Source organism: Blastococcus tunisiensis (genome assembly GCF_900112815.1).
GTDB lineage: Bacteria > Actinomycetota > Actinomycetes > Mycobacteriales > Geodermatophilaceae > Blastococcus_B > Blastococcus_B tunisiensis.
Genome location: NZ_FOND01000030.1, coordinates 1 through 46,869 on the forward strand (window position 1 = coordinate 1; position 46,869 = coordinate 46,869).

The 46,869-nt window shown below is 73.7% G+C and carries 39 protein-coding genes and 1 riboswitch; of the genes, 28 read left to right on the forward strand and 11 right to left on the reverse strand.

The annotated features are described in order from the left end of the window. Positions 1–586: 586 nt before the first annotated feature. Positions 587–1,825, forward strand: a complete 1,239-nt coding sequence (locus tag BM142_RS22925; RefSeq protein WP_254791185.1) for a cation:proton antiporter — start codon at positions 587–589, stop codon at positions 1,823–1,825. A gap of 20 nt (positions 1,826–1,845) precedes the next feature. Beyond that, complete coding sequence (locus tag BM142_RS22930; protein WP_092203664.1) at positions 1,846–2,361, forward strand: DUF421 domain-containing protein; 516 nt, start codon at positions 1,846–1,848, stop codon at positions 2,359–2,361. Here the strand turns inward: BM142_RS22930 and BM142_RS22935 are convergent. Beyond that, positions 2,297–3,589, reverse strand: a complete 1,293-nt coding sequence (locus BM142_RS22935) for an MFS transporter (RefSeq protein ID WP_092203666.1) — start codon at positions 3,587–3,589, stop codon at positions 2,297–2,299. The two genes, BM142_RS22930 and BM142_RS22935, sit on opposite strands and share 65 nt — an antisense overlap. Before the next feature lie 38 nt (positions 3,590–3,627). Then, complete coding sequence (locus BM142_RS22940; protein WP_217640852.1) at positions 3,628–4,386, reverse strand: DeoR/GlpR family DNA-binding transcription regulator; 759 nt, start codon at positions 4,384–4,386, stop codon at positions 3,628–3,630. 86 nt (positions 4,387–4,472) lie between these two features. Between BM142_RS22940 and BM142_RS22945 the strand changes: the two genes are divergently transcribed. Further along, positions 4,473–4,913, forward strand: coding sequence for an NAD(P)H-dependent oxidoreductase (locus tag BM142_RS22945; RefSeq protein WP_092203668.1), 441 nt, complete (start codon positions 4,473–4,475; stop codon positions 4,911–4,913). On the opposite strand, the gene BM142_RS22950 is transcribed toward BM142_RS22945, so the two are convergent. Next, entirely contained in the window at positions 4,903–6,222 is a 1,320-nt protein-coding gene (locus tag BM142_RS22950; RefSeq protein ID WP_175527419.1) for a DUF2254 domain-containing protein, read from the reverse strand. The genes BM142_RS22945 and BM142_RS22950 overlap by 11 nt on opposite strands. Before the next feature lie 37 nt (positions 6,223–6,259). Further along, the gene (locus BM142_RS22955; RefSeq protein WP_092203672.1) at positions 6,260–6,622 is read right to left on the reverse strand and encodes a DUF1330 domain-containing protein; all 363 of its coding nucleotides are present in this window, start codon (positions 6,620–6,622) and stop codon (positions 6,260–6,262) included. Between the two features lie 156 nt (positions 6,623–6,778). Between BM142_RS22955 and BM142_RS22960 the strand changes: the two genes are divergently transcribed. After that, positions 6,779–7,756 carry a patatin-like phospholipase family protein gene (locus BM142_RS22960; protein ID WP_092203674.1) on the forward strand — a complete coding sequence of 326 codons (978 nt, stop codon included), beginning with the start codon at positions 6,779–6,781 and terminating at the stop codon, positions 7,754–7,756. Between the two features lie 18 nt (positions 7,757–7,774). Here BM142_RS22960 and mqo read toward each other — a convergent pair whose 3' ends face one another. Both mqo and BM142_RS24945 read right to left on the reverse strand, forming a co-directional pair. Next, positions 7,775–9,289 carry a malate dehydrogenase (quinone) gene (mqo, locus tag BM142_RS22965; protein WP_254791187.1) on the reverse strand — a complete coding sequence of 505 codons (1,515 nt, stop codon included), beginning with the start codon at positions 9,287–9,289 and terminating at the stop codon, positions 7,775–7,777. Positions 9,290–9,514: 225 nt separating this feature from the next. Further along, the gene (locus BM142_RS24945; protein WP_092203678.1) at positions 9,515–9,901 is read right to left on the reverse strand and encodes a YchJ family protein; all 387 of its coding nucleotides are present in this window, start codon (positions 9,899–9,901) and stop codon (positions 9,515–9,517) included. A gap of 126 nt (positions 9,902–10,027) precedes the next feature. Between BM142_RS24945 and BM142_RS22975 the strand changes: the two genes are divergently transcribed. After that, a complete protein-coding gene (locus BM142_RS22975) occupies positions 10,028–10,225 on the forward strand; it encodes a hypothetical protein (protein ID WP_139228995.1) in 198 nt (65 codons plus the stop codon). A 66-nt stretch (positions 10,226–10,291) separates the two neighbouring features. Further along, positions 10,292–12,094 (forward strand): DUF2207 domain-containing protein, encoded by a 1,803-nt coding sequence (locus tag BM142_RS22980; RefSeq protein WP_092203682.1) that lies wholly within the window; start codon positions 10,292–10,294, stop codon positions 12,092–12,094. Between the two features lie 4 nt (positions 12,095–12,098). Here the strand turns inward: BM142_RS22980 and BM142_RS22985 are convergent, their stop codons facing one another. Beyond that, a complete protein-coding gene (locus tag BM142_RS22985; protein ID WP_254791189.1) occupies positions 12,099–13,262 on the reverse strand; it encodes a C40 family peptidase in 1,164 nt (387 codons plus the stop codon). A gap of 13 nt (positions 13,263–13,275) precedes the next feature. After that, positions 13,276–13,453: riboswitch (cyclic di-AMP (ydaO/yuaA leader) on the reverse strand. Between the two features lie 193 nt (positions 13,454–13,646). Between BM142_RS22985 and BM142_RS22990 the strand changes: the two genes are divergently transcribed. Beyond that, positions 13,647–15,005 (forward strand): alpha-amylase family glycosyl hydrolase, encoded by a 1,359-nt coding sequence (locus tag BM142_RS22990; RefSeq protein WP_092203686.1) that lies wholly within the window; start codon positions 13,647–13,649, stop codon positions 15,003–15,005. A gap of 2 nt (positions 15,006–15,007) precedes the next feature. Beyond that, complete coding sequence (mug, locus tag BM142_RS22995) at positions 15,008–15,508, forward strand: G/U mismatch-specific DNA glycosylase (RefSeq protein ID WP_092203688.1); 501 nt, start codon at positions 15,008–15,010, stop codon at positions 15,506–15,508. Between the two features lie 48 nt (positions 15,509–15,556). On the opposite strand, the gene BM142_RS23000 is transcribed toward mug, so the two are convergent. Next, positions 15,557–16,612 carry a porin PorA family protein gene (locus tag BM142_RS23000; RefSeq protein ID WP_175527421.1) on the reverse strand — a complete coding sequence of 352 codons (1,056 nt, stop codon included), beginning with the start codon at positions 16,610–16,612 and terminating at the stop codon, positions 15,557–15,559. Positions 16,613–16,728: 116 nt separating this feature from the next. After that, positions 16,729–17,496, reverse strand: a complete 768-nt coding sequence (locus BM142_RS23005) for a DeoR/GlpR family DNA-binding transcription regulator (RefSeq protein ID WP_092203692.1) — start codon at positions 17,494–17,496, stop codon at positions 16,729–16,731. Between the two features lie 298 nt (positions 17,497–17,794). On the opposite strand from BM142_RS23005, the gene BM142_RS23010 reads away from it, so the two are divergent. The 18 genes from BM142_RS23010 to BM142_RS23095 all read left to right on the forward strand — a co-directional run bounded on the left by BM142_RS23010 (position 17,795) and on the right by BM142_RS23095 (position 42,884). Then, complete coding sequence (locus BM142_RS23010) at positions 17,795–19,291, forward strand: PTS mannitol transporter subunit IIBC (protein WP_217640853.1); 1,497 nt, start codon at positions 17,795–17,797, stop codon at positions 19,289–19,291. 65 nt (positions 19,292–19,356) lie between these two features. Then, entirely contained in the window at positions 19,357–19,791 is a 435-nt protein-coding gene (locus tag BM142_RS23015; RefSeq protein ID WP_092203696.1) for a PTS mannitol transporter subunit IIA, read from the forward strand. Positions 19,792–19,878: 87 nt separating this feature from the next. Further along, on the forward strand, positions 19,879–20,919 hold the full coding sequence (locus BM142_RS23020; protein ID WP_092203698.1) for a zinc-dependent dehydrogenase: 1,041 nt from the start codon (positions 19,879–19,881) through the stop codon (positions 20,917–20,919). Positions 20,920–20,986: 67 nt separating this feature from the next. After that, positions 20,987–22,462, forward strand: coding sequence for an MFS transporter (locus tag BM142_RS23025; RefSeq protein ID WP_217640854.1), 1,476 nt, complete (start codon positions 20,987–20,989; stop codon positions 22,460–22,462). Between the two features lie 160 nt (positions 22,463–22,622). Continuing rightward, positions 22,623–23,882, forward strand: a complete 1,260-nt coding sequence (locus BM142_RS23030) for an ROK family protein (protein WP_092203700.1) — start codon at positions 22,623–22,625, stop codon at positions 23,880–23,882. Between the two features lie 162 nt (positions 23,883–24,044). Then, the gene (locus tag BM142_RS23035) at positions 24,045–25,583 is read left to right on the forward strand and encodes an ABC transporter substrate-binding protein (protein ID WP_092203702.1); all 1,539 of its coding nucleotides are present in this window, start codon (positions 24,045–24,047) and stop codon (positions 25,581–25,583) included. 76 nt (positions 25,584–25,659) lie between these two features. After that, a complete protein-coding gene (locus BM142_RS23040; RefSeq protein WP_092203731.1) occupies positions 25,660–26,601 on the forward strand; it encodes an ABC transporter permease in 942 nt (313 codons plus the stop codon). Beyond that, a complete protein-coding gene (locus tag BM142_RS23045) occupies positions 26,598–28,442 on the forward strand; it encodes a dipeptide/oligopeptide/nickel ABC transporter permease/ATP-binding protein (protein WP_092203704.1) in 1,845 nt (614 codons plus the stop codon). The genes BM142_RS23040 and BM142_RS23045 overlap by 4 nt, the downstream gene beginning before the upstream one ends. Then, a complete protein-coding gene (locus tag BM142_RS23050; protein WP_092203706.1) occupies positions 28,439–29,302 on the forward strand; it encodes an ATP-binding cassette domain-containing protein in 864 nt (287 codons plus the stop codon). Before BM142_RS23045 ends, BM142_RS23050 begins: the two co-directional genes overlap by 4 nt. 61 nt (positions 29,303–29,363) lie before the next feature. After that, positions 29,364–30,443 (forward strand): Gfo/Idh/MocA family protein, encoded by a 1,080-nt coding sequence (locus tag BM142_RS23055; protein WP_092203708.1) that lies wholly within the window; start codon positions 29,364–29,366, stop codon positions 30,441–30,443. Positions 30,444–30,483: 40 nt separating this feature from the next. Further along, entirely contained in the window at positions 30,484–32,028 is a 1,545-nt protein-coding gene (locus tag BM142_RS23060) for a GMC oxidoreductase (RefSeq protein WP_092203710.1), read from the forward strand. Between the two features lie 3 nt (positions 32,029–32,031). Further along, positions 32,032–33,324, forward strand: coding sequence for a C-glycoside deglycosidase beta subunit domain-containing protein (locus BM142_RS23065; RefSeq protein WP_092203712.1), 1,293 nt, complete (start codon positions 32,032–32,034; stop codon positions 33,322–33,324). A 14-nt stretch (positions 33,325–33,338) separates the two neighbouring features. Then, positions 33,339–34,970 carry a GH35 family beta-galactosidase gene (locus BM142_RS23070; protein ID WP_254791191.1) on the forward strand — a complete coding sequence of 544 codons (1,632 nt, stop codon included), beginning with the start codon at positions 33,339–33,341 and terminating at the stop codon, positions 34,968–34,970. Then, a complete protein-coding gene (locus BM142_RS23075) occupies positions 34,967–36,469 on the forward strand; it encodes a glycoside hydrolase family 43 protein (RefSeq protein ID WP_092203715.1) in 1,503 nt (500 codons plus the stop codon). Before BM142_RS23070 ends, BM142_RS23075 begins: the two co-directional genes overlap by 4 nt. Next, a complete protein-coding gene (locus BM142_RS23080) occupies positions 36,466–37,350 on the forward strand; it encodes a Gfo/Idh/MocA family protein (protein WP_217640855.1) in 885 nt (294 codons plus the stop codon). Before BM142_RS23075 ends, BM142_RS23080 begins: the two co-directional genes overlap by 4 nt. Further along, positions 37,347–38,270 carry an alpha/beta hydrolase gene (locus BM142_RS23085; RefSeq protein ID WP_092203717.1) on the forward strand — a complete coding sequence of 308 codons (924 nt, stop codon included), beginning with the start codon at positions 37,347–37,349 and terminating at the stop codon, positions 38,268–38,270. The genes BM142_RS23080 and BM142_RS23085 overlap by 4 nt, the downstream gene beginning before the upstream one ends. Next, positions 38,257–39,708, forward strand: a complete 1,452-nt coding sequence (locus BM142_RS23090; protein ID WP_092203735.1) for an MFS transporter — start codon at positions 38,257–38,259, stop codon at positions 39,706–39,708. The genes BM142_RS23085 and BM142_RS23090 overlap by 14 nt, the downstream gene beginning before the upstream one ends. Beyond that, on the forward strand, positions 39,705–42,884 hold the full coding sequence (locus BM142_RS23095; RefSeq protein WP_254791193.1) for a glycosyl hydrolase: 3,180 nt from the start codon (positions 39,705–39,707) through the stop codon (positions 42,882–42,884). The genes BM142_RS23090 and BM142_RS23095 overlap by 4 nt, the downstream gene beginning before the upstream one ends. 13 nt (positions 42,885–42,897) lie before the next feature. Here BM142_RS23095 and BM142_RS23100 read toward each other — a convergent pair whose 3' ends face one another. Continuing rightward, on the reverse strand, positions 42,898–43,206 hold the full coding sequence (locus BM142_RS23100; RefSeq protein ID WP_092203719.1) for a putative quinol monooxygenase: 309 nt from the start codon (positions 43,204–43,206) through the stop codon (positions 42,898–42,900). A gap of 3 nt (positions 43,207–43,209) precedes the next feature. Beyond that, positions 43,210–44,415: an FAD-dependent oxidoreductase gene (locus BM142_RS23105; RefSeq protein ID WP_092203721.1), complete on the reverse strand. Its 1,206-nt coding sequence runs from the start codon at positions 44,413–44,415 to the stop codon at positions 43,210–43,212. Between the two features lie 123 nt (positions 44,416–44,538). Here BM142_RS23105 and BM142_RS23110 point away from each other — a divergent pair, with 123 nt between their 5' ends. Further along, positions 44,539–45,204 carry a TetR/AcrR family transcriptional regulator gene (locus BM142_RS23110; protein ID WP_092203723.1) on the forward strand — a complete coding sequence of 222 codons (666 nt, stop codon included), beginning with the start codon at positions 44,539–44,541 and terminating at the stop codon, positions 45,202–45,204. Positions 45,205–45,337: 133 nt separating this feature from the next. Continuing rightward, positions 45,338–46,869, forward strand: a 1,532-nt coding sequence (locus tag BM142_RS23115) for an HNH endonuclease signature motif containing protein (protein ID WP_092203725.1), incomplete at its 3' end; no start/stop codon positions are given.

A 46,869-nucleotide genomic window follows, 5' to 3' on the forward strand; every position in this document is an offset into this window, starting at 1 on the left:
AGGAGCAGGAGCAAGCCGACCCATCACAGACCTGGCTCGTATCGGGCACCGACGGGCAGCAGCGCGAGGGGCCGAACCGGCGATTGGGCTGTGAGCCACGACGCCGACCCACCAGTACGGTTCGACGAGCGTGACGCTCGACCTCAGACACGCCGAAGCGCCCCCCGCCGAACGCCGTCCTGCGGAACCAACCCGCGAATATCAGCATCGACCGCGCGTCGCACCGACACGCTCACCCCGTCGCACCGCCGATCCGAGCCAGCACAAAAGCGAGGCGCCGCCAGAGCACCCAGCCCCGGCGGCGCCTCGCCCTGCCCTCTTGACAGCGAGGGACTACATATCAGCCCAGCGACGCGATCAGCTCGCGGCAGGCCTGTTCGCAGCGCCGGCACGCTGCTGCGCAGTCGAGATTGGTGCGGGTGCACCGTTCCGCCGCCCCCTACCCGGCCCGTGCGGCAGCTCACCGTCGTCCGACCCGCACGCCGTGGTGTGCCCGCGTGTCGCGTCCGGCGGTCCGGGGCAGGGACGCACGGGCACGCGGTGCCGACGGTGACGACGGTGACGACGGGCGAGAGGAGCAGCGGCCGTGATCGACATCCTGCTGGTGGGGGCCGGCGTGCTCGGGCTGGTCGTGGCCGCCCTGTCCGAGCGGCTGCGCCGGCTGCCGCTGTCCGAACCGGTCCTCGCCCTGGTGGCCGGTGTCCTGCTGGGGCCGGCCGTCACGGGTGTGCTGGACCTGCGACCGGTGACCGAGGACTCCACCTGGCTGCACTCGGCCACGCGGGCGCTGCTGGCCATCTCCGTCATGTCCGTGGCACTGCGGTACCCCTTCGGCGCCGCGCGGTCCCGGCTGCGGCCGGTCCTGCTCCTGCTGGCGGTCGCGATGCCGGTCATGGCGCTGGTGACGGCGGGGCTCTCCGCCCTGGTCCTGGGCGTCGGGCTGGGGACCGCGGCACTGCTCGGCGCGGCGCTGTGCCCGACCGACCCGGTGCTGGCGTCCAGCGTGGTCACCGGTGGGCCGGCCGAGGAGGACCTGCCCGAGCGCGACCGCCAGGTCCTGTCGCTGGAGTCGGGCGCGAACGACGGCTTGGCCCTGCCACTGGTGCTGATCGCGGTGGCGCTCGCCGGATCGGAGACGATCGGTGCGGCGGTGCTCGAGTCGCTCTGGCAGGTGCTGGGTGCGGTCGCCCTGGGCGCGGGGATCGGCTGGCTGGGCGGTCGCGCGCTCGCGGTCGGCGAGGAGCACGGCTCCACCGATACCGGGCCCCGCCTGCTGTTCACCGCGGTGCTGGCCCTCACCGTGCTCGGGTTGTCCGGGCTGGTGCACGTCGACGGCATCCTTGCGGTCTTCGTCGCCGGCCTGGCCTTCAACCTCGTCAGCACCGGCGCCGATCGCACCGACGACGCCCCCATGGACGAGGCGGTGAACCGCTTCCTGGTGCTGCCGATGTTCGTGGCGTTCGGCGCCGTCCTGCCGTGGGAGGCGTGGGTGGACCTGGGCTGGCGCGGCCCGGCGCTGGCCCTGGCCGTCCTGCTGCTGCGGCGGCCGCCGGTCCTGTGGCTGCTGCGCCGGCCGCTGCGCCTGGGCCGGCCGGACGCGCTCTTCCTGGGCTGGTTCGGCCCGATCGGGGTGTCGGCGATCTTCTACCTCGTGCTCGAGGCCGAACGCCTCCGCCTCGACCCGGTCGTCCTCGCCGCCGGCACCCTGGTCGTCGCGGTCAGCACCGTGGTGCACGGGATCACCTCCACGCCCGGGCGGGTGCTGTACCGCCGGGCCACGTCCTCCGACGCGGCCGTCGACCAGTCCCCGAGCCGGGCCCGATAGCGAGCTGAGAGGAACGATCCATGTGGTTCGACTCGTGGTCCGACCTGGGCCGGGTCCTGGTCATCGGGGCCAGCGCCTACGTCACGGTGCTGCTCATCCTGCGGCTGTCCGGGAAGCGGACGCTGGCCAAGCTGAACGCCTTCGACCTCGTCGTCACGGTCGCCCTCGGGTCCACCCTGGCCACCATCCTGCTCAGCTCCGACGTGTCCTGGACCGAGGGCGCGGTGGCCCTCGCGGTCCTCGCGGGCCTGCAGACCGCCGTGGCGCTGCTGACCTCCCGCTGGCCCGTCGCGCGGAACTGGGTGACGGCACGTCCCACGCTGCTCCTGCGGAACGGCGAGGCGATCGAGTCGGCGCTGCGGGACGAGCGGGTGTCGATGGACGAGATCCGGCAGGCCGTGCGGTCCAACGGTTCCGGGGACGTCTCCTCGGTCGCGGCCGTGGTGCTCGAGAGCGACGGGACGATGAGCATCATCTCGGCCCAGCAGTTCGGGAACGGCTCGAGCCTGTCGGGCGTGCGGGGCTACGGCGACTGAGCCGCCGTCGCCGGGCCGGTCGGCCGCGGGCGGAGCACCCGCCCAGCAGGAGCGCGCCGAGCCCGGCCGCGACCACGGTCAGCAGGGCCACGCGGAGGCTCGTGGCATCGGCGAGCACCCCGATCAGCGGCGGGGACAGCAGGAACCCGATGCGCAGCAGCCAGTTGATGACCGCCAGGCCGGTCCCGCGGCGCAACCCCGGGAGGTCGTCGGCGGCGGAGTAGACGGCGGGGATCAGCGTGGCGACACCGAGACCGGCGAGCGCGAAGCCGGCCAGCGTGCTCGCCACCGAGGGGACGGCGAGCGCCAGACCCATGCCGACGGCGATCAGGACGCCGCCCGCCTGGACGACCCGCCGCTGGCCGAACCGGTCGACCACCCGGTCCCCGGTGAGCCGCCCCACCGTCATGGCGCCCTGCAGCGCGACGAAGCCCAGCCCCGCCGTCGCGGCCCCGGCGGCCAGTTCGGTGCGCAGGTAGAGCGCGCTCCACGAGGCCCCGGCGTCCTCGACGAACGCGCCGCACGTGCCGAGGACGCCGAGCGCCGCCAGGGCGAGGACGGCGGTGCGGCGCCCGTCCCGCCGCTGGGCGGCGGCCACGAACTCGCCGACGGCGGGGGCGTCCACGGCCGCCCGGTCGTCGTCGTCGCCGCCGGGGAGGAGCGCGCGGGAGGCGAGCACCGCCACGGCGCCGAAGACGACGGCCGACGCACCGAGGTGGACGACGAGCGGGACGCCCAGCCCGGCGGCGGCCGACCCGAGCAGCCCGCCGCTGACGGCGCCGATGCTCCAGAGGCCGTGGAAGCCGTTGAGGATGGACCGCCGGTAGAGCCGCTGCACCCGGAGGCCGTGCGCGTTCTGCGCGACGTCGATCACCGCGTCGAGTCCACCGGCGACCAGCATGGCGGCGGCGAACGCGAACCAGTTGGGCGCCAGCGCTACCGTCCAGAGCGAGAGGCCGAGCAGCACCAGCCCGCTGCTGGCCACGCGGGCCGAGCCGAACCGGCGGATGAGGGCGGCCGAGGAGAGCGCGGCCAGGAGAGCACCCAGCGGCATCGCGGCGAGCGCCGCGCCCAGCGAGGAGTTGCTGAGTCCCAGCTCCTCCTTGATCAGCGGCAGCCGCGGAACCAGGTTGGCGAAGAACACCGCGTTGAGGAAGAAGCAGGCGGCGACGGCCACCCGCGCGCGGCGCAGCTGCCGGGTCGGTGCCGGGGCGAGGTCGGACGGCATGGGTGGTCCTGTCGGTGGTCGGGTCGCGGAGCCGGGGGTCAGGCGCGGAGGACGTCGACGCCGGCGTCGGTCAGCGCCGCCACCGCGTCGGCGGGGGCCTCCTCGTCGGTCACGAGGACGTCGATCGAGCTGGCGGGGCACACGACGACCAGCGCGGAGCGGGCGAACTTGGCGGCCTCCGCCACCAGCACGACGCGGTCGGCGGACTCCACGGCCGCGCGCTTCACCGCCGCGTCCTGCACGTCGTAGGCCATGACGCCGTCCCTGGCCGAGAAGCCGCAGCAGGTCAGGACGACGGTGTCGAACCGCAGGCCGCGCAGCGCGGCCTCGGTCATGGGGCCGACGAGGGACCCCTCTCCGAACCGTGCGGTGCCGCCGGGCACGAGGAGGGTCGTGGCGGGGTCGGCGGACAGAGCCGGCAGGGCGTGCACCGACAACGGCATGACCGTCAGCCGGCGACCTGCGACCGCCCGGGCCACCGCGAGCCCGGTCGTCCCGCTGTCGACGACGACGGCCTCGCCGTCGCGGAGCAGACCGGCCACCACGGCCGCCATGCGCCCCTTCGTGGCCGACGCCTCGACCGCGCGCAGCCCGAACGGCAGCTCCTCACCGCGGGTCATCAGGCTGATCGCGCCGCCCCGCACCCGCCGCAGCGCCCCGCTCTCGGCCAGCGTGTCCAGGTCGCGGCGGATGGTCATCTCCGACGTCCCCAGGGAGGTGGCCAGTGCCGCCACGTCGACGTGCCCGTCGACGCGGAGCCGGCCGAGGATCTCCGTCTGGCGGGTCGCGCTGTCCACGCCGGCGAACGTACACGGCCGGTGTTCTCGCGAACAGGATGCCTGTGCGAAACGCCCCGGAGCGAGGCAACGGGGAGGATGCTGGGGTGCCCCGGCTGCTCGTCGTCCACCACACCCCGTCGCCGAACCTCCAGGCGCTGCTGGAGGCGGTTCGCGAGGGCGCCGCCATGGTGGAGGAGGCGGAGCTCGTGACCCGGCCGGCGCTGTCGGCCGGTGCCGCGGACCTGCTGGCGGCCGACGGCGTCCTGCTCGGCACCCCGGCCAACATCGGCTACATGTCCGGTGCGCTCAAGCACTTCTTCGACACCGTGTACTACCCCTGCCTCGACGGCACCGTCGGGCTGCCCTACGGGGTCTACGTGCACGGCGGGGACGACACGGCCGGCGCGCTGACGGCGATCGGGCGGATCACCGGCGCGTTGCGCTGGAAGCAGGTCGCCGCACCGCTGAGCCTCACCGGTCCGCCGTCGTCCGCCGACCTGGACGCCTGCCGGGAGCTCGCCGCCACGGTGGCGATCAGCCTCTGACGACGGAGCCCTCCGGCCGGGTGGGGACCCACCGGCCCGCGAGCGCGTCCGCGACCTCCCGCGTCCAGTCCTCGGTCTCCGACCGGGGCACCGACGTCGACTCCCGGGCCAGGTCGATCACCTGGCGGAGGTACTCCTCGACGACCTCGTCGACGGCCCCCCGGGGGGCGCGCCAGGCCACCTCGCGCAGGAGACCGGCCAGCCGGCGCAGCACGGCCGGCTGCCCGGAGGCGAACTGGATCGGTTCCTCGACCCCCAGTCGGACGAGGGTGGCGACGTCCCACTGCGGGACGACGAGGCGCAGCACGCCCTCGTCGTCGCGGAAGGCCGACGGACGCGGTGGCCGGGACACCAGCTCGCCGAGCAGCGCCGAGACGTGCGAGAGCCCGTGGACGGCGGTCGTCGGGTCGTTCGTCCCGGGGGAGAGCGCCCGGACGACGATGTCGACGACCTTCCGGAGGCTGTAGGCGATGTCCCGGTTCGGCGAGCGCTCGAACTCCAGCCGCACGGCACGGTTCACGGCCTTCTCCACGGTGTCGACGTCCACCTCCCCGCCCACCGCGGCCGGCCAGGCGGAGGCGAGCGGGGTGCCCTCCACGACCGAGTCGCCGATCCTCGCGGCGAGCAGCACCACCGCTCCGCACTCGGCCGCCGCGGCGACGACCGGATCCGGGTCCACGTCGACGACGAATCCGCTGGACCGGGCGCGCAGCTGGGTGTCCGGCCCGTGCGGCAGCGCGGGAACGGGCTCCTCGTCCCGGTCCGGGAGTTCGCGGGCGTAGGTCTGCGTCGCCTCGTCGTGGACGTCCCGGTACATCGTCTCCACCCGCAGCGATCGGGCCAGGTGCCCGAGGAAGAGCACGAGGGCCACGACGCTGATCAGGGTGAGCGCGAACCCGACGGTGATCGACAGATGCGGCACGAAGGCGCTCTCGTCCTCCGTCGAGCTCTCCGACCGGACGGTCCGCAGCACGGTGAGGGCGTAGACGAAGGTGGCCACGAGCTGGGCCAGCGTGAGCTGGACGACCCGGTCGGTGACGAACGTCTGCAGCAGCCGGGGCGAGTGCTGGCTGCTGCTCAGCTGGAGCGCGACGACGGTGAACGAGAAGGTCAGGCCGGTCACCGAGATCAGCGAGCCGGCGATGGCGGCGAGCAGGTCGCGCGCGGCCGACGGACCCCCGCCGAACACGAAGATCAACGGGTTGGCGCCGTCGCGGGCCAGCGCCTCGTCGAGCGCCGGCAGGCCGATGCCCAGACCGATCGCGAGGACGATGCCCAGCACGGGCACCGGCCACAGGGAGCTGCGCATCCGCGCCATGATCGCGGCCCACGGGCCGCTCCGGGGGCTACCAGCCATGGGTGGCTTGCAGGACCGCCTCGGTGAGCGCGCGGGTCCGCAGCTCGGTGACCTGCTGGTACTCGGGGTCGGCGACCATCCGGCTGAAGGCCTCGCGGGACGGGTAGCGCACGAGCAGCACGCTGTCCCAGGCCTGGCCGTCCTCGGCCACGAGCGAGGTCGACCCGTCGCCGGCGTAGAGCACCTCGCCGCCGTACCGCGGCAGGAAGGTGCTGCGCAGCGCCTCGGCGTACTGCGCGTAGAGCTCGCGGCCCCCCTCGGCGTAGCGCAGCAGGTTGAGCATCACCACCGGACCGCCGGGGTCCTCCTGGAGGTAGCGCTTGAGGTCGGCACCGCGGGGATCGACAGCCATGGCGGCGAAGTTAGCAAGCGACGCCGGCCGCGGCCGGACAACCGGTCGACGATCGCCGGATCCCGGCCGCGTGCGATCCGCCCGACGTGCGGGGCGCTGTTCCGGCACGACCAGGTCCGGCCTGCTCGGGGGCGGGACGCGTGCCAGGCTCGAACGGTGACTCGGGTGGGCCTGGTGCTGGGTGCCGGCGGCGTCGTCGGACAGGCGTACCACGCGGCTGTGCTGGCCGTCCTCCAGCACGACGTCGGGTTCGACGCACGGACGGCCGACGTCATCGTCGGCACGTCGGCCGGGTCGATCACCGGGACCCTGCTGCGGTTCGGCGTCTCACCGGAGGATCTGGCGGCCTGGACGGTGAAGGCCCCGCTGTCCGGCGACGACGGCGTCCTCAGGAGGCTGGCCGAGACGACGCCCCCCGAGCTCGACCCGTTCCGCCCGCTCTCCCTCCTCCGCCGTCCGCTGCGGCCGCCCGGTCGGCACATGGTGGCGCGTGCGGTGACCCGTCCGCTGCGGTTCCGGCCCGTGGCCGCGGGCATGGCGCTCATGGCGCCCGGTCGGCACGACATCCTCGAGCAGCTGTCGGCGCTGCGGGAGATCGAGGGCCCCGGGTGGCCGACGCCGGACCTGTGGATCTGCGCCGTACGCCGCCGCGACGGCCGCCGTGTCGTCTTCGGCCGCCCCGAGGCGCCGGAGGCGCCGATCCACCGGGCCGTCGGGGCCTCCTGCGCCGTGCCGGGCTACTTCGCGCCGGTCTGGATCGGTCGGCACAGCTACGTCGACGGCGGCGCGCACTCGCCGACGAACGCGGCGGTCCTGCGCGGTCAGGGCCTGGACGTGGCGGTCGTCGTCGCACCCATGAGCGGACCGGCCGGCTGGCATCCCGGCGTCCTGTCCTCGGTCCGCCGGTACTCCGACCGCCTGTTGCGGCGTGAGGTGCGGGCGCTGGAGGCCGACGGGGTGCGGACCGTCGTCTTCGCCCCGGGACCCGGCGAGCAGCAGGCCATGGGCACCGACATGATGTCCCGCCGACGGCTGGACGAGGTGATGCAGCGGTCGTTCCTCGCCGCGGGCGCCCATGCTGCGAGCCCCGGGGCAGCTGCCCTGCTCCGCGAGGCCGCCGGCCGGGGGGAGTAGACCGCTGGTCGGCCGACGTCAGCCGTTGAGCTCGAGCACCTGCATGGTCTCGGCCCGCACCTCGGCGAGCAGCCGGGGTTCCTCGGACAGCCGGTGCCCGTAGGAGGGGATGACCTCCTGCAGCGCCGGACGCCAGGCCGGGATCCGGTCGGGGAAGCACTGCTCCAGCAGGGTGAGCATCGCCGAGACCGCGGTCGAGGCGCCGGGAGAGGCGCCGAGCAGCCCGGCGATGGTCCCGTCCCCGCCGACGATCAGCTCCGTGCCGAACTGGAGGACGCCGCGGCCGGTGGCCGGGTCCCGCTTGATCACCTGGACGCGCTGCCCCGCGGTGATCAGGTCCCAGTCGTGCTGCTCTGCCAGCGGCACGAAATCGGTCAGCGTCGCGTGCCGGGCGGAGCGGGACTGCAGGACCTCCTTGACCAGGTAGCGCGTGAGGCCCAGCTCGGTCCGTGCGACGCCGAGCATGGAACCCAGGTTGCCGGGCGTGACGCTCGACGGGAGGTCGAACAGCGACCCGGACTTGAGGAACTTCGGCGAGAAGCCGGCGTAGGGGCCGAAGAGCAGGGAGTGGTCGCCGTCGATGAGCCGCAGGTCCAGGTGCGGGACCGACATCGGCGGCGCGCCGACGGCTGCCTGGCCGTAGACCTTCGCCTGGTGGCTGCCGACCAGCTCCGGGGAGGTCGTGCGCAGGAACTGGCCGCTGACCGGGAACCCGCCGAACCCGCGGATCTCGGGGATGCCCGCGCGCTGCAGGAGCGGCAGGGCGCCGCCGCCCGCGCCGACGAAGACGAACCGGGTGCGGACGACCCGCGGCTCACCGGTGCGGGTGTCCCGGACGGTCACCTTCCAGCGGCCGTCGGACTCCTTGTCCAGGCCGGTGACGCGCTGGTTGCGGTGCACGGCCAGGCCGCGGGACTCGCCGTCCTGGAGCAGCAGCCGGGTGAGGGCACCGAAGTTCACGTCGGTGCCGGCCGACGAGCGGGTCGCCGCGACCGGCTCCGACGGGTCGCGGCCGGCCATCATCAGCGGCACCCACCCGGCGAGCTCGGCGGGGTCCTCGGTGTACTCCAGGCCCGCGAACAGCGGCTGTGCGGCGAGGGCCTGGTGACGGGCGCGCATGTACGCGCGGCCGGCCTCGCCGGTGACGAAGCCGAGGTGGGGGACCGGGGTGATGAACTCCTTGGGGGAGCCGGTCATGCCGCCGCGCACCAGGGCGGCCCAGAACTGGCGGGACACCTGGAACTGCTCGTTGATCGTCACGGCCTTGGCCGGGTCGACGCGGCCGTCGGGGCCGGCCGGCGTGTAGTTCAGCTCGCACAGGGCGGCGTGGCCGGTGCCGGCGTTGTTCCACGCGTCCGAGCTCTCGGTCGCGACGTCGTCGGCGGACTCGAAGACGGTCACGCTCCACTGCGGCGCGACGACGTCGATCAGCGCGGCGAGCGTGGCGCTCATGATGCCGCCGCCGACCAGCACCACATCGGGGTTCGCGCTGTCGGGTACGCCGCCGGCTGCTACGCCGCTCTCGGATGTCACGTCTGCCTCTCCGGCCGTCCAGGGGGTCGCGCCCGCGGGCGCCGTCCTACTGATCGTCGGACGAAACCGGCACCGACATGCAGTCCGCGCGGTGTGAGGAATCCCAAGCCGGTGAAATCCGCCACGATCCGGGCGTCCGGGAGGCCGTTCCCGCAGGTCGGACGACCGGTGCGCGCCCGCGCGCGCCCCCCCGTCCGGGTGGTGGTGGCGGACCGGCAGGACGGATCAGCCGAGCGCGACGCCGTCCAGGTAGCACCACCGGCCGCCCTCGCGGAGGAACCGGCTGTTCTCGTGCTGCACGCCCCGCCTGCCACCCGCGACGTGGTGGGCCCGGAACTCGACGGTGCCCTCGGCGCTCAGCAGTGCGCCGCCGGTGGTGGCCAGCACCTCCAGGCCGGTCCACCGCAGGGCCGGGTCGAGCCGCAGGCTCCGCGGTCGCGTGCTCGGGTGCCAGGTGGCGAGCAGGTAGTCCGGGGCCGCGACGGCGAAGGCGCTGTACCGGGAGCGCATGAGCTGCTCCGCCGACGCCGCCGCCACCGTCCCGTCGTGCAGCCGGCCGCAGCACTCGGCGTACGTAAGACCATTGCCGCAGGGGCACGGACCGGGAGGCACGGCTCCAGTCTCGTCGATGGCAGGAACGCTGCGGCGGGCGGCGTTCCTGCCACTTGTCCGTCGCCTGGATGCGACGGAGGGTGGGTGCACGGACGACGGAGCTCGGAAGGCAGCGAGGTGGGGAACGTGGGCACGGTGATCGTCCTGCTGCTCGGGGTCCTGGCCCTGCGGGCCATGGCGGCGCATCCCTCCGGTCCGCCGGTGTCCGGCTCCTTCGGCGAGGCCCTCCGGAGGTGGGGTGCCGACGTCGTGGACGGTGCGCGCACCCTCTCGCGGCTCGACGCCGCTCGCCGGAGCGGCCTCGACCGCCCGCCCTGGTCCTGAGCGGACCTCGGGGGCGCGACCGCGCCGTCCCGGGCGAGCGACCGCGGGACGACGGGGACGGGTGCCATGATCGCCGGCGGTGGCCGGATCGGTACCGGCCCCGACGATGCGGGGGCAGGGATGGCGCAGGGTGCCGCACGGCGGTGGACGGGGCGCCTGGTCGTGCTGGGCCTGTCGGGGCTGGCGCTCGCCGGGTGCACGGGGGAGGCGCGGGCCGAGGCCATCCGCTCCTACGAGGTGGACATCGCGGCCGACCGCGACGGCGGCCTCCTCGTCGAGGAGACGATCGACTACGACTTCGCCGGGGAGGCCCGGCACGGCATCGTCCGGATCCTGCCGGACCGTGCGCCGTACGAGCAGACCCGTGACCGCCGCTACCCGGTGAGCGACATCCGGGTCGACAGCCCCACCGGCGCACCGGACGCGACCGAGGTGACCGCCGAGAGCGGCGCGCTGACCATCCGGGTGGGCGACCCGGACGAGGAGATCAGCGGGCGGCACACCTACGTGCTGAGCTACCGGGTCGACGCCGTCGCCGACACCGGGGCGGGAACCGACCGGCTGGCGTGGAACGCCGTGGGCACCGGCTGGGAGGTGCCGATCGACGACGTGGAGGTGCTCCTGTCCGGTCCCGACGGCGCGCCGCCGGTGGACGCGGACTGCGCGGTCGGCGGCGAGGGGGACGCCGGACCCTGCCGGGTGGAGGCGCTCGCCGACGGCTCCGTCCGCTACGGCGCCACGGGCCTCGGTGCGGGGGAGGGGGTGACGGTCAGCGCCACCTTCCCGGCCGGCACGTTCCCCGGGGCCCGGCCGGTCTACGAGGACACCTTCAGCCCGGCCCGGGCGTTCCGCGCCAGCCCGGCGACGGTGGGGCTGGCCGTGGCCGGCCTGCTGGTGCTCGCCGCGCCCGCGGTGCTGCGGCTGCGGCGCACCCGCGCCCCGCGGGCCGGCGGGCCGGTCCCGCCCCAGTTCACCCCGCCGCAGGCCGGCCGGCCGGCGCAGCTCGGCACCCTCCTGGACGGCTACGCGCAGCGGCACGAGGTGACGGCCACCCTGCTCGACCTCGCCGTCCGGGGGTTCCTGCGCATCGAGGAGGTCGGGGACCCCGGCGCCGACGGCGGCACCCCGACGGACTGGCGGCTCGTCCGGGCGGCGCCACCGGCCGGGCTGCGGCCCTACGAGCAGCGGTTGCTCGAGGCCTTCTTCGCCGACGGGGACGAGGTCGTGCTCTCCGACGTGCAGGACCGGTTCGGCCGGATCGAGTCCGACGTGTGCGCGGCGATGTACGCCGACGTCGTGCAGCTGGGCTGGTTCCACTCCGACCCGGCCGCCATCCGCCGGCGCTGGTACGGCATCGGCGCCGCGGTCCTCGTGGCCGGCATCGTGCTCACCGTCGTCCTGGCGCTCACCTCCACCTGGGCGCTGGGCGCCACCGGCGTCGTCCTGGCCGGCCTCGTCGTCCTCGGCCTCGCCGGGCGGATGCCCCGGCGGACGCCGGCCGGCGAGGCGCTGCGCGACCAGGTGGCGGCCTTCCGCGAGCACCTCGCCGCGGCCGATCCGCGATGGCTGGCCGAGCACGGACGGGTGGACGACGTCGCCTCGGCCGCGCGCTCCGATCCCCGGATCCGCTACCTGCCGCACGCCGTGGCGCTGGGCGTGGCCGACGAGTGGGCCGGGCAGGTCGGCTCCGCCGCCGGCCCCATCCCGGACTGGTACGTGCCCTCGTCCCGGCGCGCGGCGGTGTGGCCGGCCCTCCTGGTGTTCTCCTCGGCCAGCAACCCCGCCCTGGCGCCGCCGGCGTCGGCGAGCGGGAGCGGCTCGACCTACGTCGGCGGCGGCGCGGGCGGCGGTGGCGGCGGCAGCTGGTGAGCGGTCAGGCGATCCGGCGCGCGCCGGAGAAGCTGCCCATGGAGTCGATGGACGCCGTCTTGACCGGCACGCCGGCGGTCGAGGCGTGCACCATCTGGCCGTTGCCGATGTAGATGCCGACGTGGCTGACCGGGCTGTAGAAGAACAGCAGGTCACCGGGTTGCAGGGCGGCTCGCGACACCGCTGTGCCCATGGTCGACTGCATCCGGCTCGAGTGCGGCAGGCTGATCCCGGCCGCCGCATAGGCGTACTGGACCAGGCCGGAGCAGTCGAAGGCGTTCGGGCCGGCGGCGGCCCAGACGTACGGGTCGCCGATCTGTGCCATGGCGGTGTCCACCGCGGTCCGCGCGGCGCCGCTGCCGCCCCCGGCCGGGGCGGCGGCCGGGGCGGGCGCCGGGGCCGGTGCCGGCGCCGGGGCCTCGGCCCGGGGGGCCTCCCGGCGTGGCGCGGCGGGCTGTCCGGTCGCCTGCTCGGAGGCAGCCCGCTGGGCCGCGGCCTGCTCGGCCGCCGCCGCCTGGGCGGCCGCGTGCCGCTCGGCCTCGGCGCGGGCGGCCCGCTGCTCCTCGGCGGTCAGCCGCTCGTACGCGGCCTGGTAGACGGCGATCTCCCCGTCGAGCCGGTCGCGCTGCGCCGACACCCGGTCGACCTGCTCCTGCGCCTCGGCCGCGGCCCGCTCGGCCTCGGCCTTCGCCCGGTCGGCCGTCTCGTCGGCCTCCTCGGCGACGCCGAGCACGCCGTTGTTGTGGTCGGCGATCGACTGGAGGAGGGCGGCCCGGCCGAGCAGCTCGGTGGGGGAGCCGCTCGTGACCAGCGCCTGGAGCGTGCCGAGCCGGTCGCCGGTGTAGGCGCTGCGGGCCACGGTCCGGATCCGGTCGCGGGCCTCGGTGAGGGCCGCCTCCGCGGCGGCGAGCTCGGCGCGGGCGGCGCCGGCCGCCTCCTGGGAGGCCTTGAGCCGTTCGCGGGTCTCGTTGAACTCCTCGGTGAGGACCTCGAGGTCGTGTGCCCGCGCGGCGATCAGCTGCGCCGCCTCCTGCGAGGTGGCGGGGCCGGGAGCGGCCGATGCCGGGACCGAGGTGAGGACGACGCCCCCGGCGGCGAGCAGCGCGACCACCGAACGGCGGCCGAGCGCGGGCACACGGGAACGGGCAGGGTTGAGCGAACTCGCCACGTCGGCGGGTGGTCCCTTCTTCCACGGCCGCCTACCGAGTTAGCTGACGGGTTCGGGCGGGAAGTCGCCCGGCCCACGATGGTCTGCTACTGGTGCGGCAGACCGTCGGGAGCTTCACCCCGGGAGTGCGATGGGTCCCCGGTCCGGGTGCCGGTGCACGTGCACCGGCGAGGGTTCGGCGGCGTCCGGACGGCGGTCGCGGGGGGCGACGGGGGAACCGCTCGGACCGGCCCCACGCTAGGTGCGTCCGGGCCCCTCGACCAGCGGATCGGACGCATCCGCCCCGGACTTCTCCGTACCCGCGCGCGCCGGTCACGGGAGGTGACGGGCGCGCCGGACGACCGGCGGGCATGACCGGACGGCCCGTGGGGCAGCATCGGCGGCATGTCGACGAGCGGTGCCCGCGAGCCGGGCTGGGTGCAGGACGCCATCTGGTGGCACGTCTACCCGCTCGGCTTCGTCGGGGCCGAGCGGTCGGCGACGCCCGGTCAGGCCGTCACCCACCGGCTCGACCGGCTGGTCGGCTGGCTGGACCACGCGGTCGAGCTCGGCGCGTCCGGGCTCGCCCTCGGCCCGGTGTTCGCCGCCGAGACGCACGGCTACGACACCACCGACCACCTCCGGGTCGATCCGCGGCTCGGCGACGACGCCGACCTCGACGCGCTGATCGCGGCCTGCCGCGCGCGCGGGCTCCGGGTGCTGCTCGACGGCGTGTTCAACCACGTGGGCCGCGGGCACCCGGCTTTCCGCGCGGTGCTCGAGCAGGGCCCCTCGGCACCGACCGCGGGGTGGTTCCGGCTGCGGTGGCCGGGCGGGCCGGAGGCGTGGCGGCCCGGGACCGAGCCGCAGTACGACGACTTCGAGGGGCACTCCTCGCTCGTCGCGCTGAACCATGACGCGCCGGCGGTCGCCGACCTGGTCGTCGAGGTCATGTGCCACTGGCTCGACCGCGGGGTCGACGGCTGGCGGCTCGACGCCGCCTACGCCGTCCCGACCTCCTTCTGGGCCGGCGTGGCCGACCGGGTCCGCGCTCGGCACCCGGCGGCCTATCTCATGGGCGAGGTGATCCACGGCGACTACGCCGGCTTCGTCGCCGAGGCGCACGTCGACGCGGTCACCCAGTACGAGCTGTGGAAGGCCGTCTGGAGCGCGCTCAACGACGCGAACTTCTTCGAGCTCGACGCGGCGCTGACCCGGCACGGCGGGTTCCTCGACGGCTTCGTGCCGTACACGTTCCTGGGCAACCACGACGTCACCCGCATCGCCAGCCGGCTCACCGACGACCGCCACCTCGCCCACGCCCTGGTCGTGCTGCTCACCGCCGGCGGCACGCCCTCGGTCTACGCCGGTGACGAGCACGCCTTCCGCGGGGTCAAGGAGGACCGGGCCGGTGGGGACGACGCCGTCCGCCCGCCGTTCCCGGCCTCGCCGGCGGAGCTCTCGCCGCTAGGGCTGCCCACCTACTCCCTGCACCAGGAGCTGATCGGCCTGCGCCGCCGGCACCGCTGGCTGCACACCGCCCGGACCAGGACCCTGCACCTCGCCAACGAGCAGTTGGTCTACGAGGTCCGGGCCGAGGACGAGCGGGTCGACGGCGGGCGGCTCGTCGTCGCGCTGTCGGTGGGGGAGCAGCCGGTCGAGGTGCCGGTGCCCGGGGCCGGCGGGCTGCTGGTCGGGGCCGCCGACCTGGCGGGGGACCGGGTGCGGCTGCCCGCCCACGGCTGGGCCGTGCTCGAGGGCTGAGCGTGGAGGACAAGCCGCTGCCGGACGTGATCGCCCCGGATCTCGACGTGCTGTTCTGCGGGATCAACCCGTCCGTGCTGTCCGCCGAGCGCGGGCACCACTTCGCCCGGCCGGGCAACCGCTTCTGGCCGGCGATCCACCGGGCGGGGTTCACGCCGCGGCTCTTCACCCCGGACGAGGACCGGCAGCTGCCCGGGCTCGGGCTCGGCATCACCAACGTGGCCTCCCGGCCGACGCGGACGGCCGCCGAGCTGACCCGTGAGGAGCTGCGGGAGGGCGCGGAGGCCCTCGCCGACCTGGTCGCGGAGTACCGCCCGCGGGTGCTGGCCGTCCTGGGGATCACCGCCTACCGGACCGGCTTCGCGCGGCCCAAAGCGGTCATGGGCCTGCAGCAGGAGCGGATCGGCGGGGCGACCACCTGGGTGGTGCCGAACCCCAGCGGGCTCAACGCCCACGTCCAGCTCCCGGACCTGGCCCGCCTCTACGCCCAGCTGCGCGCGTGAGCGCTGTGCATCGACCGGTCGCAGCGGTCCCGCACCGCGGCCTGCGCGTCAGACCCGTGCCGGCGCCGGGAGATCGGGCCTCGTGACCCCCGGGCTCCCGCTTCCCCGGCCGGCCCGCACGGCCAGCAACGCGGCGGCCCCGAGGAGCGCCAGCCCTAGCACCGCGAGCGCGACCGGCAGGACCGTGCCCATCAGGTTCAGCGTGCCGGCCTTGCCGGCGGTGTCGTCCGCCATCGCCTGCTCGGATTCGTCGGTGCTGGTCAGCACGATGGTCGAGAACGGCACCGCCACCGTCGCCCCCAGCGCCAGCTGTGCGGTGATCTCCTGGGTGCTGCCCGCCCCGATGGGCGCACCGATCTCGGAGTCGGCGAACACGGTCGAGGTCGTCTCGGACGTGTACGTCACCGGCACGTCGTCGGGCAGCTGCGCGAGGACGGCGGGCAGCTGGGCGAGGACCGCGGGGGGCAGCTGGCGGGCGAGCACCGGCTGCAGCGCGACGAGTTGCGCCTTGGTCACCGATGTCGGCAGGTCCAGGGCCGCCGGATCGGCGACGGGCCCGTCGGCCACCGAGCGGTACTCGCGCACCGTCCGGCCGGCCAGCGTCGACGTGCCCTCGTAGCTGAGCGGGTACGCGGCGGCGGTCGTCTGGTCCCAGAGCCGGTAGTCGGCGTCGGTCTCCGGATCCAGGGGCAGGGTGAAGACCAGTCCCTCGCTGGGCACGACATCCGCGATGCCCGACGGCGCTGACGTGGACCGGAAATCGGTCCGGTCGACCGCGTACCGGATCGTCGTCGCGGGATCCGGCTGCCCGCCGATGGTCCGCTCGACGGTGCGGGTGATCACGGCGGTGTCGCCGTCGGTGGAGTCGACCGTGTACGTGCGGCTGGCGGTCACCGGGACGTCCTGGAGGAGGAGGTCACCCGCACCGCCGGCCAGGGCGGCCGGGTTGAGTCCGGAGTACGTGCCCTCGAAGTCCTGGCCGGTCTCCAGATCCGCGGGCAGCCTGCTGGCCGACGGCACCACGACGAAGCGGACCACCGCCGCCCCGGCGATGAGCAGGACGCCGAGTACGGCGAGGACGACGGATGCGCGGGTCAGTCTCACGATGGTCTCCCTCGGGTCGGCGTGCCGGTCTCAGGGTGACCGCCGGATGGTGCCCGCCCGAGGGGCGTTGGTCATCAGGAGGCACCCCTTCCGGCTCGATCCGGCACCGGCTGCTCTCAGACGAGGACGACCTCGACACCGGACTTCTCGAGCCCGGCGAGGACGTCGCGGTCGGCGCCGTCGTCGGTGACGAGCACGTCGACGTCCTCGGGAGCGGCGAACCGCACGAGGGTCTCCTGCTCGAGCTTGCTGGAGTCGGCGAGCACGACCACCCGCTGCCCCGCGTGCACCATCGCGCGCTTCACCAGCGCCTCGTCCTCGTCCGGGGTGGTGAACCCGTAGGTCGAGGTGATCCCGTTGGTGCCGAGGAAGGCGACGTCGACGCGCAGGTTGCCCAGCGTCCGGACCCCGGCGTCACCGACGGCGCACTGCGTCACGCCGCGCACCCGGCCGCCCAGCAGGTGCACCGTGATGCCCGGCGCGGTGGCGAGCCGGGCGGCGATGGGCACCGCGTTCGTCACGGTCAGCAGCTGCCGGTCGGTGGGCAGCAGCTCGGCCAGGGCGGCCGTCGTCGTCCCGCCGTCCAGGATGATGCTGCCGTTCATGCCGGGGAGGAAGTCCAGCGCCGCGGCCGCGATCCGCGCCTTCTGCTCGGCGAGCCGGCCCGTCCGCTCGCCGAGCCCGAGCTCGACCAGCGCCACCGCGTGCACGGGCACGGCCCCGCCGTGGACCCGGCGCAGCATGCCGGCGCGCTCCAGGACCGCGAGGTCGCGCCGCACGGTCTCGGTGGTCACCCCGAACTGCTCCGCCGTCGCGGTCACGCTCAGCCGGCCACGCTGGCCGACCAGCTGGGCGATCGCCTGCTGCCGTTCCTCGGGGTACACGGAGCCTCCTCCTGGCGCCGACGCATGCCCGGTTCTGTGGCACACGCTCGTGGTTCTGTGGCTTCACGTGGGATTCCGTTGACAAGATACCCGCCCGTGCGTGACTCTGGTCACGTCGCGACGAGCTGATGCCGTGAGATCCCCACGACGAGTGCGTACCAGGTGGATGTGGGCCTCTGCGGCCGGCGCACGCCTCGGCCGGCCCGGCCGAGCGCGACCCGGGTGTCCGTCCGTCCCATCGGGAGGAAAGCCAGTGAGTGCATCAACGACAGCACCGACACAGCGATCAGGCGCCCGGGTGGCGGTGCAGAAGGTCGGCACGTTCCTGTCCGGGATGATCATGCCGAACATCGCAGCCTTCATCGCCTGGGGCATCATCACGGCGCTGTTCATCGAGAAGGGCCCGTTCCCCGTCGGGGGCATCGGGGGCTTCGGCGAGAACGACGCCGGGGAGCCGAACATCGGCCTCGTCGGCCCGATGATCCGGTTCATGCTCCCGCTGCTCATCGCGGCGCAGGGCGGGCGGATGGTCTACGGCGTGCGCGGTGCCGTCGTCGCCGTCGTGGCCACCATGGGCGTCATCGTCAGCACCGACCAGCCGATGTTCCTGGGTGCGCTGATCATGGCGCCACTGTCGGCGTGGGTGATGAAGCAGATCGACAAGCTCTGGGACGGCAAGATCAAGCCCGGCTTCGAGATGCTGGTGAACAACTTCTCCGCCGGCATCGTCGCGGCCGCCCTCGCCGTCGCCGGCTTCTTCGCCTTCGGGCCGGTGATCGAGGCGATCTCCCGCGGGCTGGGCAACGGGGTGGACTGGCTCGTCGACAACGGGGTGCTGCCGCTGGCCAGCATCATCATCGAGCCGGCCAAGGTGCTGTTCCTCAACAACGCCATCAACCACGGGGTGCTCACCCCGCTCGGCGTTCAGCAGGCCGCGGAGAGCGGCGCCTCGATCCTCTTCCTGCTCGAGGCCAACCCCGGTCCCGGTCTGGGCCTGCTGCTGGCCTACACGTTCTTCGGCAAGGGGATGGCGCGGGCCACCGCGCCGGGGGCGGCGGTCATCCACTTCTTCGGCGGCATCCACGAGATCTACTTCCCGTTCGTCCTCATGAAGCCGGTCCTGCTGCTGGGCATGATCGCCGGCGGCATGGTGGGCATCGGGACGCTCGTCGTCTTCGACGCCGGCCTGCGCGCACCGGCCGCCCCGGGCTCGATCATCGCCGTGCTGGCGCAGACCCCGGGCGACAGCTTCGTCGGCGTGATCCTGTCCGTGACCCTGGCCGCCGCGACCTCCTTCGTCGTCTGCGCCTTCCTGCTCAAGGTCACGCGTGACAAGGACGGCGACCTCGCGGAGGCGACCGCCGAGATGGAGGGCCTGAAGGGCCGGAAGAGCTCCGTCGCCGGATCGCTCACGACGGCCGAGGCGGCCGCCGGGGACGAGGTGGAGGCCGCCGGGGTCGCACCCCGCGACGCCGCTGCCCGCGCGCCGATCAACCGCATCCTCTTCGCCTGCGACGCCGGCATGGGGTCCAGCGCGATGGGCGCCTCGGTGCTCCGCAACAAGATCAGGAAGGCGGGCTTCGCGGAGGTCGAGGTGCAGAACGTGGCCATCGCCAACCTCACCGACGACGTCGACCTGGTGGTCACCCACCAGGACCTGACGCCCCGGGCGCGGTCGATGGCGCCGTCCGCGCAGCACGTGTCCGTGGACAACTTCATGAACAGCCCCCAGTACGACGCCATCGTCGAGGAGCTGAGGACGACCAACGCCCAGGACGTCCCGTCCCCGCGTTGACCCGACCCGGCCGGCCGGCGCCCGCACGGGCGCCGGCCGGCCGGCACCATCCCCAGGGGGTTTGCATGAGCGACGTACTGACCCGGTCCCAGATCTCGGTCTCCGGCGCGGCCACCAACAAGGACGACGCCATCCGGGAGGCCGGCCAGATCCTGGTGGACGCCGGGGCGGTGGCACCCGCCTACGTGGACGCCATGTTCGAGCGCGAGAAGTCGGTGTCCACCTACATGGGCAACTACCTCGCCATCCCGCACGGCACGAACGAGGCCAAGGACGCCATCGGCCGGTCGGCCATCTCCGTCGTCCGGTACGACGCGCCCATCGACTGGGACGGCAAGGAGGTGCGCTTCGCCGTCGGGATCGCCGGCGTCGACAACGGGCACCTGGAGATCCTCGGGAAGATCGCCATCGTCTTCTCCGACGCCGACGAGGTCGACAAGCTGCTCGCCGCCGGCTCGGCCGACGAGCTGTACGACCTGCTGCAGGCCGTCAACGAGTAGCACCGGCCACCGTCCGTCCGCGCCCCGCACGACCGGCGCAGATCGGTGGCCGTCCGGAGAACGTCACCAGGAGAGGAACACGAGCACATGAAGGTCCTGCGCTTCTACGCGCCGAAGGACGTCCGTATCGAGGACGTCCCCGAACCCGAGTGCGGGCCGGACGAGGTGAAGCTCCGGGTGCGCAACTGCTCCACCTGCGGCACCGACGTGAAGATCTTCAACAACGGGCACCAGAACATCACCCCGCCGCGGATCATGGGCCACGAGGTCGCCGGGGAGGTCGTCGAGGTCGGGGCGGAGGTCAGCGGCTGGTCCGTCGGTGACCGCGCCCAGGTGATTGCGGCGGTGCCCTGCGGGGTCTGCTACGAGTGCCGGAAGGGCTGGATGGCGGTCTGCCAGAACCAGACGTCGGTCGGCTACCAGTACGAGGGCGGGTTCGCCGAGTACCTGATAGTGCCCCGGCAGGTGCTGCAGGTCGACGGGCTCAACCGGATCCCGGACGACATCGGCTTCGACGAGGCGTCGGTGGCCGAGCCGTTCGCCTGCGCCATCAACGCGCAGGAGCTGATCTCGGTGGGCGACGGCGACACCGTCGTCGTCTTCGGGGCCGGGCCGATCGGCTGCATCCACATCCGGCTGGCCCGGGCCAACGGCGCGAGCCGGGTCTTCCTCATCGACGTCAACGCCGAGCGGCTGAAGATGTCCGCCGACGCCGTCCAGCCCGACGAGGTCATCAACGGCAGCGAGGTCGACGTCGTCGACCACGTGATGCAGCTGACCGACGGCCGCGGGGCGGACGTCGTCATCACGGCCACCGCCGCGAACGTCGCCCAGGAGCAGGCGATCCGGATGGCGGCGCGGCGGGGGCGGATCTCCTTCTTCGGCGGCCTGCCGAAGACCAACCCCTACATCCAGTGCGACTCCAACCTGGTCCACTACCGGGAGCTGATGATCATGGGGGCGAACGGGTCGGCACCCGAGCACAACAAGCGGGCGCTGGAGTACATCTCCACCGGCAAGGTGCCCGTCAAGGACCTGATCACCGCCCGCCTGCCGCTCGACCGGGCGCTGGAGGCCTTCGACATCGTCGCGAAGGGCGAGGCGATCAAGGTCACCATCGAACCCTGAGCCGATCGGTTGCCTCGCGCAACGCCGGGTAGCCCCGACCCGGAACGTGGTCGGGGAGAGGGACTCGGTGGCAGGAACGCAGCAGGTCTCGGACGGGCACGCCCGCGACGGGGGTGAGGACCAGCCGGACCCGCGGCGGTGGAAGGCACTGGCGGTCTGTCTCGTCGGCGGCTTCATGGTGCTGCTCGACGTCTCGATCGTGAACGTGGCCCTGCCGTCCATCCGCGACGGGCTGCAGGCCTCGGAGAGCGAGCTGCAGTGGGTCGTGTCCGGCTACGCGCTGACCTTCGGGCTGCTGCTCGTGCCGGCCGGCCGGGTCGGGGACGTCCGTGGCCGGCGCACCATGTTCATCACCGCCCTGGCCCTGTTCTCCCTGGCGTCGCTGGCCTGCGGTCTGGCGCCGACCAGCCTGACCCTGGTGATCGCCCGGTTGGTCCAGGGCCTGGCCGGCGGGCTGCTCACCCCGCAGATCAGCGCGCTCATCCAGCAGCTGTTCCGCGGCCGGGAACGCGGGACGGCCTTCGGGCTCTTCGGCACGGTCATCGGTGTGTCGACGGCGGTCGGCCCGCTGCTCGGCGGGGCGCTGATCGCCGTCTTCGGGCCCGACCAGGGCTGGCGGTGGGTCTTCTTCATCAACCTGCCGATCGGCCTGGCCGCGATCCCGCTCGCGTGGCGGCTGCTGCCGGAGCCGGATCCCTCGCGGGAGCGGCACGACTACGACCCGCTGGGCGTCGTCCTGCTGGGTGCCGGCATCGTCGCCCTCCTGCTGCCGCTGGTGCAGGAACGGCAGTGGCAGGGCTCGGCGAAGTGGCTGCTGATCCCGCTGGCCCTCCTGCTGCTCGCGGCGTTCGTCGCCTGGGAGATCCGCTACGCACGGCGCGGCAGGGAGCCGCTGGTCGACCTCGTGCTGTTCCGGCTGCGCTCCTGGTCGTTCGGGGCGGCGATGATCACGCTCTTCTTCGCCGGCTTCACCCCGCTGTTCTTCGTGTTCACCCTGTTCCTCCAGACCGGCCTCGGCTACAGCGCCCTCGAGGCCGGGCTCGCGATCACCCCGTTCGCCGTGGGCTCGGCGGTCGGCGCCGCCTTCGGCGGGCGGATCGTGCACCGCTTCGGACGGGCCCTGGTCGCGTCCGGGCTGCTGCTGGTGGTGATCGGCTTCGTCGGCGCCGTGGTCGCGGTGTGGCTGGTGCCCGAACGCGGCACCGGCTGGGCGACCCTGGCGCCGCTGCTGATCGGCGGGCTCGGCGCCGGTCTGGTCATCTCGCCCAACCAGGCGCTCACGCTCTCGCAGGTGCCGGTGGCGCGCGCCGGCACCGCCGGAGGTCTGCTGCAGGTCGGCCAGCGCATCGGCGCGGCGGTGGGCATCGCCGCCGTGGGATCGGTCTTCTTCGCCCGGGTCGCCGCCACCGACGGCGATTTCGCCAGCGCCTTCGACCACGGGATGCTCGTCGCCACCGGTTTCGTCGTCGCGGCCCTGGTGATCGCGGTCGTCGACGTCGTGGTCGACCGGCGGGTGCACCGGCGAGGGACGGAGGCCCCCTGACGCGCCCGGGACCCGTCGTCGGCCATCTCGGCGAGACGGTGTGCTGCCTCGAGAAAGATGGGGCGGATTGCCCCCGTCGCGTGCATGAAGGCCACGCAAACCCGTAACTTATGTCCTGACGGCGCACAAGCGCCCCCATCGACGCCTTTGGGAGACCGACGTGACGGCGATCACCTCGCCCCAGGAGGCGTTCATCCACGGGCGGCTGATCAACCTCGTCCGGACCGGACGGGCCGTGACCCGGCCGGCGCTGGAGCAGGAGACCGGCCTCGGGCGGAAGCTGGTGGCCCAGCGGGTGCAGCAGGCCATCGACGCCGGGCTGCTCGAGGACGGTGAGCTCGCCCCGTCGGCGGGTGGGCGGCCGTCCCGGCTGCTGCGTTTCCGCTCGGAGGCGGGACACGTCTACGCCGGGATGATCGGTGCCACCGAGATGACGGCCGCCGTCGCGACTCTCGACGGCACGCTGATCGCCTCGCTGCACGAGGACTGGAACGCCGCGGAGCGGCCCGAGGAGACCCTCGAGCTCCTCGATGCGCTGTTCGTCCGCCTCGCGCGGAAGACGCGCACCGAGCCGTGGGCCTTCGGCATCGGCGTGGCCGGGCCGGTCGACTTCGCGACCGGCCGCCTGGTCGACCCGCCGATCATGCCGGGCTGGGACGGCTGCAGCGTTCGGGCCTGGCTCCGGGACCGGTACGACGCGCCCGTCTGGGTCGACAACGACGTCAACCTCATGGCGCTCGGCGAGTGGCACAAGGGCACACCCCGGGACGGCCGTGACCTGCTCTACGTCTTCGTGGACGAGGGTGTCGGGGCCGGACTGGTGTCGAAGGGCACGGTCTTCCGCGGCGACACCGGCGCGGCCGGGGACATCGGCCACATCCAGGTCACCGACGACCCGTCCGTCGTGTGCCGGTGCGGTCAGACCGGGTGCCTGGAGGCCGTGACGGGCGGCTGGGGCCTGGTCCACCGGCTCACCGCGCGCGCCGCCGAGAGCCCCGTCCTGGCTGCCCGCCTGGCCCAGCGAGGCCACCTGACCTCCCAGGACGTCGGCCTGGCGGCCCGGGACGGCGATCCACTCGCGTCGGCGGAGACGCTGCGCGGCACCCGGGTCATCGGCACCACTGTGGCCGGCGTCGTCAACTTCCTCAATCCGGGGACGGTGGTCCTCGGCGGCGGCGCCCTCCGGGTCGGGGAGTCGGTCGTGCGCGCCTTCGAGGAGACGGTGCGCGGCCGCGCCACCAAGCTGGCCCGGCAGCGGCTGACCGTTCGGCCGGCGTCGCTGGATTTCCGCGAGGGCGTGACCGGTGCCGCGATCCTCGCCATCGAGCAGCTGTTCGCCCCCGAATCCGTGGGCATCTGGATCGAGGACGGGTCGCCCGTCGGGCACGCCGCGCCTCTGCAGCGTGCGCTTGCGATGTGAGGGTTGACATATGTGCCAACGGCACTAAAGTCATCCCCAGGGCGTGACCCGCCCCACAGAACCACCGTGTGCTCCAGACCGGAGCCTCCTGCTCGTTCCTCCGCCACTGCGGCCTGCGCCGCCCCGGGACCCACAGCCGGTCCCGACGTCTCTGGAGTTCCCATGCGAAGGTCCCTCGTCGCGGCCACGGCCGCCTCCGCCCTGCTCCTCACCGCCGCCTGCGGCGGGTCCTCCGACGGTGCCACCGGCTCCGGCGGCGGCAGCACCGACGACCTCACGCTCGCCGCCATCACGCCGCCCGCCTCGTTCGCCATCGGCGAGATGGCCAGCAGCGGCCCGGAGGACCACTACTACCAGGCGGTCTACGACAAGCTGCTCAACCTCGACGCCGACGGGCAGCCGGTCCCGAACCTCGTGACCGAGTGGAGCTACGACGAGACCGGTACCCGGCTGAGCCTCACGCTCCGGGACGACGTCACCTTCACCGACGGCGCCGCGTTCGACGCCGAGGCGGTCAAGGCCAACCTCGAGCTGGCCAAGACGAAGACCGGCGAGGCCGGTTCGGCGCTCCGCGCCGTCGAGAGCGTCGAGGTCGTCGACGCGACGCACGCCGACATCGTGCTCAGCCGGCCCGACCCCTCGCTGCCGCAGGCGCTGGCGCGCAGCACCGGCTACATGGCCAGCCCCGACGCCCTGGGCAACGCAGACCTCAGCACCAACCCGGTCGGCTCCGGCCCTTACGTGCTGGACCAGGACGCCACGACGCCGGGCAGCACCTACGCCTACACGCGCAACGAGGACTACTGGAACGCCGAGGAGTACCCGTACGACTCGCTCGAGATCCGGTTCCTCGACGACACCACGGCCACCCTCAACGGGCTGCGATCCGGCGAGATCGACGGCATCGCGGTGTCCACGAGTGACGGGGTGTCCGGTGCGGAGCAGGCGGGCCTGGACGTGACCACCTACACGAGCGGCGGCATCGAGGGTCTCTACCTGTGGGACCGCGACGGCGCTCTGGTGCCGGCGCTCGGCGACGTCCGCGTCCGCCAGGCCATCAACCACGCCATGGACCGCGAGACGATCGTCGACGTGGTCAAGGGTGGCCTCGGGCAGCCCACCGTCCAGATGTTCGGCCCCAGCTCGCCTGCCTACGACGAGTCGCTGGAGGGCACGTACGAGTACGACGTCGAGAAGGCGGAGGAGCTCATGGCGGAGGCCGGCTACGCCGACGGCTTCACGATGAGCATGCCGGACGCCTCCCCGGTGGCTCCCGACGAGCAGGCTGCGCTCACCGAGGCGCTCGCCGCGATCGACATCACGGTCACCTTCGAGCCGATCACCGGCGACCAGTACGTCGGCAGCATCATCGGCGGGCAGTGGCCGGTCAACTGGTTCAACCTGACCACCGGGTCGCCCTTCGAGATGATCGGGCTGGCGCTCACCCAGCAGTCGCCGTTCAACCCCTTCAAGACCGCGGACCCGGAGCTCGACGAACTCATCGCACGGGCCGGTAGCGCGACCGGTGACGAGCAGGAGGCGGCCCTCCAGGAACTGAACGCCTTCCTCGTCGAGCAGGCCTGGTTCGCCCCGTGGGTCGCCGGCGAGGTCGGATACGTCACGGGCGAGGGCATCGGGGTCGAGCCGGTGCAGGGCGTGAGCGTGCCCCCCCTGGCCAACATCGGGCCGTCGAGCAGCTGATCGCCGGCCCGTGGCCGCGGAGCGATCCGCGGCCACGGGCCTCCCGGTACCGATCCCGCTCAACCGGAGGCCGATCGTGCTCCTCTTCCTTCTCCGCCGCATCGGCGCCGGTATCGCACTGGTGTGGGTCGCCGCGACGCTGGTCTTCTTCCTGACCACCCTGACCGGCTCGGATCCGGCGCGGCGGATCCTCGGTCCCCAGGCGGGCCCCGACGAGATCGCGGCCAAGACCCGGGAGCTCGGTCTGGACCGCCCCGTCCTCGAGCGGTACTGGGACTGGTTCACGAGCGCGCTGCGGGGTGACCTCGGGGCCTCCTGGTTCACCAACCAGCCGGTGAGCCGGCTCGTCGCCGACGCGCTGCCCGTGTCGCTCTCACTGGTCCTCGCCGCCATCGTGCTGACCGCCGCGGTCAGCATCGTCCTGGGCGTGGTGGCCGCCGTGCGCGGTGGCTGGCTGGACAGCCTGCTGCAAGGCGTCTCGATCGTCGCCTTCGCGGTCCCCAACTTCCTCATCGGCATGGTGCTCGCCCTGGTCTTCGCCGTCCAACTGGGGATCTTCCCCGCGCTGGGCTACACGCCGTTCGGCGAGGACCCCGGGAGGTGGCTGGCCTCCATCACGTTGCCGGCCGTCGCCCTGGCCATCGGTGCGATCGCGACCGTGGCCACCCAGACCCGCGGCTCCATGATCGACGTCCTCCAGCAGGACTACGTGCGCACGCTGCGCAGCCGCGGCCTGCCGACGCGGAGCGTGCTGCTGAAGCACGCCCTCCGGAACGCCGCCCCCGCCTCGCTCACGGTGCTCTCCCTCCAGTTCATCGCGCTGATCAGCGGCGCCGTCGTGATCGAGAAGGTGTTCGGCCTCAACGGCCTCGGCGAGCGCGCCACGGCCGCCGCCGGGCAGGGCGACGTCCCGCTCGTCCTCGGCATCGTCGTCCTGGCCGTCGTGGTCGTGGTGGCGGTCAACCTGCTCCTCGACCTGGCCCTGGGCTGGCTCAACCCGAAGGTGCGTCTCGCATGAGCGTCCTCTCCGACAGCGGCCCGGCCGGCCCTGCGCCCGTCGACGCCGTCGCCTCGCCTCCCCGCCAGGGCGCCGTCCGGCGGCTCCTGCGGAGCCCCGTCGCGGTCGTCGCCCTCGTGTGGGTGCTGCTGGTCGCACTGCTCGCCGCGCTCGCGCCGCTGCTCACCTCGGCCAGCCCCACGGCGTCGCAGATCACCAACGCGCTGGCGCCGATGGGCGGTGCCAACCTTCTCGGCACGGACGGGATCGGCCGGGACGTGCTCGCGCAGCTCCTCTACGGCGCCCGCACCAGCATCGTCGGCGGGGTCATCGTCGTGGTGGTGTCCCTCGCCCTCGGTCTGCCGGCGGGGATCGTCGCCGGCTACTACCGGGGCCGGTTCGACGCGGTCGCCAGTTGGATCGCGAACCTGCTGATGGCGCTGCCGGCGATCATCGTCCTGCTGGTCGTGCTGGCCCAGTTCGGCCGCAGCACGGAGCTGGGCATGGCGGTGTTCGGCGTGATCATCGCGCCGGGTGTGTTCCGCCTGGTGCGCGCGTCGGTGCTGGCGGTCCGCGAGGAGCTGTTCGTCGACGCGGCGCGGGTCTCCGGGCTGAGCGACGGTCGGATCATGCGGCGGCACGTCCTCCCCGTGGTGATCGCGCCGACCGTCATCCAGGCGTCGCAGTTGCTGGGCATCGCCATCGTCATCCAGGCGGGTCTGGAGTTCCTCGGGCTCGGGTCGCCCAACCAGGCGAGCTGGGGCGGGATGCTCAGTGACGCCTTCCAGAACATCTACGCCGAGCCTCGGCTCCTGCTCTTCCCCGGCCTGGCCATCGTGCTCACGGTCACCGCCTTCAGCCTGCTCGGCAACGCGCTGCGCGACGCCCTCGGCGTCGGCGGTCGGATGCCGCGCGTGCGCCGTCGCGCGACGGTCGTGGCGGCACCGGATTCGGACGTGCCCGCCCCGGTCGTGTCGGAGCCGCCCGGGGACGCGCTGCTCGCCGTGCAGGACCTCCGCGTGAGCTACCCGAAGGGCGACGGCAGCGTGAGCGAGGTCGTGCGGGGGGTCTCGCTGGCCCTCCGGCGCGGTGAGGTGCTGGGACTGGTGGGCGAGTCGGGGTCGGGCAAGTCGCAGACGGCGTTCGCCGTCCTCGGGCTGCTGCCGCCCACGGCGCGCACCTCCGCGGAGCGGCTGACCTTCGACGGGACCGATCTGCAGCGCCTGTCCCCGGCGGAGCGCAACCGGCTGCGCGGGCGGCGGATCGGCTACATCCCGCAGGAGCCGATGTCGAACCTCGTCCCGTCCTTCCGCATCGGCAGCCAGCTCACCGAACCCATGCGGCACCACCTGGGGCTGTCGCGGGCCGAGGCGCGCCGGCGTGCCCTGGACCTGCTGGCGCGGGTCGGCATCCAGGACCCGGGACGGGTGTTCGACTCCTACCCCCACGAGATCTCGGGCGGGATGGCGCAGCGGGTGCTGATCGCCGGCGCCGTCTCGTGCGACCCCGAGCTGCTCATCGCGGACGAGCCCACGACGGCGCTCGACGTCACCGTGCAGGCCGAGGTGCTCGACCTCCTGCGCAGCCTGGTCGCGGAGCGCGACCTCGGCGTGGTGCTGGTGACCCACGACTTCGGGGTGGTCGCCGACCTGTGCGACACCGTGGCCGTGATGCAGGAAGGGCGCATCGTCGAGGAGGCGCCGGCCGGCCGGCTCTTCGACGCCCCTGAGCACGAGTACACCCGCATGCTGCTCTCTTCCACGCTCGAGAACAGCCCGTCGCGCCAGGACCTGCCGCCGGCGGTACCGGATCCCGACGAGCCCGAGCCGCTGCCCCTCTCCTCGTCCGGAGGCCCCCGATGACCGCCGTCCAGGAGCCGCTGCTCGTCGCCGACCGGGTGGTCGTCGACTACCCGGTCAAGGGGTGGCGGCAGCAGCCCATCCGCGTCCTCCGGGGCGTCTCGCTGGACATCGGCCCGGGGGAGACCGTCGGCCTGGTCGGCGAGTCCGGCTCGGGCAAGACGACGCTCGGCCGGGCCATCCTGGGCCTCGCGCCGGTCACCGGTGGTGAGATCCGCTTCCAGGACCGGGACATCTCCCGCCTGGGCAAGCGGGAGCGCCGCGCGCTCAGCAAGGACATCCAGGTCGTCTTCCAGGACCCCTACTCCTCGCTGAATCCCGCCAAGACCGTCGAGGACATCCTCACCGAGCCGCTGCTGGTCACCGGCACCGCGCGCGCCGAGGCCGGTCGCCGGGTCAGGTCGCTCCTCGACGCGGTCCACCTCCCGGTCGACGCCGGGCAGCGCCTCCCGCGCGAGTTCTCGGGCGGTCAGCGGCAACGGATCGCCATCGCCCGTGCGCTGACCCGGGACCCGAAGCTCATCGTCTGTGACGAGCCGGTGAGCGCCCTGGACCTCTCGACCCAGTCCCGGGTGCTCGACCTCTTCATCGAGATCCAGCAGCGCACCGGTGTCGCCTACCTGTTCATCACGCACGACCTGTCCGTGGTGCGGCACGTCAGCCATCGGGTCGCCGTCATGTACCGCGGCGAACTGGTGGAGACCGGCGACGCGACCCGGGTCACGACGACGCCCGAGCACGCCTACACGCGGCGGCTGCTCCTCGCCGCGCCGGTCCCGCACCCGCGCCGCCAGGCCGAGCGGCGCGCCGAACGTCACCGCTTCCTCGCCGCGCAGGCGGCTGCAGGCCCCGCCGGGTCCTGATCCACGGGTCGCGCCGTCGCGGCCTTCCGTTCCCACCACGTCCACCACGAGAGGAGGACGCATGTCCGATCGCGTCCGCGCCGGCATCGTCGGCACCGGATTCATGGGCACCGTGCACGCCCGCGCCGTCCGCCGCAACGGCGGAGTGGTCGCCGGGGTCGTCGGGTCGTCGCGGGAGTCCTCCCGCGCCGGCGCCGAGCAGCTCGGTGCCGAGCGCGCCGCCGACTCGGTCGAGGAGCTGCTCGCGGACGGCGGGGTGGACGTCGTCCACGTCTGCACGCCGAACGCCACCCACGCCCCTCTCGTCCGGGAGGTGATCGCCGCGGGGAAGCACGTCGTGTGCGAGAAGCCGCTGGCCGTCGACGCCGACGAGGCCCAGGAGCTCGTCCGGCTCGCGGCCGACGCGGGGGTGACGGCGACGGTCCCGTTCGTCTACCGCTTCTACCCGATGGTCCGCGAGGCCCGGGCCCGCGTCGCCGACGGGTCGTCGGGTCCGGTGCGCCTGCTGCACGGCTCGTACCTGCAGGACTGGCTCGCCGAGGACACCGACGACAACTGGCGGGTCGACGCGGCTGCCGGTGGGGCGTCCCGGGCGTTCGCCGACATCGGCGTGCACTGGTGCGACCTCGTGGAGTTCGTCTCCGGGCACCGGATCACGCGGGTCGCCGCGCGCACCGTCGTCGCGGTGCCCGAGCGCGGTGGCCGCCGGGTGACGACCGAGGACGCCGGCGTGGTGCTCTTCGAGACCGACGGTGGCGCAGTCGGCAACCTGACGGTCAGCCAGGTGAGCCCGGGTCGGAAGAACCGGCTGTGGTTCTCGGTCGACGGCAGCACCGAGTCCCTGTGCTTCGACCAGGAGAACCCCGAGTCGCTGTGGATCGGTGGCCGCGAGGTGAACCGCCAGCTGCTGCGGGGCTCGAGCGAGCACTCCGGCGCTGCGCGGTACACCGTCGTCCCGGCCGGCCACCCCCAGGGCTACCAGGACTGCTTCGACGCCTTCGTGGCCGACACCTACGCCGCCGTCGCAGGCGACCGCCCCGACGGGTTGCCGACGTTCGACGACGGGCTCCGCGCCGCCCGGATCACGCAGGCGGTCCTCGAATCCTCCCGTTCCAGCACCTGGGTCGACGTCGCCCCGTGACCACCTCGCCGACCGCTCCCCACAGGAAGACAGCAGCCCCATGATCAGGACCTTTCCCGACTCCGTCGACGTGGCCATCGTCGGCAGCGGGCCGTGCGGGGCGGCGTACGCCCGGATCCTCAGCGAGCGGTGCCCCTCGGCGACGGTCGCGACCTTCGAGGTCGGACCGCTGCTGGCCGATCCGCCGGGCGTGCACGTCAAGAACATCGCCGACCCGGCCGAGCGGGCCCGCGCGCAGCGGCTCTCGGAGGGGCCGGCGCCGTCGGCCGATGCCACGTCGACCGACACGATGGACGGCTACGCGGACGAGGCGCCGCGGCTGGTCCGCCCCGGCACCTTCCTGCTCGCCGACGGCTACCGGCAGGACGGCGAGGACGGCCTGCCCGGCGCGGCCATGTCGAGCAACGTCGGCGGCATGGGCGCCCACTGGACCGGGGCGTGCCCGCGCCCCGGCGGGAGCGAGCGCATCGGCTTCGTGGACGGGCTCGACGACCTGCTGGCCGTGGGGGAGCGGCTGCTGAACGTCGCGACGCACGCGTTCGACGACGCACCGTTCGCCGACGAGGTCAGGAAACGCCTGAGCGGCGCACTCGACGACGGCCGGGACGACGACCGCCGGGTCGCACCGATGCCGCTGGCCGTGATCCGCCACGAGGACGGGCGGGTGACCTGGTCCGGGTCCGACGTCGTCTTCGGCGAGCCGACGCGCGCCAACCCGAACTTCACGCTCGTGCCCGAGGCCCTGGTCACGGAGGTGATCGTCGTGGACGGCCGGGCCGGGGGTGTGCGCGTGCGGGATCAGCGGACGGGTGACGAGCACGTCGTCCGTGCACGCTTCGTCGTCGTCGCGGCCGACGCCCTGCGCACGCCGCAGCTGCTGTGGGCGTCGGGGGTCCGGCCCCGTGCACTCGGCCGGTACCTGAACGACCAGCCGCAGACCGTCTACGCCGTCCGGCTGCGCGACGTGACGCCGGGGGCCGAGACGCAGGTCGACCCCCGCGACGAGCCGGAGATCGTGCCGCAGAGCGGCGTCAGCTGGGTGCCCTTCACCGACGAGGAACCCTTCCACGGGCAGGTCATGCAGCTGGACGCCTCACCGGTGCCGCTGGCCGACGACGACGAGCCCACTCCCGGGACGATCGTCGGGCTCGGCTGGTTCTGCGCCAAGGACGTCCAGGAATCCGACCGCGTCGAGTTCGACGAGGCCGACGTCGACCCCTACGGCATGCCGGCGATGCGCATCCACTACCGGCTGACCGACGCCGACCACGCCTCCATCGCCGCGTCCCGCGAGGCGGTCAAGCGGGCGGCGGCCGCCCTGGGCGAGCCGCTGGACGACCGGGAGCCGCTGACCTTCCCACCGGGCGCATCCCTGCACTACCAGGGCACCGTCCGGATGGGGGAGGCCGACGACGGGACGTCGGTCTGCTCGCCGACCTCCCAGGTGTGGGACGTCGACGGCCTCTACGTCGCCGGCAACGGCGTCATCCCCACCGCCATCGCCTGCAACCCGACCCTCACGTCCGTCGCGCTCGCCGTCGGCGGGGCCCGCGACATCGCCGACCGCCTGACCGAGAGGAACTGAGCCATGCTCGACCGCAACGTGATCCAGGGCCGGGGCTTCCGGAACGTCGTCGACGGTGGCCGGGTGACCGGCTTCCAGCTCCAGCTGCGCCAGCCCAACTACCGGGGCACCGCCGGCAGCCTGCTCGACGGCGTCGAGGTGGTCGTCGACGGCGAACGCGTCCCCGACCACGTGCCGCTGTGGACGATCCAGGGCCGAACTCTCACCCTCGACGAGCTCCGCGCCTCGACCGACGTCAGGTGGCAGCTCGATGAGCCCGTCGTCATCACCGTGCCGAAGCCCGGCGGGCTCACCACGGGGGTGCACCGGATCGAGGTGGTCGTGCACCTGCGTCGGCCCTACTTCCCGCCCGCGGTGTCCCGGACGACGTTCACCGCGGCCGCGACAGGCGTCATCGTGCCGCCGGCGCCGGGGGGCGGATTGAAGTTCGGTGTCTCCACCTACAGCTACACCGGTGACATCTACACGCTGATGACCCTCGAGGACGTGCTGGCCGATGTCGCGGACATGGGTGCCACCGGCATCGAGATCCTCGGCGAGGGCAACATCCCGAACTACCCCGAGCCCGATGCCGCGTGGGTCGACACCTGGCACGGCCTGCTGGAGACGTACGGCCTGACCGCCACGAACTACGGGTCCTGGGTGGACACCGAGATGTGGCGGGACCGGAGCCTCACCGCCGAGGAGGGCGCCGCGCAGATCCGGCAGGACCTGCGCCTGGCCAAGGAGCTCGGGTTCAGCTCGGTGCGGCCGAAGTTCGGTGTCGTCTCCTGGGACCTGGAGCCCCATCCCATCTGGCAGGAGGCGGTCGAGCGGTCCCTCGACCTGGCCGCGGAACTCGACGTCGTCATCTGCCCGGAGATCCACGCGCCGACCCCGATCAAGCACCCGGTCACCCAGGCCTACGTCGACTTCATCGAGAAGAGCGGCACCGAGCACTTCAAGCTGCTCGTCGACACCGGGATCTTCAACACCGCACCGGTCCTCGAGCTGTCCGAGGAGATCGAGGTGGAGGACGGCGAGATCCCCATGCACCTGCGTCCGCTTGCCGTGCCGATGTCGGACCTCGTCGAGGTGCTGCCGCACGTGCACTTCATCCAGGCGAAGTTCGCCGAGGTCGACGACGACCTGCACGACCTGCACGTCCCCTGGGCCGAGATCATCACGACCCTGCAGGACAACGGCTGGTCAGGCTGGCTGTCCAGCGAGTACGAGGGACGGCGGGACGCCTACCGCGGAGCGGACCAGGTCCGCCGGCAGCACGCGCTGATCCGCTCTCTCGCGGCCCGCCGGTGACCGGGACCCGGCCCGTGCCGACGCTGCGCAGCACGGAGCGGCGGGCGCAACTGGTGGTGGACGGCGAGCCGACCCTCCTGCTGGGCGGTCAGCTGCACAACTCGGCCGCGTCCGATCCCGAGCACATGCGGCGTGCACTCGACCACCTGGCCGGCATGGGGGTCGGCACGGTCATCGGCAGCGCGGGCTGGGCCCAGGTGGAGCCGGTCGAGGGAGAGCTGGACTTCTCGACCGTCGACGCCCAGATCGCGGCGGCTCGGGACCACGGCATGCACCTGGTCCTCATCTGGTTCGGCGCGTTCAAGAACGCCGCGTCCACCTATGCCCCGCGGTGGGTGCGGTCGGACACCGGGCGGTTCCCGCGCGCGGTCGTCCGCGGCGTCACCAAGGAGGCGTTCACCTACCCGGGCGCCATGCCGAAGCCCGTCCTCTCGGTCTTCAACCCGGACCTGCTGGCCGCCGACCGCGCCGCGTTCGTCGCCCTCGTGCAGCACCTGGCCGAGGCCGACCCCGACCACGTGGTCGTCATGGTCCAGGTCGAGAACGAGATCGGTCTCCTCGGCGACAGCCGGGACCGCTCGCCCGCTGCGGACGAGGCGTGGGTCCAGCAGGTACCGAAGGAGCTCCTGGCTCACCTCGAGGAGGTCTCCGACCGGCTGGGTGCCGTCCTCGCCGAGCTGTGGGAAGGGCACGGTCGGCGCACCAGCGGTACGTGGTCGGAGGTCTTCGGCACCGGCTGGGAGGCCGAGGAGGTCTTCATGGCGTGGGCGTTCGCCAGCTACGTCGAGGCGCTCGCCGAAGCGGGCAAGGCCGCGAAGGCCCTGCCCATGTACGTCAACGCCTGGCTGGGCCCCCAGCCGGGCCAGTCGCGGGCGGGGGAGTACCCGAGCGGCGGTCCGACGTCGCGGGTGCTCGACGTGTGGAAGGCGGCCGCCCCGTCGCTGGACCTGCTCGCCCCGGACATCTACGTGGACGACGCGCAGTCGGCCATGGCGGTGTACGACCGCCCGGACAACCCCCTGTTCGTCCCGGAGACGAGGTTCCGGACCGGCAACCTGTTCTGGGCCCTGGGGCACCACCGGGCCATCGGCTTCTCGGTGTTCGGCATCGAGGACGGCCGCGTGGACAGCCAGCTCGCCCGTGCCTGTGCGCTGCTCGGCCCGCTCACGCGGGACATCGCGGTGGCTCAGGGCGATGGCCGGATCGCCGGCATCCTGCTCGACGACGACCCGGAGCAGTCCTTCCGGCTCGGCGGCCTCGACGTGACCGCCCGTGGATCCCGCGAGCTCCTCGGTCGGATGCTCCTCGACGCCGGTGTGCAGCCCCCGCCTCCGCCGCCGCCCCCGCCCAGCGAGACGGGTGGAGCGGCAGGGCCGCCCGCGCCGCGGGACACCCGGCCGTTCGGCCTCCTCCTGGCCGAGGGGGACGACACCTTCCTGCTGATCGGTCAGGGCGTCACCGTCGACTTCGGCGCGCCCGGGGAGGCGGTCGAGGTGGACCAGGTCCAGGAGCTCCGGTTCGAGGACGGGCGCTGGACGCGCGGCCGGCTGCTGAACGGCGACGAGCGCCTGCACGTGGTCCCCCTCGACGAGATCGGCGCCGCCCGGATCACCGTGCTGCGCACAGCCGTGCGGGACGCGCGATGACGCAGCGGCCGGTGATCCCCGGCTTCCATCCCGACCCGAGCATCTGCCGGGTGGACGACACCTACTACCTGGTGACGTCGAGCTTCGAGTACGCGCCCGGCGTGCCGATCTTCCGCTCGACCGACCTGCGGTCGTGGGAGCAGATCGGCAACGTCCTCGACCGGCCGTCGCAGCTCGACGTGTCGTCCGCCGGCCCGTCCGGCGGCATCTTCGCCCCGACGCTGCGTCACCACGACGGCCGGTTCTGGCTGATCACCACGAACTGGTCCGACGAGGGCGGCCAGCTGATCGTGTGGGCCGACGACCCGGCGGGCCCGTGGTCGGAGCCGGTGCGCATCCCGTCGGCGATCGGCATCGACCCGGACCTCGCCTGGGACGACGACGGCACCTGCCTGATGTCCTACGCCGGGTTCGGGCCGAAGGGCGGCGAGGGGATCGTGCAGTCGGCCATCGACCCGCTGACCGGTGAGGTGCTCACCGAGCGCCGGTGGCTCTGGTCGGGGACCGGGGGCAAGTTCCCGGAGGGGCCGCACCTCTACCGGATCGGCGAGGAGTGGTACCTGCTCGTCGCTGAGGGCGGCACCGAGAAGGGGCACGCGGTGACCATCGCCCGTGGCCCGTCGCCGCAGGGCCCCTTCGAGGGGAATCCGGCGAATCCGATCCTCACCCACCGCAGCACCGATCTGCCGGTCCAGAGCACCGGCCACTCCGACCTGGTGCAGCGGCCGGACGGCAGCTGGGCGCTCGTGTACCACGGCGTGCGCACTCGGGGTTCGAGCCCCGAGTGGCACGTGCTCGGCCGGGAGACCTTCGCCGACGACGTCGTCTGGGAGGACGGCTGGCCGGTGCTCGCCGGCCACGTCGAGCCGTCGACGGCGCCCGATGCGGCGGTGCGCGAGGAGCTGACGGGGACCGTCCTCCCGCCGACCTGGGTGGCGGCGTCCCGCTTCCCGTCGGAGGTCGTCGATCCGGCGGACGACGGCTGGTGCGTGACCGCTGCCGGTGCCCAGCCCGTGTTCGTCGGGCGGCGCCAGGAGCACCTGTTCGCCCGCGTCCGGGCACGGCTGGACGTGACCGGCACCGGCGGGCTGTCCGTCCGCATCGACCCGCGCCATGCCCTCGATCTGGAGGTCGTCGCCGGAACCGTGCGCGCGGTGTGGGCGGTGGGCGACGTCCGGCACGAGCTCGGCCGCGCCGAACTCGGCGGGCCGGCCGAGCTGGAGGTCCGCATGCTGCCGACCGAGGGGCACGAGTTCTCCACCGCGCGCGGCCCGGACCGCGTCGTCGCCGGGCTCGTGCGCGACGGCGATTTCACCGAGCTGGGGCAGGTCGACGGGCGCTACCTCTCCACCGAGGTCGCCGGCGGGATGACCGGCCGCATGGTCGGGATCTGCTGCACGAGCGGCAGCGTGCTGGTGCGCTCCTTCGCGTACGAGGGCGCCGACGACCCGGCCGTGGTCGGCGGCGGACCCGCCGGGCCGCGGCCGTGGGCCGCGTGAGCCTCCGCGTCGGGCTGGTGGGCGCCGGTCCGTGGGCGAGGATGGCGACCGGGCCGATGCTCGCCGCCGGACCGGCCACGACACTGGCCGGCGTGTGGGCGCGACGCCCCGAGGCGGCGGCAGAGCTGGGAGCCGGCCTCGGGGTGCCCGTCGCGTCGTCGTTCGAGGCGCTCCTGTCGACCTGCGACGCCGTGGCGTTCGCCGTGCCACCCGACGTGCAGGCCCGGCTGGCCCCTGTCGCCGCCGCGGCCGGGCGGCACCTGATGCTCGAGAAGCCGCTCGCCTTCACGGTCGAGGAGGCGGAGCGGATCGCCGCGGCGGTGGACGAGGCCGGCGTCGTCACCCAGCTCATGCTCACCAACCGGTGGACCGACGCGGTGCGGACGTTCCTCGCCGATGTCTCCGGCGCGGTTCCGCGCGTCCTGACGGCGGAGTTCGTCGGCAGCCAGGCGAGCGCCGGATCGCCGTTCGCCACCCCGTGGCGGCGCCCCGAGATGGCGCTCTTCGACGTCGGTCCCCACGCGCTCGACCTGGTGGAGGCGGCGGGGGGACCGGCCACGGTGGTCCACGCCCGCCGGACCGGCGCGGCGACGGCCCTCACCCTCGAGCACGAATCCGGAGCGGTCAGCCACGTCACGCTGTCCATCGCCACCCCGGGAGCCCGAGGACCGCTGCGGTGCGAGGCGGTCACGGACGCCGGACGCGTCGTGCTCGCCGACCCGGGTGCCGAGGACCGGGGCAGCCTCGGTTCGCGGATCACCACCGACTTCGCCGAGGCGGTGGCCGGGACGGCCTCGGACGCCCCGGACGTGCACCGCGGCGTACGGCTGCAGCGCCTGCTGACCGCCGCAGAACGAGAACTGGGGGAGCCGACGCGATGACCGACGTGCAGGCGGGCGACCTGCTGGCCCGTTTCCTCCCGCCTCCGGTCCCGACCCGACGGGAGGACGGCGTCCGCCACTACGCCGGGGCGGTCTACGCCGCCGTCCCGGGATACCGGGCACTGGAGCTCGACCTGTGGGTGCCCGATGCAGGCGGTCCGGTGCCCCTGGTCGTGTGGGTGCACGGCGGCGCGTGGATGTCGGGGAACCGCAGATTCCTCCCACCCGTCCTGCGCCCCGGCCAGCTCTTCGACGAGCTGCTGGCCGCCGGCCTGGCCGTGGCGACGATCGAGTACCGCCACGCCCGGGAGGCGCGCTTCCCGGCGCAGTTGCACGACGCGAAGGCGGCGGTGCGCTGGCTGCGGCACCACGCGGACCGGTTGGGGCTGGACCCGGCCCGCGTCGGGATCGGCGGGGAGTCGGCCGGCGGTCACCTCGCAGCGCTCGTCGGACTCACCGCGCACCGACCCGACCTCGAGGGGGACGTGGGGGTCGTCGGTCCGTCCAGCGCGGTGGACGCCGTCCTCGACTGGTACGGGGTCGCCTCCGCCGAGACCATGCCCGAGGTCGACCTGCCTCCCGAGGTCGCGGCCCGGCTCTCGCCGGCGGATCTGGTCCCGCCGCTGGAGGTCCTCCTGGACGGTGCCGATGCGGCGACCCGGGCGGCGGTGAGCCCGGTCGCGCACGTCCGTCCCGGCGCGCCACCGTTCCTGCTCGTCCACGGGACGGCCGACCCCGTGGTCCCGTACGCCCAGAGCGAGGTCCTCGCCGAGGCCCTCGTCGCCGTCGGTGCCGACGTCCAGCTGGTGCCCGTGCCGGACGCCGGGCACGGGTTCGACGGCTGCGCCGACGTGGACGCCGTCGTCCGCCGGTCGGTCGGCTACCTGGCCGATGCCCTGGGCGGCCATGTCGCCCGCTGAGACCTCCGCGCAGGTCGAGGTGCGGACGACCGGCGGCGCGCAGCACAAGCCCGCGGTGCTGGTCATCGCCTGCGCCGTCGCGCTCATGACGGTCCTCGACGTCTCCGTCGTCACCGTGGCCCTGCCGGCCATCCGGGACGACCTGGGCCTCTCGACGACCGGGCTGCAGTGGGTCCTGAACGCCTACAGCCTCACCTTCGCGGGGTTCCTGCTGCTCGGCGGGCGCGCGGCGGACCTGCTGGGCCGCAAGCGGGTGTTCCTGTGCGGCCTGGTGGTGTTCACCGCCAGCAGCCTCGTCGGCGGCCTCGCCCAGGAGAGCTGGCAGCTGATCGCGGCCCGGGCGGTGCAGGGGCTCGGCAGCGCGATCCTCGCGCCGGTCACGCTGAGCCTGCTGACGACGACCTTTCCCGAGCCGGACGAGCGCGCGCGGGCGCTGGGCGTGTGGGCCGGGGTCGCGGGGCTCGGCGGCGCACTGGGCGGTGTGGTCGGGGGTGTGCTGACCGGCCTGCTGAACTGGCGATGGGTCCTCATCGTCAACGTCCCGATCGGGGTGGTCCTCGTCGCCGCGTCGGTCTGGGCACTCACCGGGACCCCTCGCCGGCCGGTGCGCGGGCAGCTGGACCTGCCCGGCTCGCTGACGGTCACGCTGGGCACGGCCGGGCTGGTCGCGGGGATCATCGCGGCCGAGGAGAGCGGTTGGACCTCCGCGCGCACGGTCGGGCTCCTCGCCGCTGCCGCCACCTGCCTCGTCCTGTTCGTCCTGATCGAGCGCCGGGCCGTCGTGCCGATCGTTCCGCTGTCGCTGTTCCGGATCCGACCGCTCGCTCTCGCCGACGGCATCTCGCTGCTCACCGGCGGCGTGCTGCCGGCCACCTTCTACTTCCTGTCACTGCACCTCCAGGAAGTGCAGGGCATGACGGCTCTGACGGCCGGCCTGGCGCTGCTGCCCCCGGCGGTGGGCATCACCCTGGGCGCCCAGCTGGCCCCGCGTCTCATGCGCCGGTTCGCGCACCGGACGGTGTACGTCATCGGCGTCGGGCTCACCGTGGGTGGGCTGGCGTGGCTGTCCCGCCTCGATGCCGACGGCAGCTACACGGTGCAGATCCTCGTCCCGTCCTTCCTCGCGATGGCCGGCTTCGGCATCTCCGGGCTCCCGGTGACGGTCGCCGCCATGTCGGATGTCGGCGACGAGCGCACCGGGGTGGCCTCGGCGCTGCTGAATGCGTCCCGGCAGATCGGGGGAGCCGTGCTGCTCGCCGTCCTGGTGTCGGTCGCCTCGGCGGTGACCGCGGGCGCCGACGGGGCTCCTCCCGACGCCGTCACGCACGGGTTCGGCGTCGCCCTGCTCGTCGGCGCCGGGATGGTGGCCGTGGCCGGCGTCCTCGGCCTGGGTCTCCCGCAGCGGGCCCGCCCCGTCCCCCTCGTCGGGCAGCCGTGAGCGACCCGGAGCTCGAGCGGCTCTGGCGCGGCTTCTGCTCGCCTCCCGACGACGCCCGCCCCCGGGCGTGGTGGCACTGGATGGACGGCAACGTCGATCCTCAGGGCATCCGGCTCGACCTCGAGTGGCTGCAGCGGGTCGGGGTGCGCGGCGTCCAGCTGTTCGACGGCGGGATGGGGACGCCGCTGGTCGTCCCGGAGCGGGTGGCGCACGGTTCGGCGGCGTGGTCGGAGGCGGTGCGCCTCGCGGCGGACACCGCGCGGGAGCTCGGCCTGGAGTTCGCCGTCGCCACCTCGCCGGGGTGGAGCGCCGCCGGCGGGCCGTGGGTCGAGCCCGCGGACGCCATGAAGAAGGTCGTCTGGTCCGAGACCGTGGTTGAGGGCGGCCGGGCGGTGGAGCAGCAGCTGGCACCGCTGCCCGATGTCGCGGGCCCCTATCAGGACTGCCCCCGGTGGGACGCTGACCCCGGGGTGCACCGGTACGCGCAGGACTGGGCGGCGGTCGCCGTGCCCGCCGACGACGTGCCCGGCGCACTGCTGCCGTCGGCGGTGGCGGCCTCCGCGTCCGTGCCGGACTGGCGTGCGCTGGTCGACGGCAGCTTCGACGGTGCGGTGTCCCTGCCGCGCAACCCCGACGGCCCCTCGACCGCGTGGATCGAGCAGATCTTCGACCGACCGGTGTCGGCCGCCGCCGTCACGGTCGGGTTGCCCGGTCCCCGCGGTTTCGGGGCGGCACCGCCGCCGTCCGCGCACCTGGAGGTCTCGGACGACGGGGTGCACTACCGCCGAGTGGCCGACCTGGAGGTTCTCGAGAACCCGGCCGGCAAGGCGGTGCCGGTCCGGACCGTGGCGTTCCCGCCCGTGACGGCTCGCCGCTTCCGGCTCGTGCTGACGGGTGATGCCGCGGCCGGCCCACCGGGCCTGGCGCCGGGCGTGCGGCCGCTGCCGGTCTTCCAGCGGATGGCCGAGTTCCTGGTGTCGGAGTTCGCGCTCTACCCCGGCGGTCGGGTGCACCAGGCGGAGGTCAAGGCGGGGTTCGCCGCGGCCCCCGACTACTACGCGCTCGATGCACCCGGGCCTACGTCCGTCATCGACCCGGAGCGGGTGCTGGAGCTGACGGACCACGTGGACCGCGACGGCGTCCTGCGGTGGGAGGCGCCGCAGGGGAGATGGCGGATCCTCCGCTTCGGGGCGTCGCTCACCGGTCAGACCAACGGGCCCGCGGCTCCGGACGCGACCGGGCTGGAGGTGGACAAGCTCGACGCGGCGGCGGTCCGCCGGTACCTGGACACCTACCTCGGCTTCTTCGACGACGCCGGGCTGGACGCCCTGCTCAGCGACAGCATCGAGTCCGGGCCCCAGAACGCCACCGACCGCTTGCGGGAACGGTTCACCGAACTGCGCGGCTACGACCCGGTGCGATGGCTGCCGGCGCTGGCGGGACTGGTCGTCGGGGACGCCGAGCGCACGGACCGGTTCCTGTGGGACCACCGGCGGACGATCGCCGACCTGGTGGCGTCCGAGTACTACGGCACGGTGGCGGCCGAGGCGCACGCCCGCGGCCTGGCGTACTACGCCGAGGCGCTCGAGGACCACCGACCGCAGCTCGGTGACGACCTGGCGATGCGCAGCCACGCTGACGTCCCGATGGGCGCGATGTGGGTCTTCGACGCCGGGACCGAAGCGCCGAGGTCCACCTTCCTGGCCGACCTCAAGGGCGCGTCGTCGGTGGCGCACGTGCACGGCAAGGCGTTCACCGGCGCGGAGTCGATGACCGCGTTCCACCGGCCGTGGAGCTACACGCCGCGGCGGCTCAAGCACGTGGCGGACCTGGAGCTCGCGCTGGGGGTCACCCGTTTCTGCATCCACACGTCACCGCACCAGCCGGTGCAGGTGCCGCCGCCCGGCATCGGGCTCGCCCCGCAGCTCGGCCAGGCGTTCATCCGCACCGAGCCGTGGGCCGAGCTGGCGGGGCCGTGGATCGACTACCTGGCGCGATGCTCGTGGCTGCTCAACCAGGGCCTGCCGGCCGTCGACGTCGCCGTGTTCGTCGGCGAGGAAGCGCCGGTGACCTCGATCTTCGGCGAGGCGCCGGACGGGACGGTGCCTCCCGGATTCGACGTCGACTACGTCGACCTCGCCGGCCTCGAGTCGGCGGTCACCGTGGAGGACGGTGACCTGGTGGCAGGCGGGGCGCGCTACCGCGTCCTCCTCCTCGGCGGCTCCAGCTCCCGCATGACGGTGCGGGCGTTGCGCCGTCTCCAGGAGCTGGTCGACCAGGGGGCCACCGTCGTGGGAGCCCGCCCCTCGTCCTCGCCCTCGCTCGCCGACGACGACGACGAGCACGCGCGACTCTGCGAGCGGTTGTGGGGTGCTCCCTCCGGGGCCGTCCGGGACACCGATCTGGCGACGACCCTGACCGACCTGGGCCTGGAACCCTCGCTCACCGTCGAGGGCGCGCGGCTGCTCCGGATCGGGCGGCGGACACCGGCCGGCGAGGTGGCCTTCCTGGCCAACCCGCTGCCGGAGCCGGTGTCAGCGACCCTGCGCGCCCAGGACGGGGCCTCCCTGCTCGTCTGGGATCCCGTCGCACTGCTCCGCCGACCGCTGCCCCGGGCCGGCAGCGGTCACGCGCTCACGGTGCCCGCGCTCGGCTCGGTGTTCGTGCTGCGAGGGGAGACTGCGCAGGACCAGCCCCCCGAGCCGGTGGCGGAGCTGCCGCTCGACGGCGAGTGGCGGCTGCGTCTGCCCGGGGTCCTGGAGACGGCCCTCGACGGCGGACCGGTGCCCTGGACCTCGCTCGGCCCGGCCGCTGCCGGCTTCGCCGGTGTCGGCACCTACGCGACGGACATCGACCTGGACGAGGATCCGGGCGACTCGGTGGTCGTACTCGACCTCGGCGCCGACGTCGGCGACCTGGCCCGGGTGCGGGTCAACGGCGCCGACGGCGGCGTGGTGTGGACCGAACCCTGGCGGGTCGATCTGACGGGCGCCCTGCGCGGTGGCGCCAACACCATCGAGATCGACGTGGCCAACGCCTGGATGAACCGGCTGATCGCCGAGGCCGGGACGCCGACGGGGGAGATCTTCGGCCCCGTGGCGACGGTGTACGAGCCCGACGCCCCGGTGCGGACGTCGGGGCTGAGCGGCCCGGTCGTCCTGCGCGTGCCCGGGTGAGCAGCCTCCCGACTCAGCCGGCTGCGGTCGGCGCGGCCTCCGCGACGTCGTGGAACGACATGACCGGTTCGCCGGCCAGCAGGCCGGGCGCAACCCGGAGGAACTCCCGCGTGTGGTGGTGGGTCATGTGGTCGTCCAGAGCGGCCCGGTCCGCCCACACCTCGATGCTCAGGACGCGGTCCTCGTCGTCCAGGTCGGCGGCGAAGGAGTAGGACAGGCAGCCCCGGTCAGTCCGCGTGGCTGCCGCGATGGTCCGGGCCGTCGCCACGAGTTCGTCGCGGCGGCCCGGTGCGGCGGTGGCGCTGCCGATGACAATGAGCACGGTTCAGTCCTCGATGAGGGCGAGCTGCTTGTTGATCTCGCGGGGATTGGAGTCGCCGGCCATCTTCTGCAGGAACGGGGTGTGGTCGAAGACGAAGTCGCGGATCGGCCGCAGCGGCGCCGGGGCGTGGTGGAACACCTTGCCGAGCACGTAGGCCATCTGCACCTGTTTGGCGGTGTGCGGCTTGCGCGGGTCCTCGTAGGACTGCAGCGCCTGCTGCACCGCAGCCGGGTCGGTGAGGTCGGCCCCGCGCAGGGCGACGCCGAGGAAGTAGCCGTCCTCGATGGACATCCCGGCTCCGTAGGCCGCGTACGGGGACGTGGGGTGCGCGGCGTCGCCGACCAGCGTGGCCCGGCCCTTCGACCACTGCTTCAGGGCCGGCCGGTCGCGGAGCACCCAGCGCTGGACGTCCTGCGGCTCGGTCGCGGCGATCAGTCCGGGGAGCGGCGCGGGGAACCCTTCCGCGAGTTCGGCTGCCGTGGACCTGAGGTCGGCCGGTGCGGGGGCGTCGGGATCGGTCGACGTCAGCACCCACCACTGGTGGCCGTCGCGGCCCTTGTTGCGGATCGACGTCCAGCTGCCCTGGACGGTCCGGCTGTGCGTGAGGACGCACTTGTTCGGCACCGTGCCGGCGACGTCCTCGAAGGTGAACCCGCCGAAGATGTGCAGTCGGTGCTCCCGCTTGGGGGCATCGCCCCACAGGGTCCGGCGGACCAGCGAGTCGATGCCGTCGGCCCCGACCAGGACGTCGTGCTCGGCGCTCGTGCCGTCGGTGAAGTGCAGGGTGACCGCGCGCTCGTCCTGCTCGATCCGCTCCACCCGCGCGTTGAACCTGATCGTCCCCGCGGGGATGGCGGCGAGCATCCGCTCGTACAGCTCGGGCCGCAGCAGTCCGATGAAGCCGCCCCCGAAGGCCGCCTTCACCTCCTCGTCGAGTTTGACGTCGACCCGGATCTTTCCCTGCAGGTTCCGGAACTCCGAGTGCGTGGGCGCGCCGAGGTCCTCGGTGTCCACGCCGAGCGCGGCCAGCGCCTTCAGCGGTGGCGGCCAGAGGTTGAGGATGTTCCCGGCGGGCCGGGCCTCGCGGTACCGCTCGTAGACGACGACGTCGTGCCCCGCCTTGATCGCGCCGAGCGCGGCGGCCATGCCGGCCGGGCCGGCCCCGAGGACGGCGACGCGTCCGCGGCGAGGAGAGGGAGCAGAAGTCACGGGGCACCTCGACGGAGTGAGTGAAACTGTAGCGAGCACTACTGTTAGACGAGAACTGTAGTGGGCGTCACGGTGCTGTCAAGCAGCCCCGTCGAGGGACGCCAGAGGGGAGAGGATCAGCGGGTGAGCGACGTCGAGGCCGCGGTGCCGCACGAGCTGCAGGTTCGCCCGCCCAAGCAGCGGCGTAGCCGGGAAGCCTGGGAGCGGGTGCTCGACGCGGGCGTCGCGATCCTCGAGGACGGTGGCTACGACGCCTTCACGATCGCGGCGGTGTGCGAGCGCGCGCAGGTGGCGCCCCCGGCCATCTACGCCCGCACCACCAGCAAGGACGCTCTGTTCCTCGCCGTCTACGAGCACGGCATCGGGCGCCTGCGGACCGAGCAGGACGTGTTCGCGGACGACGGTCGCTGGGAGGGCCTGGCGCCGGCCGACCTGGTGCGTGCGGCGGTCGCCGAGATGGTCGCCATCTCTCTGCGGCACGAGCGCTTCCTGCGCTCCGTCGTCCTGATCTCGGCCGCGCATCCGGAGGTGCGCGAGCGTGGTTCCCGGTACAGCAGGGAACTCGGGGAGCGGTTCGGGCAGGTGGTCCTCCGGGTGGCCGGGAGCTTCACTCATCCCGACCCCGGACCGGCGGTCCGCTCGTGCTTCGGCACCGTCTTCTCGGCGTCCATCATCCGCGTGGCGTACGGCCCCGCCTTCGCGACGGCGCAGCCCGTCGACGACGACGCCTTCGTCGCCGATCTCGGGGAGGTCGCGGTCCGCTACCTGCTCGGTGCATCCCGCGACTGAATGTGCGATCGCCCTCCACATCGCGACCGGGGCGAAGCCGAGGCCCGGGTCTGCCGCGCGTCACGACGACGTCGACCCTGTGCTTCGACGGAGGCTCGCCGAAACTGTCGGTGGTCGTACGTATGTTCGGTTCATGCAGTCGACGGCGCAGGCTCCCTCCCGGGTGGAGGGGCTGTTGGCCGACTGGCTGGGCACCTGCTCGGAGCCGACCCCGGTGTTGCCGGTCTCGGCCCTGGATGACGCGCAGGTGGCCGCCGAGCTGGGCCGGATCGAGCGCAACCGGGCGCGGGAGACCGCCCGGGAGGCCGAGCTGATCCTGCGGCTGGCCCAGCTGCGCCCCGACGTCGACGACCCGCCGGCCGGGTCCCGGGGTGGGCGCAGCCGCACCTGGCGGCGCACCGCGCCGGAGTTCGCCGGGGTGAGCGAGTTCTTTCCCGACGAGCTGGCCCACGCGCTGAACCTGGGGCGGGGGACGGCGGCCTTCCGGGCCCGCCGCGCCTTCGTGTGGCAGCAGGGGCTGCCGGGCACGTTCGCCGCGCTGCGCCGCGGCGAGCTCGATGAGCGCCGCGCCGGCGTGCTGGCCGATGCCCTGCAGCACGCCGCCCCCGAGCTGGCCCGGGCCGTGGAGGCCGGGCTGTTGGGCGAGGCCAGGGATCTGTCGTTGGCCCGGCTGCGGGCCCGGGCGCTGGAACTGCTGGCCGAGCTCGACGCCGAGGCGATCGGGCAGCGGCACGAGGAGGCCAAGGCCGCCGCCGACGTGCGCTGCCGCGAGGCCGCCGATGGCATGGCGACCCTGGCCGCGGACATGACGGCGGAGGAGGCGGCGGCCTGCTACGACGTGATCGACCAGCTGGCCGCGATGGCCAAGGCCGACGGGGACCCGCGCCCGATCGGGGCGATCCGGGCCGCGATCATGGGGATGCTCATCCTCCGCCCGGCCGATTCCGGGCTGCCCGGGGTGACGGTGAACCTCGCCGTCACCGCCGCCCTCGACGGCCTAGAAGGCACCTCCACCCGGGGCGGGGAGGTCAACGGGTTCGGCCTCACCGCCGCCCATCTGCGCGACCTGCTCACCCGAGTGGGCGCCCTCGGCCTCAACACGCCCGAGGGCGGCACCCTCACCTTCGCCCTCACCGACGCCGACGGCCGGCTGCTGGCCACCGCCACCGCCACCGAACTCACCCGCCTGGCCCGACGGGGCTGCCCCCACCACCCCCACGGCCCCACCGACGGCGACCCCGCCACCGGCCGCGACGCCACGGGCGATTCCGTTGGCGATTCCGCGGCGGGGTGCGGCTGCCCGGTGCTGGGCATGCCACCGGCCACCGACGCCTACGAACCCACCGCCGCCCAGCACCGGTTCACCAGCACCCGCGACCGACGCTGCCGCACCCCCAACTGCGGGCAACGCGCCGGCTGGGCCGACCACGACCACGTCATCCCGCACGCCGACGGCGGAGCCACCACCTGCACCAACCTCTGCTGCCTGTGCCGCTCCCACCACCGGCTCAAGACCTTCGCCCGCGGCTGGACCTTCCGCATGGACCCCGACGGCACCCTGCACGTGACCAGCCCGTCCGGCATCACCCGCACCACCCGACCACCCGGCCTCCGCCCACCCCCACAGCCGGACCCCGACCCACCACCGGACGACCACCCCGACGA

What these genes read in the sequence shown, in the direction of transcription:
- BM142_RS22930 (WP_092203664.1), top strand. Translation starts at nt 1,846, where the DNA reads ATGTGGTTCGACTCGTGGTCCGACCTGGGCCGGGTCCTGGTCATCGGG.
- BM142_RS22935 (WP_092203666.1), bottom strand. Translation starts at nt 3,589, where the DNA reads ATGCCGTCCGACCTCGCCCCGGCACCGACCCGGCAGCTGCGCCGCGCG.
- BM142_RS22950 (WP_175527419.1), bottom strand. Translation starts at nt 6,222, where the DNA reads ATGCGCAGCTCCCTGTGGCCGGTGCCCGTGCTGGGCATCGTCCTCGCG.
- BM142_RS22955 (WP_092203672.1), bottom strand. Translation starts at nt 6,622, where the DNA reads ATGGCTGTCGATCCCCGCGGTGCCGACCTCAAGCGCTACCTCCAGGAG.
- BM142_RS22980 (WP_092203682.1), top strand. Translation starts at nt 10,292, where the DNA reads ATGATCGCCGGCGGTGGCCGGATCGGTACCGGCCCCGACGATGCGGGG.
- BM142_RS22990 (WP_092203686.1), top strand. Translation starts at nt 13,647, where the DNA reads ATGTCGACGAGCGGTGCCCGCGAGCCGGGCTGGGTGCAGGACGCCATC.
- BM142_RS23015 (WP_092203696.1), top strand. Translation starts at nt 19,357, where the DNA reads ATGAGCGACGTACTGACCCGGTCCCAGATCTCGGTCTCCGGCGCGGCC.
- BM142_RS23020 (WP_092203698.1), top strand. Translation starts at nt 19,879, where the DNA reads ATGAAGGTCCTGCGCTTCTACGCGCCGAAGGACGTCCGTATCGAGGAC.
- BM142_RS23035 (WP_092203702.1), top strand. Translation starts at nt 24,045, where the DNA reads ATGCGAAGGTCCCTCGTCGCGGCCACGGCCGCCTCCGCCCTGCTCCTC.
- BM142_RS23045 (WP_092203704.1), top strand. Translation starts at nt 26,598, where the DNA reads ATGAGCGTCCTCTCCGACAGCGGCCCGGCCGGCCCTGCGCCCGTCGAC.
- BM142_RS23050 (WP_092203706.1), top strand. Translation starts at nt 28,439, where the DNA reads ATGACCGCCGTCCAGGAGCCGCTGCTCGTCGCCGACCGGGTGGTCGTC.
- BM142_RS23055 (WP_092203708.1), top strand. Translation starts at nt 29,364, where the DNA reads ATGTCCGATCGCGTCCGCGCCGGCATCGTCGGCACCGGATTCATGGGC.
- BM142_RS23060 (WP_092203710.1), top strand. Translation starts at nt 30,484, where the DNA reads ATGATCAGGACCTTTCCCGACTCCGTCGACGTGGCCATCGTCGGCAGC.
- BM142_RS23065 (WP_092203712.1), top strand. Translation starts at nt 32,032, where the DNA reads ATGCTCGACCGCAACGTGATCCAGGGCCGGGGCTTCCGGAACGTCGTC.
- BM142_RS23075 (WP_092203715.1), top strand. Translation starts at nt 34,967, where the DNA reads ATGACGCAGCGGCCGGTGATCCCCGGCTTCCATCCCGACCCGAGCATC.
- BM142_RS23085 (WP_092203717.1), top strand. Translation starts at nt 37,347, where the DNA reads ATGACCGACGTGCAGGCGGGCGACCTGCTGGCCCGTTTCCTCCCGCCT.
- BM142_RS23090 (WP_092203735.1), top strand. Translation starts at nt 38,257, where the DNA reads ATGTCGCCCGCTGAGACCTCCGCGCAGGTCGAGGTGCGGACGACCGGC.